This window comes from Niveibacterium sp. 24ML, from assembly GCF_026586805.1.
In the GTDB taxonomy this organism is placed as follows: Bacteria; Pseudomonadota; Gammaproteobacteria; order Burkholderiales; family Rhodocyclaceae; genus Niveibacterium.
Genome location: NZ_JAPFHA010000019.1, coordinates 1 through 57,109 on the forward strand (window position 1 = coordinate 1; position 57,109 = coordinate 57,109).

Sequence of the window (57,109 nt, forward strand, 5' to 3'; positions counted from 1 at the left end):
AAAAGGGAACGTGTTCAACACGTTCCCTTTTTACCGGATCAGCGGGCCTACGGGCTTAACTGACTGGCATTAGCCCAAAGGGCGGCGTTTTTGTTTTCTGCGGCCAGACATGAGAACGCTCGTGACAGTGCTCCGCCCGGCCGCCTGCGCGCTCCGAATGCAGGCTTCGCGCGCACTGGGCTGCGGCGCATCGAGCAGGCTGGAATGTGAACCTTTCGTGACACGGTATTCATTCGCTGCGAGGCCGGCCGATAAGGCGGGAATCCCTCTACCGATGCCGCCGGAGTTCGCGTCTCATGTCGTCCATTGCCCATCGCCTGATCGTCTTTGTCCTTGCCTCAATCGCAGTGCTGTTTGCGTTGGGCCTGAGCGGGGCATGGCAGGCGAATCGCATCAACGGCAGTCTGGACTACGTCTATTCACGCACGCTTCCCGAAACTCAGGCCATTGCGGCCACCCGCGCCGAATTCGCGGAACTGCGGGCCTTGGCGAACTTTCATGTGCTGAACAACGACGCCACCAAGATGGCGGAGGTCGACAGGCAACTCGCGGCACGCCGCGCTGCACTGGATGCAAGCCTCTCGCGGTTGCGTGAGCAACTCATGGGTGAGCAGGAACGCCGCCTGCTCGATGCCTCGTCCGTGGCGCTCAAGGCCTATTTGGCAAAGATGGACGAAGCGCTGCAGTTCAACCGTGATCAGGTCATGGTTGAAGCGCGCGATACGCTTTTCGATGCGGCGCCCCTGGCAGAGAACGTAAGCCTCGCGCTGGCGAAGCATCTCGATCATGTGCAACAGCGTGCCGCCGCAGAGTCGCTGCACGCTGCCGCCAGCTTCCGCAACGTGGTCTTGTTGGGCGCGCTTTTGACGCTGCTTGGTGCCATCGCAATGGCGTTCTACGGCCGCCGGATCTACGCCGACACGGCACAGCCGCTGGCCAGTTTGCGCAACGTGGTAGTGCGCGTCGAAGCCGAGCATGATTTCCTGCTTCAGGCGCCCGCGCAAGGTCACGCTGAAGTGGCGGATACGGTCTCTGCATTCAACCGATTGCTGCTGACTCTGCGCGGGCATTTGGGTGCGATTCGCGACGGCATTGGCGAGCTGACCGGCGTTTCGGCTGAGATGCGCGCCACCGCTGCGGGAATTGCCGAGCGCAGCGCGTCGCAGTCGGATGGTGTTTCAGAGATGGCGGCGGCGATGGAGCAAGTCACCGTCAGCATCAATCATGTGGCCGACCGCTCGGCCGATGCGCGCGCGATTGCGCTGGAATCTGGCCGCCTTGCCGAAGAGGGCGAGCAGGTGATCGCGACTACGGTCGCCCGTATCAACGAGATCGCCGCCACTGTCGCCAGTGCGGCTGAACGGCTCGCTGAACTGGAACAACACAGCCAGGCGATCGGGCAGGTGGTGGCGGTGATCCGCGAAGTTGCCGATCAGACCAACCTGCTGGCACTTAACGCCGCCATCGAAGCGGCGCGCGCCGGAGAGCAGGGCCGCGGTTTCGCGGTTGTCGCCGACGAAGTGCGCAAGCTTGCTGAAAGGACATCGAAGTCCACCCGCCACATCACCGAAATCATCAGTCAGATCGCAAGCAGCGCAGGCAAGGCATCCGACGGGATGCGCGCTGCGGTGCTCGGGGTTGATCGTGGCGTCGCCGAGGCGGGCGAAGCCAGCCACGCCATCCGCTTGATCGGCGACGGAGCGCGCAAGGCCTTCGAGCAGGTGACCGAGATCTCCGATGCGATTCGTCAGCAAGGTGAGGCAACGCAAGGCATTGCCCGTGCGGTTGAAACGATGGCACGCCTTGCCGAAGAAAACGCAGCCACCGCCAGCGTCGCGCGCGAGGCTGCTAGCCATCTGGAGCAACTTGCCGCCCGGCTGGGCCGTGGCGTTGAGAGCTATCGTCTCTAGCCTGCACGCCCTTCACGGCAGGGCCTCTCCGGCACAGAAAAACAAAAAGCCAACGAGAGTCGGTTGGCTTGTGTCTGCCAGTCGCTCAGACGGCGCTGACGTGAAATCTGGAGCGGGCGATGGGAATCGAACCCACGGCTCTAGCTTGGGAAGCTAGGGTATTACCATTATACGACGCCCGCTCGGGCTGCTCTGGTGACGTTCTGGCGTGTGCCAAAACGTGAAAGCGGCCCGGATTGTACCGGGCCGCGGGTGCTTCAGGCAAACAATGCCTTAGAACGCGTAACGCAGGCCGCCGTTGAGGCCGTAGTCGGAGATGCTTTCCCGGCCGAATGCGCCGTTCAGTTCAATCCAGGCGGCCAACTGCTTGCTGAGGTGGAAGCGGCTGCCAAGCTGAGCGGTGGCAGCGCCTTTGTCCACTTCGCCAGCCGGCAAGGAGAACTTGCCCGCGTACAGCGAAGGCAGGCCGACGGAGATTTCGCGGTCCTGGGTGTCGACGAAGTCGTACTCGTAACCGATGCGGCCGTAGGGGATGAAGCTGGTGGCGTCGTAGCTCAGCTGATACGCAACGCGGCCGATCACCGACTGACGGGTCTGCTGGCCGTAGGTCAGCGCAGTTGAAGCGCCGCCTTCCTTGTCTTCGTCGTAGCCATCAACCTGGACGCGCTGTGCCGTCAGGCCCAGCACCGGGCCGTGCGTCATCTTGCCGGACTGCAATTGGTAGAACGCCTGCAGTGCGGCCGAGATGTTGGTGCCCTCGGTGGTGCCGGTCATCGTGCGGGTGACGCTGCCCAGCGTGACGTTACGATCGACGTCGTATTCAAGGTAGCCGAGGGTGCCGGCAAACGACACGCCGAGCTGCCCGAAGATCATGCCGCCGTACATGCTGACGTTCAGTTCGGTTTGCGAATAGCTGCCGCCATTGCCGCCCAGGTCGGGGTTGTAGCCGTTGGCGTTGAAGGCAATGCCAAGGCCACCGAGCTTGGTGCGGGTGTCGTAACCGATCGTCAGGCCGAAGGGGGTGCCATCGGCGCCGGCGAACTCGCTCGACTCGTCGTACTTGAGCTTGCCGCCGTTGGCGTTAGCCCAGGCACGGCTCGGCTTGGTGGGCGATTCCATGCCCTGATCGAGCAGGGTGTTGGTGAGCGCGCTGCGGGTGCGCACCGGGGTTTCTGCCAGCATGCCGATCTGTTGCGGCGCCATCAGCATGGAGTACGCGTAGTCCGCAACCACTGCGTGGGTGCGGGTTGTCGGATGCACGCCGTCGGCGAACATGTACTCCTGCGGGTTGGCCACCGTGGTGCCCGGCGCGCCGCACAGCAGCGAGGTGCCGGTCGGGTTCGAGGCCGAGGTCAGGCAGGCAACGCCGGTACCCGGGTTGGAGAAACCGTAGGCCGCGGCGTTCGCTTGCACTTCGGTCAGCAGGTTGTAGGTATCGAGCGGGATCACGTTGAGCCCCTTCGCTGCGATCTGCCCGAAGAGCTGGCCGTTGTAGGACGAAGAGAGCTGCGTCAGGCCAGCTGCGCTGGTGGGGCCGGCGGCCAGCGCGGCCGGCGTGCGGCCCATGTTGGGCAGGCTCGGCACGATGATGTACTTGGCACCGGCATTCTTCAGCGCTTCAATCGCCGCCACCTGCTGCGAAACCGTGGTGAGCACGAAGCCCGGCAGCGCGGATGCCGCAAGGCCGCCGCCCCCGCCCGCCACCGGCGTTACCGCCCAGAAGATGTCGTTGGCGCCACCCCACATGGCATACAGCGCGTTGGCATCCGCCGCGCCGCCGTGTGCAGCGAGGTAGTTGCCAACTTGCGTGGTGATCGGCGTGGCCGCCGTGGCGACGCTACCGCCGAAACCGGGGGTTGCATTGATTCGCGCGCCGCCCTGGGCGTAGTTCGTGCCGCCCGCGGTATTGCTCGGAGCTGCCGTGGTGCCCAGCTTGGCCGCCAGCGCTTCAGACCAGACCGGGCCGGGGTTGGTGGTGAACTTGCCTGCATAGCCGGCAGTTACCAAGGCGCCAGCGCCTCCGGCGGTGAGTGCGGGCTTGAAGTAGCCCGAATCGGTGAGGCTGTCGCCAAAGAAATAGGTGTTGGTGAAATCGGCAGCGCTAACGGGCAGTGCGAACAACGCAGCAACGGCCAGGCCGAGCGGACGGCGAATGAACATCTTTGTCTCCTCGTGTGTCTTTTGTTGGTATGTTTTGACGCATCTGCGGGCGCTGCTGTCAGTACGGATGCGTATGGATCGGGATCTTGGCACCGACCTGCTTTTCCGGCAAGCCTTAAGCGTAGCAGGGTGCGTGTTAGAATCCTCGCCACTGTCGCGGAAATGCCATGATCGAGATTGTCCTCAACGGCGCCCCCCAGAATCTGCCCGCCGCCACTTCCGTTGCCCACCTTCTTGAGCGTCTCGGCTATGCCGGCAAGCGCCTTGCGGTCGAGCGCAATGGCGAAATCGTCCCCAAGGGTCGCCACGCCGAAGTCTGCCTTGAGCAGGGTGATCGCCTTGAAATCGTCGTCGCCGTCGGCGGCGGCTGAATTCCACTCTCAAGCACGCCAAACATGAACGATCCGCTGATCATTGCCGGTACGTCGTACACTTCCCGTTTGCTGGTCGGCACCGGCAAGTACAAAGACTTCGCGCAGACGCGCGAGGCCGTCGTCGCCTCGGGCGCGCAGATCGTCACCGTCGCGATCCGCCGCACCAACATCGGCCAGGACGCGAACGCCCCGAGCCTGCTCGACGCGCTGCCGCCCTCCGAATTCACCTACTTGCCCAACACCGCCGGCTGCTACAGCGCCGACGATGCGGTGCGCACCTTGCGCCTCGCGCGCGAGCTGCTCGACGGGCACGATCTGGTGAAGCTCGAAGTGCTGGGCGATCCGCACACGCTGTTCCCGAACATGCCCGAGACCCTCAAGGCCGCCGAAACGCTGGTCAAGGATGGTTTCAAGGTGATGGTCTACTGCTCCGACGACCCGATCCAGGCCAAGATGCTTGAAGAGATTGGCTGCGTTGCGGTGATGCCGCTCGCCTCGCTGATCGGCTCCGGCATGGGCATCCTCAACCCGTGGAACCTCAAGCTCATCATCGAGCAAGCCAAGGTTCCGGTGATTGTCGATGCCGGCGTCGGCACCGCGTCGGACGCCGCGATCGCGATGGAACTTGGTTGCGACGGCGTACTGATGAACACCGCGATCGCGCTGGCGCAAGACCCGGTGCTGATGGCCAGCGCAATGAACAAGGCGGTGGTGGCCGGGCGCGAAGCCTTCCGTGCCGGCCGCATGCCGCGCAAGCTCTACGCCGCCAGCCCCAGCTCGCCCACCACCGGCCTCATCGGCGGCTGACAAGACTCAACCCCGTGCCGCGGCGCTCGCGGGGGATGCGGCAGCAGCTTGCTGATCCGCGCCCCCTGGCGAAACCCGCGGCACTGCATTTCCGGTACCCGACATGAGCGATACCCCCGAAGCACGCAAGCTGCTCTCCGCCGACGATCCCAAGACCCGCCCGATCCGCAGTTATGTTGTGCGCCAGGGCCGCATGTCGCAGGCGCAGGAGCGCTCCATCATCGAAGGCATGCCGCGCTGGGGCATCGACTACCGCAGCGCGCCGCTTGACTATGCCGCCGCCTTCGGCCGTAGCGCGCCGACGATCCTGGAGATCGGCTTCGGCATGGGCGACACCACGGCCACGATTGCGCAGACCCGGCCGGGCGACAACTTCCTCGGCATCGAAGTGCACGGCCCCGGCGTGGGCAACCTGTGCAAGCTCATCGCCGAGCGTGATATTCCGAACATCCGCGTCATGCAGCACGACGCCTTCGAGGTGGTGCGCGACATGCTCGCCGAAGGCTCGCTCGCCGGCGTGCATGTGTACTTCCCCGACCCCTGGCACAAGGCCCGCCACAACAAGCGCCGCCTTATCCAGGGGCCCTTCGTGCACGAACTCGCCAAGCGGCTCGCGCCCGGCGGCTACATCCACTGCGCGACCGACTGGGAAGACTACGCCGTGCAGATGCTCGACGTGCTATCGGCAGAGCCCCTGCTCGAAAACACCGCAGAAGGCTACGCCCCCAAGCCTGACTACCGGCCGCTGACCAAGTTCGAAAACCGCGGCCTCAAGCTCGGCCACGGCGTGTGGGATCTCGTCTTCCGCCGCAAGGCCTGACGCCCCCGGCGCCGGGAGCGCGCCATCACAAGCACCACCTCAGGAGCGCCAGCCATGATTCCGCAACGCCCATACGGCAATACTGGTTTGATGGTTTCGGCGCTCGGCCTCGGGGCCGGGCAGATCGGCGATGCGCGGCTCGCGGAAGCCGATGTCGCCCGCCTGCTCAACGCCGCGGTGGACGCCGGCATCACCCTCATCGACACCGCGCGCGGCTACGGCCTCTCGGAACAACGCATCGGCCAGCACCTTGCCCAGCGGCGCAACGAAGTCGTGCTCTCGACCAAGCTCGGCTACGGCATCGAAGGCTGTGCGGACTGGACAGCCCCCTGCATCACCGCCGGCGTCGAAGCCGCCCTGCAGCGCATGCGCACCGACCACCTCGACATCGTGCACCTGCACTCCTGCCCCGCCAGCGTGCTCGCGCAGGGCGAAGTCATCCGCGCGCTCGAAGCCGCCAAGCAGGCCGGCAAAGTGCGGGCCATCGCCTATTCTGGCGAGAACGAAGACCTCGATTTCGCCATCGATTGCGGCCACTTCGATGGCTTCATGGCCTCGCTCAACCTCTGCGACCAGCGCGTCATCGCCGACGCCCTGCCGCGCATCGCCGGCAAAGGCTTCATCGCCAAACGCCCCTCCGCCAACCACCCCTGGCGCTTCGCCGAGCGCCCGGTCGGCGACTACAGCGAGGAATACTGGCTGCGCTGGCGCGCGATGAACCTCACCCACTACGGCCACCCCTGGGGCGAACTCGCGATCCGCTTCGCCGCCTCAATTCCTGGCGTCTCCAGCGCCATCGTCGGCACCGCAAACCCCGCCAACCTCGCGCAGAACATCGAATGGTTACAGTCCGGCGCGCTGCCCGACTACTGGGTCGGCGGCCTGCGCGCCGCCTTCATGCAGCACGACCGCGATTGGCGCGGGCAGCTTTAGCCACGACGCTGGCGATTGCTGGATCGGGGCGGTGGGATGGGTGAGTGCTTTAGGAAAGGCGGCGTAGTAATGGTGAAACGAGCATTCAGCATCAAATTGGGCCTATTTGGCGAATCCTGGCGCAACGTTTGGGGTGCTGATGACGGAGTTTTCCATGATCTTCGAACTCTTGAGCGCTTTTTCGCTTTCATGTTGGCGATTCTGGCGATGACTTCGTGGTTTGATCTCTTGCTCGTGCCTGGATCATCGCCATCCCTGATTGAATTCGCGTTGAGCCTAGCGCCAACAGTTCTGTTTCTTTCGATCTTCCTGCCGAATGGCCTCCGCCAAGCTCCACCGGCCAAAACTATCTTCGCATCCACTATCGGAATTGCGACGTTCTCAGCGGCTGTATTCGGAACCGACGCGAAGGCGTTGTTTTTGTCCGATGTTGAAGCCATCGTCGGCGCGCTGCTCAGGGGGATCTCAGTTGGCGTCGCGGAGGAATGGGTGTTCCGCATCTTCCTGTTTTGGACTCTCGCTTCGAGATTCGGAATCGGAGGGTACATATTGATTTCAAGCGTAGCGTTCTCCGCTCTTCACTTTCCACCTAGCATCAGCGGGTTTCTGTTCTTAGTTCTGGTCAGTGTCGTACTTTCATTGACATTCATCGCAACCCGGTCTTTCTTCGCGGTTGCGCTGATGCATGCTGGTCACAATGCATGGACTGGCGTGTATGACCTATTGGGACGTGAAGGATTATCCTTGGCCGGAGATCTCGCTTCTGGACTTGAGGTTGCTGCGTGGATTCTGGTTGGTGGGTGGAGTTGCGTAACCTGCCTACGTTGGCGCAGCCCGGTCGGTTGTGCGGAATGAAACGAATCCCAACGATTTGCGCCAGCACTTGATCCTCGAGGCCAGGTCTTGCATTTTCACCTCGGTGTGAGCGCTTGTATTCACTCATTTATTCGGTCCGGGGGAAGAACTTTAGTGTCGGGTTTTGCATTCGCACATTCTCACTGCCGCTCAGAATGAACGAGTGCAACACCTGACCCCGTACTTTCGCACTCGTGACCCCGTACGTTTGAGTATCTGGAAATCAATATGCAAAAGGCACGCACATATCTGGCCGCTGGTCTTGTTTGTTTGGTAGTAGCTGTCTTCGAGTTCTATAGCCCATCTAGGCCGCCATTTAGAGGGTCTCTCGCGTGGTGGTATCGGACCGTGTATGAATACCTGGGCGCATATGGATTAGCAATTCAATTTGCTGTGGGCGGAATCGCTTTGCTCTTGTGGGCCTTAGCCCTCTGGCGACGCAGCGACAGAAATTTCGAGTAATGACTGCTTCAATTGAAATGGATCCCAGAGTGGAGAGGTTTTGAATGCCAGAACCAAGGGGGCAGGGCTTGCATTCACTCATTTTCGCGGGCTGGGGGCAGAATTTCTGGGCTGGCGGGCCGACCTCGCGCAGCCTTCGCCCTTGCGCCCCGCCCTCAAAACAACTGCGGATTCCGCGCCAGCCACTCGGCGCGTTCGGTGAACTTTGCGCGCCAGGCTTTGCCGAGCGCGGGGTGTTGCGCCCACGCTCGGATCAGGGCCGGGTTGGCGGCGGGGTCGAGGCGGGTGCGCCAGAGTTGTTCGATCGTGGGGTGGGTTTCGCTGCGGTCGATGAGCTGCAGCGAATCGCCGGGGCTGACGATGCCGCTTTCGATGACGCGGAAGTACCAGCCGATGCGGGCGCTGGCGGCGACGAAGGCGGGTGCTTCGGGTTCGTCGAGGCGCTTGGCGATCTTGTGGCAGGGCACGCGCGGCTGGTTGACTTCAATCCGGCAGGGGCCGAGCGCGCGAACACGTCGCCGAGCCGCACTTCGGTTTCAAGCCAGCCGTGATCCGAGAGGTTTTCGCCCAGATCGCCGGGGCCGAAGCGGGCGAGGGCGGGGAAGCGGGCGGCGAGCGCGGCGTAGTGTTCGGCGGGGTAGTAGTGCAGCGCCTGATCGGGCCCGCCGTGGAAGCGGCGGTCGGCCTGTTCGTCGCCGGCAAAGCCGTAGCGCCCGAGCCGCAAGGCGTCGGTGACCGTGCGCTTCTGCATCGCCGAGGAGCTGCCGTCGGGCAGTTGCGCGATGGCGCCGGTGAGGATCAGGGTAGGCATGGCGCGATTCTAGGGGCGCGCGGGTAACAAACGGAAACATGCCCCCCTGCAGGAGGAACACCTTTTCGGCGGGCCGGTGCTTCAATGCAAGTGCGGGGTCGGACATGGGCCCGACCCGGATCCGATGACAGGAGATTGATCATGAAAAGCTTCAAGACACGCACCCTTGCTTTGATTGCGGCTGGCGTGGCCAGTGCGGCGCTGGCGCTGCCGGTGGCGGCCGGGCGCGGGGGCTGCCCGATGGATGGCGGCATGGGCATGGGCCCGATGCGTGGCGACCCGGCACAGATGGAGCAACGCGCCGCCAAGCGCTTCGACGCGCTGCACGATGCGCTCAAGCTCAGCGCTGCGCAGGAGCCGGCCTGGAAGGCCTTCCGCGACAGCCGCACGGCCGACATGGCGGCGATGATGAAGAATCGCCCCGACCCGGCAGCGCTCGCAGCCAAGCCCGCGCCCGAGCGGATGGAGTTGATGCTGGAGCGCTCGAAGACCCACCAGGCGCAGATGGAAAAGCACCTGGCCGAGTTGAAGACCTTCTATGCGCAACTCACGCCGGAGCAGAAGAAGACCTTCGACTCACACAGCATGATGATGGCGCATCGTGGTGGCAAGGGTGGTCGTGGCCCCGGCCCGGCACCGGCGCCGTAAGTACCGCCAGCTTGTTCAGCGGGTAGCCAGTGAAAACGGCCGGGGAAACCCGGCCGTTTGTTTGCGTACTGCCCGGCATTCAGGCGCTGAGCGCGGGGTAGTCGGTGTAGCCCTTGTCGGCGCCGCCGTAGAAGGTGGCGGCGTCCGGCGCGTTCAGCTCGGCGCCCTTGGCGAAACGCGCCGGCAGATCCGGGTTGGCCAGGAAGGCGCGGCCGAAGGCCACTGCGTCGGCAATGCCGGCGGCGATCAGCGCTTCGGCCTTGGCGTCGGTGTAGCCCCCGGCGAACACCAGCACGCCCTGGTAGCGGGCGCGCAGGCCGGCGCGGAAGGCGTCGGCGAGTTGCGGGCCGCCAGCCCAGTCCGGCTCGGCGACGTGCACATAGGCCAGCTTGCGGGCGTTGAACTGCTCGGCCAGGTAGAAGCCCATCGCTTCGGCTTCGGTATCGGCGATGTCGTTGAAGGTGCCGAAGGGCGAGATGCGGATGCCGGTGCGTTCGGCGCCGATTTCTGCGACCACCGCGTCCACCACTTCAAGCGTGAGGCGGGCGCGGTTCTCGACGCTGCCGCCGTAGGCATCGGTGCGCTGGTTGGGGCCGGTGCTCTGGAACTGATCGAGCAGGTAGCCGTTGGCGGCGTGAATTTCGACCAGATCGAAGCCGGCATCCACCGCACGGCGGGCGGCGGCGCGGAAGGCGGCAACGATGCCGGGCAGCTCGGCGGTTTCAAGCGCGCGCGGCAGGTCGGTTTGCACCATGCCCATGCTGCCGTCCGGATGCACGACGAAGGTTTGCGCGTTCGCCTGGATCGCCGAGGGCGCCACCGGCAACTGCAGGTTCGGTTGCACATGGCGATGCGAGATCCGGCCAACATGCCATAGCTGCAAGGCGATGTGGCCACCGGCCGCGTGCACCGCGTCGGTCACCAGCTTCCAGCCGGCTTGCTGTTCATCGCTGTGAATGCCGGGTGTCCAGGCGTAGCCTTGGCCTTCCGGCATCACCTGCGTGGCCTCGGTGACGATCAGGCCGGCCGAGGCGCGCTGGGCGTAGTAGGTGGCGTTGAGCGCCGTTGGCACATTGCCCGGTTGCGCTGCGCGCTGGCGGGTCAGCGGCGCCATGAACATGCGGTTGGGCAGGGTCAGGCTGCCGAGTTTGAGGGGCGAAAACAGTTTCTTGTTGGTCATGGTGCGACTCCTGTGGGTGAGCTGCTTTGAAGGATTAGACCGGTCGGCTAGTGGCCGGCCGCAAAAACGGGCCAAGGCGAATCAGGGGTTTCAGATCGCGTCGGCCCCCAGAATGTGGAGCGTGTGCGCCCACGCCGCTTCAAACGGTTGGGCGCTGCGTTGGGCCTTGGCGAGCACGCTGGCGCCAATCCACAACGTGTACAGCGTGACCGCGAGGCTCGCCGGCTCAAGCCCGCCGGGCAAAGATCCATCAAGCCGCGCGCCTTCGAGCGCCGCGGCGATGCGTGCGGTGACGCGGCGGGTGCCGACTTCCAGCGCTTGTCGCATCGGCTCGGACAAGTCGGCCACCTCGGCCGCCAGCTTCACCGCCAGGCATTGCTGCGCGCAGCCGCCGCCGTCGCGGTGGCGATCCATCCACTCGGCGAAGTAGGCCAGCACGCGGGCCCGGCCGGTGCCGGCCGGGCGGCTGAACTGTTCGTCGAGCTTGTCGAGGTAGCTGGCGAAGTAGCGTTCGAGCAGCGCCACGCCGAAGGCTTCCTTGGACGGGAACCAGTGATAGAACGAGCCTTTGGGCACCCCCGCTGCGGTGAGGATGGGGCCGAGCCCCACCGCCGAAAAGCCTTTGCCCAGGATCAGGGCTTCGGCGGTTTCGAGGATGTGCTCGCGGGTGTCGGTTGGGCGGTCCATGGGGGCGAACTGTACTAGACCGGTCGTCTAGTGCGCAAGTGTTGGCTGATCCGGGGTCAATCGCCGGTGGGGCGGACGGCCTTGAAGCGGGCCAGCGTGCGTTCGCGCGCGGCAGCGTGGTCGACGATCGGCTTCGGGTAGTCGCGCCCCAGGGTGCAGCGGTAGGCGGACTGGTCGATCGCGCTCATCAGCCAGGGTTCGTGGATCAGCTTGTCGGGCAGATCCGCGAGTTCGGGCAGGTAGCGGCGGATGAAGCGGCCCTGCGCATCGAAGCGCTGCGATTGCGTCACCGGGTTGAAGATGCGGAACCAGGGCTGCGCGTCGCAGCCGGTGGAGGCGGCCCACTGCCAGCCGCCGTTGTTGGCGGCGAGGTCGTAGTCGTTGAGCGTGTCGGCAAAGTAGCGCTCGCCGCGCAGCCAGTGGATGCCCAGATCCTTGGTGAGGAAGCTGGCGACCACCATGCGCAGCCGGTTGTGCATCCAGCCGGTCTGGTTCAGTTGGCGCATCGCGGCGTCGACGATCGGGTAGCCGGTGCGCGCCTCGCACCATGCGGCGAACAGGCGCTCGGCCGCCTCGCCTTCTTCCCACTGCACCGCGTCGTACTCGCTGCGGAAGCTTTGCGTCACCACATCCGGCCGGTACCACAGCACCTGCTGGTAGAAATCGCGCCAGATCAGTTCGTTGAGCCAGACCTCGGCGCCTTCGTTGGCCTGTTCCTGCGCAAAGCGCGCCAGCTCGCGGATCGAAATGGTGCCAAAGCGCAGGTGGATCGAGAGGTAGGAGACGCCTTTCACCGCCGGGAAGTCGCGCGCGCGGCCGTAGTCGGCGATTCGCTGGCGGAAGTCGTCGAACAGTTGCCGCGCGCCGCGCATGCCGCAGGGCAGCTTCAGTTCGGCGAGGTTGCTTGGGGCAAAACCCAATTCGGCCAGGCTCGGGATCGACGCGGCGGGCGGCGCGGCAAGGTGGGCGGCATAGCGCTCAACCGGATAGGCCTTGAGATGGAAGGGCGTGAGTGCCTTGCGCCAGGCGTTGCGGTAGGGCGTGAACACCGAGAAAGGTTTGCCGGCGCCGGTGAGTACCTCGCTTTTCTCGAAGATCACCTGGTCCTTGAATGTGTGGAAGGCGAGCCCGGCGGCACCGAGCGCGCCGCGCACCGCATCGTCGCGTGCCAGCGCAGCCGGCTCGTAGTCGTGGTTGGCATACACCGCCGACGCGCCCAGTTCCAGCGCGAGCGGCGGGATCGCCTCACGCGCATCGGCGTGCCGCACGATCAGGCCGCCGCCCCGTGCGCGCAAGGCGGCATCGAGTTCGATCAGGCTCGCGTGGATGAACTCGACTCGGCGGTCGCGGCGGCTCGGCAGCGCATCGAGGATCGCGCGGTCGAAGACGAAGGCGCAGTACACCTGCGTGTGCGCCTTGAGTGCGTGGTAGAGCGCGGCGTGGTCGTGGTCGCGCAGATCGCGGCGGAACCACACAAGGGCAGCGGACATGTCAGCTCGCAAAGAGAGGGTGGCTCAAAGACAACGGGGGCGTTGGCGAGTTCAGTCGCACGCTGCTCGCGTCGCAGCCTGCGGGCGTTGCGGCGGCTTAGCGTTCGGTGTCGCGGCTGGCGTGTTCGAGGGTGAATTCACGGCTGTCCCACACGCTGCCATCGGGGCTGCGCAGTTCCAGCCGGTAGCGGCCGGCGGGCGGCGCCCAGATGATGCGCGGACCTTCGCCGAGCAACTCGCCGTCGGCCCACCAACGGCCGCCGCGCGCAGCGGGCGTGGCCTCGAGCACCAGCGATTCGCCCGGATGCAGCACCACCAGCTGGGTGCTTGCTTGCGGGTGCAGGATCTGGCGCTCGCCGGTGGCAAATTCCGGTGGTGAGGACAAGGCGACTTCGGTGCCGCGCAGGAACCACTCGCGCCGCGCGGGTTCGATCGGCGGATCGAAGGCCACCACCGTGTTGAGCACACTGGCGGGCGTGCGCGGCGCGCGCGAAACTGGCAACGCGAGCTGGCGCTGCACTTCGCGCAGCCCGCGGCTGGCCAGCCGCGCCGGGTGTTCGCTGCCGCCGCCACTGCCGGCCACCAGCACCGCAATCGCGTAGCGTTCGCCGCCGCTGAAGGCAATGCTGGTTTCGTTGCCCGGATCGCTCATCCGCCACACCGTCTGCCAGCCCGATTCGGGGCTCAGCAGTTCGCTTGCGCCGCCGCGCTGGGCAAGATCGGCCAGCCATTCGCCGACGATGTAGCTGGTGTCGGCGCGCCACAGCTTGCGCGCCGGCGCGGGCGGGGTGTCGCTCAACCAGCGCAGCGCCTGCCATTGCCCGCCGGTGCTGAAGGGGCGCAGCGCCTGGGTGGCCTGCAGCAGGTTCATTTCGGGCGCGGCGGTCGGATCGCGCGGCAGGTCGATGCCGGCTTGCCGCATCCGGTCGAGCGGCAGTTCGGCCAGGCCCAGCAGCGGCGCGATCGGGTTGGCTTCGGCGTGCTGCACCAGCATCCGCAGGCTGCGCCAGGGCGCTTCGCCCTCGCTGCTGATCGGCAGCAGGCTGGCGCCGTGGGCGAGCTTGCGCTCGACCAGGTTGGCGGCGGCGAAGGGCATCCACAGCGCCGGCTGCATGCTGCGCACGCCGGCCACCGCGTCGATGTCGTCGGGCTCCAGGCCGCCGACCCAGGCACGTACGCTGCCATCGGCCTGGTCCACGACGATGGCGGCGCTCGCCGTGATGCGCCGCGCGGATACCTGCAGCGCGTGGCGCAGTGCTTCGGTGGCGGCTTGCTGTGTGGCGCTGTCGAGCGTGCTGACGATGCGCTCGCCCCCGTTGTGCAGCAGGCGCCGCGCAAGCTGTGGGGCAAGCGTGAAACGCGGCCGGTTGCGCGGGGTATCGAGCCGTGGCGCCAGCTCGCTGACGCGCGGGCAGAGATTGGCCGCGTTCATCTTGCGTGCGCGGGCGCAGGCGCGCTTGGCGATGCGGTCGGCGCGGGCGTTGGGGCTGGGCAGCAGGGCGGTGACCAGCAGCGCCTCGGGGCGGTCGAGCGAGCCAGGGGTCTTGCCGAAGAACACCGCGCTGGCGGCATGCACGCCCTGCAGATCGCCGCGGAAGGGCGCCAGGTTGAGGTAGGCCTCAAGGATCTGTGCCTTGGTCCAGCGCGCTTCGAGTTCCTGCGCGGCGAGGCCCTGATCCCACTTCTGCCCGTAGCTGCGGCGCCCGCCGGGGGTGTTGGGCAGCGCAATGGCGGGGTCGAGCAGGCCGGCCAGTTGCATTGTCAGGGTTGAGCCGCCGCGCTTGTTGTCGTGCCACAGGTTGTGCCACAGCGAGCCGACGAAGGCGCGCCAGTCCACGCCTTCGTGTTCGAAGAAGCGGCGGTCTTCAGCGGCGATCAGGGCTTCGCGCAGCGCGGGGGAGAACTGCGCCAGCGGCACCCATTCGAAGCGCCGTACCTTGAGGTTGAAACGCAGATCGGCAAGCGGCTCGCCGTTGCGGTCTAGCAGCAGCGCGTCAGAGGGCTGATGCGCGGCGCGCACCTGCTCGAAGCTGGGGAGCTGTGCCTGCGCGGCGCCGCACAGCAGCGCCAGCATGCAGGCGATCCGGCGCACACACCGCATGAGGCTAGATCAGCCCCTTCGCGACGGCCACCACGCGCGCATCGCGCACGCGGCGCGGGATCTCGCTTTTATCCATGCACAGTTTGGCAACCGCGCCGGCATCCACCGCACGGGCCCGTTCGAGTGCCTTGACGATGCGATCGAGCGGCACGCGCGGCACCAGATGGGCGGCGCTGGCCAGTAGTTCGGCAAAGCGGCTGCCACGGCGCCAGGCGTCGCAACGGTCGAACAGCGCGATCAGCGTGGGCGCATCGAGCGCGGCGGTTTTCTCGAAGAGTTGTTGCTCACTCCACAGCAGCTCGGCCAGTTCGCGGCATTCAGTGGGCACACGCAGATCGATGCAGATGGCTTCGACCGATGCAACACTGTCGAGCGCCGCGGCCAGCAGCGCAAAGCGCCCTTCGAGCGGCAGCGTGCCGGCGTGATCGAGCCGGTGTGCGATCAGCTTGCCGGCCCGCGCCCACGCGCTCTGCATGGCCGGCGCAAGCCGCGCGAGTGCGCCACACTGCGAGAGCACCTCGAACATGCGCGAAGGATGCGCGCTCATCAGCCCGCGCGAGACTTCCTGCCAAACGCGTTCAGGCACCAGGTGGTCCACCTCGCCGGCATCCACCATCTGCCGCATCAGCGTCATGGTTTCGTCGGCCACGCTGAAATCGGCAAAGCGTGCGGCAAAGCGCGCCAGACGCAGGATGCGCACCGGGTCTTCGGAAAATGCCGGGCTGACATGGCGCAGCACTTTGGCCGCCAGATCGCGCTGGCCGCCCCAGGGGTCGAACAGCTGGCCGGTGGCTTCGTCGCGCGCCATCGCGTTGATCGTCAGATCGCGCCGCTGAAGGTCTTGCTCAAGGCTCACGTCGGGCGCGGCATGGACGCTGAAGCCGTGGTAGCCGGGGCCAGTCTTGCGCTCGGTACGGGCCAGTGCGTATTCCTCGTGCGACTGCGGATGCAGGAACACCGGAAAGTCGCGCCCCACCGGCTTGAAACCCTTGGCGATCATGGCTTCGGGACTGGCGCCGACGACCACCCAGTCGCGGTCGGCAATCGGCAGGCCGAGCAGGGCATCGCGGACGGCGCCGCCGACGACGTAGGCTTTCATCAGGCGGGCAATTCGTCGGAGGGCACGATCTCGGTTTCGGCCAGCGCACCGGCTTGCCATTCGCGCATCGCGGGGTGGGCGAGCATGGTCGCAAGGTAAGCGCCGGCTTCGCCGGTGGGTTCGACGCCATAGCTCATGAAACGGAAGCACACCGGGGCGAACATTGCGTCGGCGGCCGAAAAGGCGCCGAACAGGTAGGGCCCTTGTTTGGCATAGCGGCGGCGGCAATCAAGCCAGATCGCGATGATGCGGGCGATGTCGGCTTCCGAGGCCGGCGTGCGGCCACGGCCGGGCAGGCTGCGGCGGATGTTCATCGGCATCTGGCTGCGCAGTGCCGCAAAGCCCGAATGCATTTCTGCGCAAACCGCGCGGGCGTGGGCCCTTTGCGTGCTGGTTGCGGGCCACAGCTGCGGAAAGCGCTCGGCCATGGTTTCGATGATCGCGAGCGAATCCCACACGACGAGCGGGCCATCGATCAGGCAGGGCACCTTGCCCGAGGGCGAATGCGCAAGGATGCGTTCCTGCGTATCCGCCTGATCAAGCAGCACGCGGACTTCTTCGAAGGGCTGGCCGACCGCGCGCAGGCCGATCCATGCGCGCAGCGACCAGGACGAGTAGTTCTTGTTGGCGATGACGAGTTTCATCCGTGTGCCTTGGCTCAGGGGTTGCGATCGCTGGAAGCGCGCATGGCCGGGTAGCGCCCGCGCAGGGTTTTCTGGCCCAGCCATGCCGGCGCCACCGCTTCGAGCGCGGTGGGCACCAGGCCGAAGGGCTGCGGCGCGCCCTTGGCGACGTTGTCCGAATCCATCGAACGCACGTTGTCCGGGCTCATCAGGCCGCCCGGCAGCCACGACAGCACGGTGGCCTGCAGCATTGCGAGACTGCGCGGCAGCGGCAGCACCAGCGTGCGCTTGCCCGCCTGCCGGCTGGCGTAGCGCACCAGTTCAGCCAGCGTGTAGACCGCCGGCCCGGCCAGTTCGTGGGTCTCACCGATGCCGCGGTCTTCTTCCAGCGCGGCCAGAATCGCACGGCTCACATCGCCGACGAACACCGGCTGGAAGCGTGCCTTCGCACCGCCCAGGGGCAGGACCGGAACGCTCGCGAGCGTGGCGAACAGGTTGAGGAAGCGGTCTTCCGGGCCGAACACCACCGAGGGGCGCAGGATGGTCCAGCGCAGGCCTGCAGCGCTTTCGCGAATCGCGGCTTCGCCGGCGGCCTTGGAGCGTTGGTATTCCGATGGGCCGTTCGCATCGGCGCCCAGTGCGCTGATGTGCACCAGCCGCGTGACCCCGGCTGCGCTGGCTGCGGCCACGATGCGGCGCGGCAGATCGACATGGGCACGGGCAAAGTCGCGGCCATAGGGTTGGCCGGCAGGCGAATGCAGCACGCCAACGAAATTCACCACCGCATCGACGCCGCGCATCAGGGTTTCGAGGCTGCCTTCGGCGTAGATGTCGGTTTCCACCACCTCGACCGTTGGCAGCGGGTAAAGCGCCTGGGCACGTTCGCGCCGGCGCGTCGGCACCACGACGCGAACCCCGCGCCGGCTGAGCTGGTTGGCAAGGTGGCGGCCAAGGAATCCGGAACCGCCGATCAGGAGAACGCTTTTGAGTTGCATGCTTCGCTCTGGGGCTACTTCAAGGTGGGTTGGCGCCGTCACCCGACGGCATGGTGTTCAGTTCGGCCGCATCGTAACCAAGCGTGCCGGCCGGCTGGATGATGCCCAGGCGCTGCTTGAGCGATTGCGGTTTGCCGGTCAGCACGGCCGCGTAGGCGACCGAGTTGGCGAGCACTTTCTTCACATAGTCACGGGTTTCAGAGAGCGGAATGGTTTCCGCGAAGACCGCGCCTTCCATCGGGCTGCTCGCCTTCCAGCGCGGGATGCGGCCGGGCCCGGCGTTGTACGCCGCCGATGCCAGCGCTGGATTGCCGTCGAGTTTGTCGAGCACCATCTTGAGGTAGGCGGTGCCCAGCATGATGTTGGTGTCCATGTCATAGGCCTGCCCGCGTGAGTACGGCACGCCGAGCTTCTTGGCGACATAGGTGGCGGTGCCGGGCATCACCTGCATCAGGCCCTGCGCGCCGGCGGACGAGCGCGCGGCCGTGACGAAGCGGCTTTCCTGCCGGATCAGGCCATAGACCCAGAAGACGTCGAGCCCCCAGCGCTTGGTGGCGGGTTCGACCTTGTCGAAGTGCGGGACGAGGTAGCGCAGGCCGTAATCGTGCTCGGTCTGGGTGCGATCGGCGCTGTAGATGGCGCGGTCGTAGAGCTGTTCGCGGCGGGCCAGTTCGGCGGCGGCGAGCAGGGTGCGGTCGTCGGCGCCCCGCATCGCCCAGTTCCATTCGCGCACGCCGTCCACGCGGCCATCCAGGCGGAACAGCGCGAGCGAGCGGCGGATCGACACATCGGATTCGACCTTGGCGATCTCGCTGCGGCTGGGCGGCTTGGCGCCGCGCGGCGCGACGAAGGGGCGGCCCAGTTCTTCGCCGGCCAGCATGCCGTAGAAGCTGGGCGTATCGGCAATCCGTTCGAGCTCTTCGCGGCCCTGCGCGACGCGCTTGGTTTCGAGCAGGGCGCGCCCGTACCAGTAGATCCATTCCGGCTGCTTGCGCTGTGAGGGCGGCATTGCTTCGATGGCACGGCGCACTTCACCCCAAGCGTTGTTGCGCAAGGCGGCACGGACCTGCCAGGCGCGCGATTCTTCAGACAGCGGGGCGCTGCCTGCAGCCCGGTACCAGGCTAGCGCTTCGGGTTGATTGCCGCGCGCGGCCTGCCAGCCCAGCACCCCCGAGAGCCACGCCCGATCGCCGGGCGAGAGCGATGTGCCGAGCGCTTCAACGCGGGCGGCCGCGCCGCTGTAGTCGGTCTGTGCCAGGCGTGCGAGCGCCAGCACGGTGATCTCACGTTGCGTCCGGTTATTGATGCCGAGGTTCTTGCTGAGCCAGCGCAGCGGTTTGTCGAGCGCTTCGCTCACTGCCGTGGCGGGCGCGCCCGGTGGTGGCAGGGTAGCGACGGTGGCTGCGGCGGCGCCGTAACGGCGCGCGTCGACCAGGCGGCGTGCGCGCTGCCAGATCGCGTCTTCAGACTTGCTCACCGCCACGGCGGCGATCACCGGGGTGCAGGCCTCGCCGGGCTCGGCCGTGCTGTCCCACTGCGCTTCGGCATCCTTGAGCGCATGGGGGTCGCCCTGATTGAAGCGCGCCTGCAGCGTCCAGCAGTTCATTTCCTGATCGGGCTGGCGCAGCATGGCGCTCTCGCGCAGCACCAGATCCCAGCGTTGCGCGCGTGCCGCGGCGCGAATCCAGTCGTTGCGGGCCCGTTCGGCCAGCAGGGTGCCTTCTTCCCGCGCGGTGAAAGCGGCCAGGTCGGCATCGACATCGTCCTTGCGCGCCAGGCGCACGCTCAGCGCCCAGTAGTCGATGTAGGCGTCGAGCGGATCGCCGTCGCGCTGGCCGGCAAGCTGGTGCAGCCGTGCCAGATCACCCGCGCGCGCGGCTTCGCGGCCGGCGAGAAAGCGTTCATCACCGCCGGCGGCACTGGCCAGTTGAACCGCGCCCAGCGCGATCACCATGCACAACACCTGCTTCATTCCGTAAACTCCAAATTGCTGCCGTATGCCGGCGCCATTGGGTGCCGGGCTTTGATTCTGCCAAAGGATAGCACTTTGACAACCGCCTTCAGTGTTCCGGAAGCCGCGCCGGACAAGGCTTTGCGGCGCGAAATGCGGCGCCGCGCGATTGCTGCGCGCGAGGCGCTGGATGCCCAGGTGCGGCACTCGTCCACGCAGGCCCTGTGCCGCGCGCTCGACGCCTTGCTTGCCCGCTTGCACCCGCAGGTGCTGGCTTTCTGCTGGCCTTACCGTGGCGAAGCCGACCTGACCGACTGGATCGCTGGCTGGTTGGCCGCGGCGCCCGATCGCGTTGCGGCGCTCCCGGTGGTGCAGGCTTCGCAGGCACCGTTGGCGTTTTCGCGCTGGGTGCCGGGTGATCCGATGCGCCCCGATGCGTTCGGCATTCCGGTTCCAGCCAAGTTCCAGCCGCTCGATCCTGATCTGCTGCTGGTGCCGCTCAACGCCTTTGACGACAAGGGGTTCAGACTTGGCTACGGGGGCGGTTTCTTTGATCGCACGCTGGCCGCGCGTGCCGGCTTGGTCCGCACCGTGGGGGTGGGCTTCGAGCTTGGTCGCGTCGAGAGCATCCTGCCCGAAGCGCATGATCGGCCGCTTGACTGGATCGTGACAGAACGAGGCACGTTCGGCCCGTTTTCCGGCGGATAGCGCTTTTGATCCGCTTGCTTGCGCGAAGCGGGGGCGGCGTGCACCATTCGCGCCTTGTAATCCCGAGCTGCATTGATGTCCCTTGAATCTTTTGTCGCCTGGCTGATTTGCGGGTTTGCGCGGATCCTCACCGGCGTACAGGCTCGCTGGCTGGGCTGCGCACCTGCGCCGGCCCAGCGCATCTATTTCGCGAATCACTCCAGCCATGTCGATTTCGTCCTGATCTGGGCAAGCCTGCCCAAGCGGCTGCGCATGCAGACGCGGCCGGTGGCGGGGTCGGACTACTGGGAAAAGTCGCCGGTGCGGCGCTTCCTGATCCACAAGGTCTTCCGCGCGGTGCTGGTCGATCGCTCGCGTTCCGGTGGCGAAGACCCGCTGGAGGTGATGCGCAAGGCGCTCGATGCCGGCGATTCCTTGATCATCTTCCCCGAAGGCACGCGCAACCTGGGCGATGAGCTGCTGCCCTTCAAGGCGGGGCTTTTCCACCTGGCTGAAAGCCACCCGCAGGTTGAGCTTGTGCCGGTTTGGCTGGCCAACCTCAACCGCGTCTTGCCCAAGGGCCAGATCCTGCCGGTGCCCTTGATCTGCACCGTGGGCTTTGGCGAGCCGATGGGGCTGGCGCAGGACGAGGATCGCGATGAATTCCTGCACCGCGCGCGCAGCGTGCTGCAATCGTGGGCGCCCAAGGGCGAGGAGCCGCTCGAATGATGGGCTTTGATCTGAGCAAGCTGCCCGTGCCGCCGTGGACCGGGCCCAACATGGGGCCGCGCGAGACCACCGCCTTGCTGTTCGGCGGTGTCTTCCTGGTGCTGATCCTGGCAACCCTGTTCGGCCGCTACCTGAGGCGGCGCGTGCGCGGCCGCCGCGTGGGGGTGATCGAGAGCTACATCGCGCGCGTGCGGGGCTGGTGGATCATGGTGGCGTGGATCGGCGTCGCGTTTCTTGCCGGGCGCAAGGGCGTTGCGTTGTTGTTCGCGTTTGCCTCGTTCGGCACGCTGCGTGAGTTCATCACCCTGTCGCCAACGCGACTGGGCGATCACTGGACCCTGCTGGCCGCATTCTTCCTGGTCTTGCCGCTGCACTACCTGGGGGTCTGGCACGGCTGGCTGATGTTCACCGACCTGTGGGTGCCGGTCTTCGCCTTCCTCTTCCTGCCTATCATTTCCGCCCTGCGCGGCGACGCCAAGCGTTTCATGGACCGAGCCGCCAACGTGCAGTGGGGCTTGATGATCTGCGTGTATTGCCTGGCCAACGTGCCGCAATTGCTCGGCTTGCGGATTCACGGCTACGGCGGCCGGCAGCTCCTGCTGATTGCCTTCCTGGTCATCGTGGTGCAAAGCGGCGATGTGTTGCAGAAGTTCTTCTCGGCACGCCTTGGGCGTACCCCGGCGGCGCCCGGCATTTCGCTGACGCGTACCTGGGAAGGCCTGGTGCTGGGTGGGTTCGGCGCCGCCATCCTCGGAGCGATACTGGCCTGGATTACGCCGTTTGGCGTGTGGGCCGCTTTCGGCATCGCGCTGGCGGCAACCTGGATGGGCTTCCTTGGCAGCCTGGTGATGACCGCAATCAAACGCGACCGCGGGGTGCGCTACTGGGGGCACTCGATCGTTGGCCACGGCGGCATGCTGGATCGCGTGGCGCCGGTGGCTTTCGCAGCACCGATCTACTTTCACCTGGTGCGTTACTTCTACGCGAGCTGATTGGCGTCAGCGCGGGAATGAAAAAGGCCGGCTTCACGCCGGCCTTTTTTTCTTGCGGTGACGCTCAGGCGAGGGCCGGGCGTTGATTGGTCAGCAGGTACTCGATCAGTTCGCGCACCGAGCGCATCTCGGTACCGAAGGGTAGCGAACCCTTGCCGCGGAAGAACAAGCCCTTGGCCAGATCGCCTTTCACGGCATGCGCAAGCTGGTTGTCGATGCAGAACTGGCCGAACTTCGAGAGCTTGTCGCGCAAACCGCACTGGAGCAGGCAATCCCAGTTCAGCGTGCAGCTGCGCTCGCCGCCTTCGCGTGTTGCAGCGTTCTGCAACTTTTCTTCGCGCTTGAGGTAGTTCATCAGCCAGGGGGTGGCGACGGCGCGCGCGGGCAGGCCGGCGCAACTGGTGAACTCGACGATGTCCTTGTCCTCGGCGCCCATCAGCACGCGCTTGAATCCGTCGGCCGCATCGCCTTCGTGGGTGACGGCAAAGGCCGTGCCCAGCTGGACGGCGGAGCCGCCGATTTCCATGATGCGCCGCACCTTGTCGTGCGAGTCGATGCCGCCCGCGGGAATCAGCGGAATCTGTTCGGACGCCAGGCCCAATCCGTGCAGCGTCTCAAGACACTCCGGTACAACCTTCTCGAAATCGAAGCGTGCGTCCTGGGTGCCGGCGACGTTGGCGGCGCCCAGATGGCCGCCTGCCCAGCCGGGGTGCTCCAGCACGATTGCATCGGGCAGGCGGTTCTTCTTCATCCAGCGCTTGAGCACGACGCTGACGCCGCGCGCATCCGAGAGGATCGGGATCAGTGCGATGTCCGGATGGTCGGCGGTCAGATCGGGCAGATCGAGCGGCAGGCCTGCGCCCATCACGATCGCGTCGGCGCCGCTGCGGCAGGCCTGACGCACGCAGTCGGCGTACTGGCTGACTGCACGCATGACATTCACTGCGACCACGCCCATGCCTTTGGCGATTTCGCGGGCTGCCGCAATTTCGCGGTCCAGGGCGGTGAGGTTGGCCGCTTCGATCGTGGCCTTGTCGCGGCAGCGCGCGGTGGCTGCATCCAGGTCCGGGTGCATGCGACGCAGATCAACACTGGCGATCGTGCCAACGCCGCCAAGGGCCGCCACGGCGCCCGCCAGGCGGTGGGCCGAGATGCCGACGCCCATGCCACCCTGCACAATCGGCAGCAGTTGTTTGCCGCGCAGCACAAGTGGCTTGAAGGCATGTTCAATCATCGACATCAGCGCAATCCTCTTGGGGGAAAAGCTTGCGACTGTTGCATTGCGATGACAGTGCGGCCTTGATCCGTCGCAAACCGTGTCGGATCGTCGGTGCGGTGGTGCGTGCGCTGTCTGATCAGTGCCGAAGAGTGGTGAATGTGTGGCGCTTGAGCGCCCGCTCAGGGGGCGGGCGCCGACTGGCTCACGCTTTTGCTAACATCCGCCGCCGGCTGAGCTGGCGCGGTGGGCGCTTGAGGCAAATACAGCGGGCCCTTGATGCCACATGCAGCCAGAATCAGGGCTGAGGCGCAAAGCAGGGCAAGTGTCGGACGGCGGGGCATACGGTTTCCAGTAACGGGTAAGCGCCCGGGTTCGATCAAGCTGGAATGATTGGCATGCTCGGCGGCCTGGCGCCAAGCCGTTCGCAGCGGTTCTGTCCGGGATGGCCGGATGCTAGCAGATAGGAAATGCGATGGACGAAACCGAGTTCAATTCCCTGGCCGAGCGTACCTTGGCGCAGATCGAAGATGCCTTCGAGCAGGCGGGGATAGACATTGAAGTGCAGCCGGGCGGTGTCCTGCAGATCGAATTTGATGATGGCAGTCAGATGATCATCAATCGACACAGCGCAGCGCGCGAGATCTGGGTGGCAGCGAAGCTCGGCGGATTCCACTTCAGGCCCGATGCCGGGCGCTGGATAGGCACGCGTGATGGAGCCGATCTGTGGCAGGCGCTCGAGCGCCTCGCCGCGGCCCAGGCGGGCATGCCGGTGAAGCTGGCGCCCGCCTGAGATGGGGCCTTAGCCGGTCACTTCGTTAGGCGTTGTGATCGGCTTCGGGTGCGGTTGATCAGGCACGACCGATGGCACCGGCGGCGCTGAAACAGGCTCGCTCTGCTGCGCCCCGGTTTCGCCTTCGATCGGGATTTCGCTATCGGGCGGCGCCTCGCCGAGGCGTTCTTCATACACGAAGTCCTCACGCCCGTCTGAGGTGGTGACAGGTACAAGTCCGCCAGGGGGTGGCAGCTGCTTGTTGGGCACGCCCTGCAGCGCCTTCGCCATGAAGTTGATCCAGACCGGCAGCGCTGCAGCGCCACCGGTTTCGCCAGAGCCGAGCTTTCGCGGGTTGTCGTAACCGATCCAGGCGATGCCGACCAGGCTTGGCTGGTAGCCACAGAACCATGCATCGACGTATTCGTTGGTCGTACCGGTCTTGCCTGCCAGGTCGTCACGCTTGAGTGCGAGCGCCTTGGTTGCGGTGCCGCGCCGCACGACATCCTTCATCATGCTGTCCATGAGCCAGGCATTGCGTGGGTCGATCACGCGCGGGGCGCCATTGCTTGCGCTGGCTGTCTGGGTGCGGGCGAGTACGCGGCCGCTGCTGTCCTGCATCTCTTTGACGATGAAAGGCTGAACGCGGAAGCCCCCGTTTGCAAAAACCGAGTAGGCCTGCGCCATCTGCCAGGGGGTCACCGAGCCGGCGCCGAGCGCCATCGTCAGGTAGGCCGGGTGCTTCTCGGGGTCGAAGCCGAATCGCGCGGCGTAGTCTTGCGCGTACTGCGGCCCGATCGAGTTGAGCAAGCGGATCGAGACCATGTTCTTCGAGCGGGCAAGTGCTGCGCGAATCGACATCGGCCCATCGTATTTGCCGTCGTAGTTCTTGGGTTCCCATGCCTGGCTGCCGGTCTGGCCAGAGGAGAACGACAGCGGGGCGTCGTCCACGATGCTGCTCGGGCCGTACCCCTTTTCCAGTGCGGCGGAATAGATGAAGGGCTTGAAGCTTGAGCCGGGCTGACGCCAGGCCTGCGTCACATGGTTGAACTTGTTGCGGTTGAAGTCGAACCCGCCAGCGAGTGCGATGACTTCCCCGGAATTCGGGTCAACGGCGACGAAAGCACCTTCTACTTCTGGCACCTGCACGATCTCCCAACCCTTGCTGCCGAGAGCAATCCGGATCACCGCCCCGCGGCGCAGCCGCTTAGCCGGGGCAGCGTTTTCGGCCAGCATCGGCGATGCAAATCGCAGGCTTGGGCCGGTAAACGTCAGCACTTCACCCCCCCGCTTGTAGGCGCGAATGCCCTTGCTGTTCGCCTCCAGCACGATCGCCGGCAGCATTTCGCCATTGTCCGGATAGTCCTCGAGCAGGACGTCGAGTTGCTCATCGCTGTCGGACTTCACACTCGCCATGTCGACGAAGGCTTCCGCGCCGCGGAACGCATGGCGACGCTCGTAATCGAGTAGGCCGCGCCGCAAGGCCAGGTATGCCGCTTCCTGCTCCGCCGACTTTACCGTGGTGATTACGCGAATGCCGGCCGTGTAGGCAGCGTCCTTGAACTGGTCGACCGCCATCTGACGGGCCATTTCGGCGACGTATTCGCCGTGCACCGGATAACTCTCGCCGCCGCCTCTGATCACCTTCACCTGGGTTTTGAGCGCTTCGGCGTACTGCGCCTGGTCGATGTACTTGAGTTCGAGCATGCGCCGCAACACATAGTGCTGGCGTTGGATGGCACGCGTAGGGTTACTGACGGGGTTGTACGCCGAAGGCGCCTTGGGCAGTCCCGCCAGCATAGCGGCCTCGGCAATGCTCAACTCTTTCAAATTTTTGCCGTAATAGGCCTTGGCGGCCGCGGCGAAGCCATACGAGCGTTGTCCGAGGTAGATCTGGTTGAAGTACAACTCGAGGATCTGATCTTTGCTCAAGTTCTTCTCGATCTTGATCGACAGAAGAATCTCGTAGAGCTTGCGAGAGTAGCTTTTCTCGCGGGTCAAGAAGAAGTTGCGCGCAACCTGCATCGTGATCGTGCTTGCGCCTTGGCGTTTGCCGCCAGAAGTCAGATTGGCGACCGCAGCACGGGCGAATCCAGCAAAGTCTACTCCGCCGTGCTCGTAGAACCGATCGTCTTCTGCGGCCAGCACGGCATTTTTGAGGTGAGCCGGAACGTCTGCGATTTTTGCGAAGGTCCTGCGCTCTTCGCCGAACTCACCGATCAGCTGTCCGTCGGCGGTGAATATGCGGAGGGGAATGCGAGGCCGGTAGTCAGTCAGAACCTCAAGGGTCGGTAGCTTGGGCCAAGCGAACGCGACCGCGAGTCCGACGCTTGCGGCCGCCAGCAGAAGCAAGCCGACGAATATCGCAAATATGTAAGTTGCAAGGCGCATGGTTCAGAAGGGTAGGCAGGACGCCGGATTATAGTGGAGACAAGGCTTTCAGCCGACCAATCATTCCTGTTTCATACTTTTGGCTTTACATAAGCTGAAAGATGCTGCTAGGATTTCAAGTAAATTGTGGCAATTGTGCCTAATTTGTTGATTAAAAAGGGCATTTTCCCGTGATCGACTTCTCTTCGATCTTCGCCGGAAAAGCGCGGCCGCTGATCGGTCTGGACATCTCGTCTTCAGCCGTAAAGCTGGTCGAGTTGTCCGACGTCAACGGCCGTCAGCGACGGCTGGAGCGTTATGCGATTGAACCCTTGCCGCGCGATGCCGTGAGCGATGGGAATATTGCTCAGCTTGATGTAGTCGCAGACGCGGTGCGTCGTGCTTGGAAGCGGCTGTCTACCACCACTCGTAGTGTCGCTATGGCCTTGCCAGCGGGCGCGGTGATCACCAAAAAGATCATTCTGCCCGCGGGGCTACGCGAAACGGACATGGAGGTGCAGGTCGAGTCCGAGGCGAATCAGTACATCCCGTTTGCGATTGAAGAGGTCAACCTCGATTTTCAGGTGCTTGGCCCTGCGCCGGGTGGCGAGGACGAAGTCGAAGTCATGATCGCCGCTTCACGCAAGGAAAAGGTCGAAGACCGGATCGCGGTGGCCGAGGCTGCGGGCTTGAAGCCGATAGTGATGGATGTCGAGTCCTTCGCCGCACAAGCCTCACTTGAGCTGATTCGCGCTCAGTTGCCCGAGGGTGGCAAGAACCGGATCGTCGCCCTCGTCGATGCCGGTGCCAACATGCTGAAGACGACTGTTTTCCGCAATGAGCAGCAACTTTATACGCGTGAGCAGGCCTTCGGCGGGAATCAGCTCACCCAAGACATTGCCCGGCAGTATGGGATGAACGCCGACGAGGCCGAGTCTGCCAAGCGAACCGGCAGTCTCCCTGAAAACTATGAAGTCGAGTTGCTGCGCCCGTTCATGGACAGCCTTGCACTCGAGGTGTCGCGCGCGCTTCAATTCTTCTTCACTTCAACCACGTTCAATCAGGTCGATCATGTAATCCTCGCAGGTGGTTGTGCGGTGATTCCGGGACTTGATCAGGTGGTGGCTGCGAGAACACAGATCCCAACTGTGATCGCAAACCCGTTTTCAGGTATGGCATTGGCTCAGCGAATCAGACCGAAAAGCCTTTCTGGCGATGCTGCCGCACTTATCGTTGCATGCGGGCTTGCAATGCGGAGGTTCGACGAATGATCCGCATTAACCTTCTCCCTCATCGTGAAGAGGCACGAAAGTTCCGGCGCCAGCAGTTCTATGCCTTTAGCGTTGCGGCGCTGATCCTGGGGGCACTGCTGGCGCTTGTGGTTCATTCGTACAACGTTTCCCGCATTGAGGCACAGCAAGCCGATAACGACTTCCTGAAAAGCGAAATTGCCAAGCTCGATAAAGACATCGCTGAAATTCAGCGTCTGAGAGAGCAAACGCAAGCACTGCTTTCCCGTAAGCAAGTGATCGAGTTGTTGCAGAGCCATCGGGCTGAAACAGTCCACGTATTCAATGAATTGGCGAGGCTTGTCCCTGAAGGCGTGTATCTTGGATGTGCTCCTTCTGGCCAAAGTGCCAGGCCAGACTGCAAAAGCATTAAGCAGACCGGTTTGAAGATCACGATCACGGGTATTACGCAGTCGAATGCGCGTGTTTCGACCCTCATGCGGAATCTTGAGGCTTCGCCGATATTTGCGAGTCCCCAGCTTGTGAAGATTGAGGCGCAGGAAATCAACAAGCGCCGCGTCTCGGAGTTCGTGCTTGAAGTCTCAATCGAACGGGCGGCTGAAGAGGGCGATAAGTCTGCCGGCGCGAAGGTGGAGGCGAAGCAATGAAGAGTGACGCGCTGAATCAAATTCGCAATATCCGGTTGGATCGTCTGGCCCAGGATTTCAGGGGGCTTGATCCGAATGACCCAGGACTTTGGCCGCTGGCGCCACGGGTAGCAGTGCTGGTTGCGCTGCTTCTCGCTGTGCTAGGGCTTGCATGGTGGTTTGATTGGAAACCACAAGGGGAAGAGTTGGAACAGAAGCGCCAGGAAGAGGTTCAACTCAAAGAGGAGTGGCTCTCAAAGAAGCGCCAGGCGGTGAATCTTGATGAATATCGGCGGCAACTGACCGAGATAGATCGACAGTTCGGCGCCCTGCTCAAGCAGTTGCCAAGCAAGACTGAAATGGAGAACCTGCTGATTGATGTCAATCAGGCGGGCTTGGGGCGCGGTTTGCTTTTTGAGCTTTGGAAGCCAGGCGCGGAGCAATTGCGCGATTTCTATGCAGAGGTGCCTGTCGCGCTCCGGCTGACTGGGGGATATCACGACCTCGGGAATTTTGTCGGCGATGTCGCAAAGCTCCCCCGAATCGTAACTCTCAATGATGTAGCGATCGAAGTTGGGAAGGACGGGCGGTTGAAGATGGATGCCACCGCAGTGACATATCGCTACCTTGATGATGCTGAGATCGCAAAGCAGAAGAAGGAAAAGGCGGACAAGGCAAAGGCGGCAGCCAAATGAGAATTGAACGGCATCTTGCACAGATATGTGTTCTGCTGAGTTTGGTCGTGCTTGGTGGGTGTGGCGCAGACGATCATTCTGGCGTGCGCAGTTGGATGGACGAGTCTGCAAAGGACATGAAAGGTCGCGTTCCTCCCCTCCCACAGATCAAAACATTCCCAGTCGTTGCGTATGAGAGTGGCGCATTAATCGATCCGTTCAAGCCAGCAAAGCTCGAGGCGGCGAAGGCTAGCGCTGGTGGCGGTGTTCGCCCGGACTTGAACCGCCGGCGCGAACCACTTGAAGCATTCCCACTCGAGAGCCTGCGCATGGTTGGGGTGCTTGAGATGAAAGGGAAGCTTCTAGCGATTGTTAATGCGAACGCGACGCTCTATCAAGTCGGCGTTGGCAACTATTTGGGTCAGAACTTTGGCGTGATTACCCAGGTGTCCGAGAGTGAAATCACGCTCAAGGAGCTTATTGAAGACACCAACGGTGATTGGGTCGAACGCGTCAATTCGCTGCTATTGCAGGAGGCAAAATAATGAAAAACGTTGTTCGGCTCGCGGCAGCCGTTTTCCTTGGTGCTATGGCGCTGGTGCCATACGGCGCGTCCGCCCAAGCTACGGCCGAGCCTGCCAATAGTATCGAGTCTTTTGGTGTGGCCAAACAGGGCGATGGCGTGGTTGTTCGAGTCACGATGAAGAAGCCTTTGGGCTCCGTGCCTGCGAGCTTTTCGGTGGCAAACCCCGCCCGAATCGCAATCGACTTTCCGTCAACAGTCAACGGAACGGGAAAGACGGGGCAGGTCATTAACGAGGGCGACCTCCGCAGCGCGAACATCGTACAAGCCGGAGACCGGACGCGTCTGGTATTGAACCTAAACCGTTCCCTGGCCTATGACGCTAGAGTTGAGGATCGGAATCTTTTCATCGTTTTGGCTGGCGCCAAACAGTCTGGAACTGCCGTTGAAACTACGCGGTTTGCCGAACCCGACAAGAAGGCGGCAAAAACCCATGCAATTCGTGACATCAACTTTCGAAGGGGGAAGGATGGCGAGGCACGGGTAGTTGTAGACCTGTCTGATCCGGGTGTTGGAATTGATATTCGGAATCAGGGCGCGAACCTTGTCATTGAGTTTGCGAAAGCAACCTTGCCCGATGGCCTAAGGAAGCGTCTTGACGTAACCGACTTTGCGACGCCTGTAACCTCAATTGTGACCTCGCCCGTTGGCCAGAATGTTCGTATGGTTATCTCGCCGAAGGGAAATTGGGAGCACAACGCTTATCAAAGTGAAAGCCAGTTTGTTGTTGAGGTCAAGCAGGTCCAAGAAGACCCAAGAAAGTTAGTGCAGGGGGCTAAGCAGAAATACGCCGGCGAAAAGCTTTCTTTGAACTTCCAAGCCATTGACGTTCGCTCCGTTCTCCAGGTCATCGCGGACTTTACAAACTTCAACATCATTACCAGCGATTCAGTGTCAGGTAACCTTACGCTAAGGCTCAAGGATGTTCCTTGGGATCAGGCCTTGGACATCATCCTCCAGGCCAAGGGCCTCGATATGAGGAAGAATGGGAATGTGATTTGGATTGCGCCACGCGAGGAACTCGCGACTCGCGAGCGGATGGAGTTCGAAGCCCAACAGACGATTACGACCTTGGAGCCAGTCAGAACCGAGAGCTTTCAGATAAATTATCACAAGGCAACGGCTGTTGCGGCCTTCTTGCGAACCACAGATCAGACCGTTCTGTCAAAACGTGGGAGCGTCGTGGTCGATGATAGAACGAACAAGCTCTTCGTCTCCGATATTGGCTCGCGTCTTGAAGATGTGCGCCGAATCATCACGGAAATTGACGTTCCGGTACGTCAGGTCCTGATCGAAGCGCAAATTGTCGAGGCGAGTGATGCCTTCACCCGTAACTTGGGCGTACGCATGGGGTATGGCGGAAGCGCCGGTGGCGTTGTTGGGCAGACTGCTGACGGGCGCAGCGTCGGCCGCAACAATTTTGGAGGTAGCATTGGTCAAACCGCTTACACCTCTGGTTTGACCGATACCAAAGTGGATTTGCTCAGTGCTCTTGGCGTAAATCTGCCTGCAGCGAGTATTGGCGCTACCGCGCCTGGTCAGTTTTCCTTTGTCCTTTGGAACAGCAATGCCACCCGTTTCTTGGCCTTGGAAATCTCCGCGCTCGAGGCCGATGGCCGCGGCAAAGTGATTTCGCGTCCGCGAGTCATGACGGCTGATCAGGTTGAGGCATTGATAGAACAAGGGGTTGAGCTTCCTTACCTTTCTTCCACCAGCTCTGGCGCGACGAGCGTCAGCTTTAAAAAGGCCAATCTCTCCCTGAAGGTGAAACCTCAAATCACCCCGGACGGGAAGGTTCTTATGTCGCTGGATGTCAACAAGGACACTCCGAATGCACAGTACTCAACGCTGACGGGTATTGCCATTGACACGAAGCATGTAAAGACAGAGGTGCTTGTTGAGAACGGTGGGACTGTAGTGATCGGTGGCATTTATACTCAAGAACTCAGAAACAAATCAAACAAGATTCCGTTCTTAGGTGACTTGCCCGTGGCGGGTTATCTATTCCGAGACTCATCAAAAACGGATGACAAGACAGAGCTATTGGTTTTTATTACCCCAAAGATCGTCTCCGAGCAGGCTACTGCGCGCTAAAGCGTTTTCTGCATAATTGGTTGTGTGAGGTTGATATGAAACGTATGTCTTGGCGCGAGCTGCTAACAACCGGTCTAGCAGCATTGCTGCTTGGAGGTTGTGGGGGTGGGTCGGATGACGCAAGCTTTCTTACCCCACCCGGATCTGGTTCCGGTGGTACGACAACAAAAGCGACTGTGTCGCTTTCTCTTACCGATGCCGTTGGTAACCCGACTACGACACTGGTTGCCGGTCAGCCCCTCACGGCGACCGCATCTGTGTACGATGACGCTGGCAATCCCGTAAGCGGCGCTGTTGTTACGTTCTCGTCGGATACGCAAATCGCCGTGCTTACGCCGACGACCGGAACGGCTTTGACGGATGGCTTCGGGGTTGCTCGAGTTCAGATGGCAATTGCTTCCGCTGCGACAGACGGTGGGGCGGGAACGTTGACTGCGAAAGTTACCGTAGGAACTGAAACCCCCGAGGCCAAAGTGGGGTTCTCTGTTTCGGCCCTTGGTTCTGGTGGATCGAGTGCGTCGCTTGGGATTGCCCTCGCTAATGCATCCGGTGCACCGACTACCAACTTGACAACGGGTGATACGCTCACCGCAACAGCTCGGCTGCTTGATGCATCTGGCAAGCCGATGGCGGGCGTCTTGGTCACGTTCAGGAGCAATTCCGCCTTGGTGTCGATTATTCCAAGTGCAGGAACCGCATTGACGGACGCGGCTGGTATTGCGAAAGTGCAGGTAACTTCAGCAAGCCCGACTGCTGCAGGAGCAGGCACGTTGATCGCCGAAGCGCCGGTCGGCGGATTGAGCGTTCAGGGTGCGATCAATTATATCGTGAGCGGCGGCGGGGCTGGTGTGCCGAGCCTCGGCCTCTCTCTTTTGGATGGGGCCGGCGCCGCGTCGACCAATTTGGCGGCAGGCCGTCCTCTTACCGCGTCAGCACAGGTCCGTGACGGAAGTGGTCGGCCAGTGCCCGGGCTCGTGGTGACCTTTAGTACCAATGCCTCTCTCGCTAAGTTCTCTCCGGCGTCTGGAACGGCGCTGACGGATTCTGCCGGTGTCGCGAAAGTTCAAGTGCTCGCTGCCAGCATCGACGCAGCGGGTGCTGCCGTCATGAACGCAAGCGTGGCAGTTGGGGGCGTGTCGGCTGACGGCAGTGTAAGTTACGCAGTCAGTCCGGGTGCTGTGACCCTACTGCCGCTCGTGATCTCGTCCAATTCGATTCAGGCGTACGGGACGACCGCGATTTCCGTCGAAGTTCAGGTCGACGGGAAGTTGAGTGAAACGCCGATCAGTGTGACCTTCACTTCTGGTTGTGCCGCCAGCGGCAAGGCCTCCCTGCCGTCGGTGGTCCAAACTGTTGGCGGTAAGGCGGTTGCCACATACACGGATAAGGGTTGTGCCGGTACTGATAGCATCACCGCAAGTGCACAAGGCGCGAATTCGGTCGGTGGAAGCATCGTGGTCGCAGCGCCGACCGCAGCGAACCTGCAATACATTAGCTCCTTGCCGGCCACGATCTACCTGAAGGGGACCGGCTTGGTCGAGGTTTCCACCGTGACATTCAAGTTGGTTGATGCGACTGGCCAAGCAGTAGCGGGACGCGATATTGAACTCGATCTCGATACGCGTACCGGAGGGGTCAAACTTGATGGTGGCGACGTAGCGGTCGTTAAGAAAACCGCTGCAGACGGGAGCGTTTCGGTGACGGTGGCAGCCGGCAGCAATCCGACACCGGTGTTGGTTAAGGCCAAACTCGTAGGTTCGACCCTTTCAAGTCAGTCAAATCGCCTGACAATATCTACAGGTTTGCCGACGCAAGACTCCTTCTCGCTAAGTGTTGGGAGCCCCAATATCGAGGGGTGGGTGCATGATGGCGTCTCGACGCCGGTCAGCATTATCGCGTCGGATCGACTCGGAAATCCGGTGCCGAATGGCACAACCATCAACTTTATCGTTGAAGGAGCCCAAGTCAGCCCTTCCAACTGCGCAACGACAGACGGCCGGTGTTCCGTGGCCTTTATCAGTGCAGAACGTCGGCCAACGAGTGATTCTGAGCCGTCCGGGAGAGTGACAAAGGGGCGCGTTACGTTGCTCGCATACACGCTCGGGGAAGAGAGTTTCGGAGATAGAAACGGCAACAACCTCTTCGATGCGGGATCCGAGGGCTACTCTGATTTGGGTGACGTTTTCATCGATGCAAACGAAAGCGGCAACTACGCTAGCGGGGAGCAGTTCGTTCCGTATGGAGCGTCAGGTTTGTGTGCGGCGCCGGGGTCGGATGGCAACTATGGCGATGTGCTATCGAAGCCTGCCACCTGCGATGGCGTCTGGGGGCGCGCGCACGTCCGGCGCCATGTGGTCATGATACTTTCGGGTAGTAAGGCGATGATCACGGGCGGGCCGTATTCGATGTCTGGGTGCGGGCCCACTTCCTTCGATCTGATGTTGTATGACGAGAACGGGAATCCAATGCCGGCTGGGACCACGTTATCTGCCACCGGCAATTTCGTGAAGTTCGCGCAAATTGGTAGTCCGGACCCACAGACTGCAACCCTGGATATTGTAAATAACACCGTGCTTGACTCGTCCGCGGTCGGTGGCACGAAACACACGTTCAGCGTTTACGCTGAGAAGTGTGCCAGTGCGCCGAGTGGTACGTTTTCGCTTAATGTCAAGACGCCCAAAGGCATCGTGACGCCAATTGAAATCCGAATCAATTAACGTTTTGATCCTGGAGACCGGGGCCCCAACGGGGCCCCTTTTTTTTGGAAACGCCATCCGATCTGCAGCATTGGTAGAATTGTTACGTGAATCAAGAGAATCTAAGCATTGTTCTTGTCGGCCTAATGGGCTCGGGAAAGACTACGATAGGAAGGCTTCTCGCCAGGCGGATTGGTTTGCCCTTTTACGACTCTGACCACGAAGTGGAGCGCCGCACCGGGGTGAAGGTTGCGACCATTTTCGATGTAGAGGGTGAGGCGGGTTTTCGTGTCAGGGAGGCGGCCACAATAGCGGAACTATTGGGATCACCGGGTTCGATCATCGCGACGGGTGGTGGGGCTGTTCTGAGGCCTGAGAACCGTGCTGCGATGAAAGCGCGCGCCTGGGTGGTTTACCTCGATGTGCCTGTGCGCCAGCTATATGAGCGCACGAGGCATGATCCGAATCGACCATTGTTACGCGTTCCAGATCCCTTGAAGCGATTGGAAGAGTTGAGGGCTGAGCGCGATCCGCTTTATCGTGATGTCGCGGATTTCATACTCGACGGTGCGCGCTACCATTCGGGGGCGGCAGTTAACAGGATATCGAAGGAATGGGAACGCAGGTCCGAGAAGTAGTGGTTGCACTGGCTGAGCGCCAATACACGGTAATCATCGGCGCCGAGGTGGCCTTCTCGCGCGAACTCTTGGCGCCGATGATTCGGGGCAAACAGGTTTTGGTTGTGACCAACACAACAGTTGCGCCGCTCTATGCGGAGCGACTGTGCATGACATTGCGGTGCGCGGGCTTCGATTTGTCTGTGGTTGCGCTTCCTGATAGCGAAGTGTTCAAGGACTGGGAGACGCTGAACGCCATCTACGACGCGCTTCTGAGTGCTCACGCTGAACGCTCTACGACGCTGATAGCCCTCGGCGGCGGTGTGGTTGGCGATATGACTGGATTCGCTGCTGCAACGTATCAGCGGGGCGTGCCGTTCATCCAGATTCCCACCACGCTGCTGTCACAGGTTGACTCGTCGGTGGGGGGCAAGACTGCCATCAACCACCCGCTGGGCAAGAATATGATCGGCGCGTTCTACCAGCCGAAGCTGGTGCTGGCCGATACGGGCGTTCTGACGACCTTGCCGGATCGGGAGCTGAAGGCCGGGTTGGCTGAGGTGATCAAATATGGCCTCATTCGTGATTTGGCGTTCTTCGAATGGCTGGAGGGGAATCTGGAGCGGGTGCTCGATCGTGAGCCGGAAGCACTCGCGTATGTCATCGAACGGTCGTGTCGCAACAAGGCCGACGTTGTCGCGGCGGATGAGACCGAGCAAGGTGAGCGGGCCACCTTGAACCTGGGCCATACCTTCGGGCACGCCATCGAGACCGGTTTGGGCTATGGCGTATGGCTGCATGGCGAGGCGGTTGCAGCAGGGACGATCATGGCTGCTGCGCTGTCGCAGGATCTTGGTTGGCTCACGCAGGTGGACTTTGATCGTATCAGCCGGCTTTTTGAGCGTGCAGGTCTGCCGGTGCGGGGGGCGCCTATGGGTTCCGCGCGCTACCTTGAGCTGATGTCGCATGACAAGAAGGTCGAAGGCGGCAAGTTGCGCCTGATTCTTCTGCGAGCGATCGGGCATGCGGTAATCCATGCAGAAGCAAGCAGCGCGCAGATCGCTGCCGCCATTAAACGCTGCGGGGGCTGAGCGTGCTCGCACCTTACGCGGTATCAGACAAGAATACGCGTGGGCGGCGCCTGTTTGAAGCGCCGCCCATGGGGCGCAGCGAGTTTCAGCGCGATCGTGATCGGATCGTGCATTCAACCGCATTCAGGCGGCTGGAGTACAAGACTCAGGTCTTTGTAAATCACGAAGGCGATCTGTTCCGAACCCGTCTGACCCACAGCATCGAGGTTGCGCAAATCGCCCGCTCGGTCGCGCGTGTGCTCAAGGTCAATGAAGACCTCGCCGAGGCGATTGCATTCGCACACGATCTTGGGCACACGCCGTTCGGGCATGCTGGCCAGGATGCCTTGAATGAGTGCATGCGGGAATACGGTGGTTTCGAACACAACTTGCAGTCCTTGCGTACGGTTGAGGTGCTTGAAGAGCACTACGCAGAGTTCGACGGCTTGAACCTGGTGTATGAAACCCGTGAGGGGATCCTCAAGCATTGCTCGCTCAAGAACGCGGCCCAACTCGGCGTACTCGGGCAGCGCTTCATTGACAAGCAGCAGCCGTCGCTTGAGGCGCAGCTGAATAACTACGCCGATGAGATTGCTTACAACAATCACGATATCGATGATGGCTTGCGCTCCGGCTTACTGACGCTCGACCAACTCGAGAGTGTCGAGTTGGTCGCACAGCAGCTTGCGCAAGTGCGCGCTGCTTACCCTTCCTTGGGTGAGCGGCGCTTGATTCACGAAACGATCCGGCGGCTGATCAATGTCCAGACGCTCGATCTGCTCCGAACGACTGAGCGTGCGATTGCCGACAGTGGCGTTGAGACCCTCGAGGATGTTCGCTTGGCGGGCCGTCTAGTGGGCTTCAGCGAGGGGATGCATGCGTCTCTGCAGCCCTTGCGCCGCTTCTTGCGTGAAAACCTCTACTGGCATTTCAGGGTGCTGCGTGAGATGGCGAAGGCCAAACGGGTCATCGCCGACCTTTTTGCTGCGTTCATGAATGATCCGCGCTTGCTGCCGCCCCAATATCAACGCCGAGCCTCGGACGACAAAGCCCGCGCCATCGCCGACTACATTGCAGGCATGACCGATCGCTACGCAATGAAAGAGCACCACCGTCTCTTTGACATATCGCCCGCTTGAGCAGGAGCGATGGCCCGTCTTGCTCGCCTTTACGTCCCCGGCTTTCCGCAACTGTTAACCCAGCGCGGTAACAACCGGACCGTGCTGTTTCACGACGACACCGATCACCTTCAGTTCCTCGCTTGGCTGCGCGACGGCCTGAAGGAGTGCGAGCTTTCGCTTCATGCCTATGTGCTGATGCCAGATCACCTCCACCTGTTGCTGACGCCCAAGGACCCGCGTGGCGTGCCGGCGCTCATGCAAAGAATCGGGCGGCGCTATGTGCGCTGGTTCAACGATCGCCATCACCGCACCGGAACGCTCTGGGAGGGGCGATATCGCTCCACGGTTCTTCAACCCGATGCATGGACCGTCCCGGCCTATCGCTACGTTGAAATGAATCCCTTTCGCGCCGGTTTGGTGCCTGACCCAGCCTTTTGGCCATGGTCATCGGCAAGGGCTCATATGGGCCATGAGAGCGACCCGTACCTCACCGACCATGCGGCGTTCTGGCAACTCGGCAATACGCCATTCGAGCGCCAGGCCGCCTATCGCCGGCTGCTCGATATGGGGCCGTCCGCCGCAGAACTCGAGGCGATCCGGTACGCGGCCCATCGCGGCTGGTTGCTGGGCGAATTGGGCGACAAGGCACAGTCGCCAGAAGCCAGCCGACGTGCAGCACCTTTGCCCAAAGGGCGGCCGCCAAACAAGAAGCCCCACAGCTAACGCCCACGAGAAAGCGCCCGCCCTGAAGCGGAAATCTCCGCACCAAAGTAATATGTCCCCAATAACCGCCCGCACCGATTGTGGGCATACGTCAAACGCACTCTGACCCCGTTTTATTTCTCTTGAGCGCATAGACCGAGCGCGTTATCTTGCGCCGACACGGCCGAGGGCCGGCAATGCGCGCTCGCGCGCCGCCAAGGGAGCATTTATGGAACAGCGCCAGGGTCTCTACGATCCCGCCAATGAAAAAGACGCCTGTGGCGTCGGATTCGTCGCCCACATCAAGGGGCAGAAGTCCCACGAGATCGTCCAGAACGGACTGAAGATCCTCGAGAACATCGATCACCGCGGTGCGGTGGGCGCCGATGCACTCATGGGAGACGGCGCCGGCATCCTGGTGCAGATCCCGGATCAGCTCTATCGCGAAGAGCTGGCGCTGCAAGGGGTGAAGTTGCCGCCGCCGGGTGAGTACGGCGTCGGCATGATCTTCCTGCCAAAGGAGGCCGCCTCTCGCCTCGCGTGTGAGCAGGAAATGGAACGCGCAGTGCGCGCCGAAGGCCAGGTGGTGCTCGGTTGGCGTGACGTGCCGGTGGATCGCGAGATGCCGATGTCGCCGACGGTCCGCAAGAAGGAACCGGTGATCCGCCAGATCTTCATCGGCCGCGGCCCGGATGTGATGGTCACCGAAGCGCTCGAGCGCAAGCTCTACGTCATCCGTAAGATGGCCAGTCACGCGATTCAGAATCTCAAGCTCAAGCACGGCAAGGAGTACTTCGTCCCGTCGATGTCGGCGCGGACCATCGTGTACAAGGGCCTGCTGCTGGCGAACCAGGTCGGTCAGTACTACAAGGACCTGGCGGACTCGCGCTGCGTCTCCGCACTGGCGCTGGTGCACCAGCGCTTTTCAACCAACACCTTCCCCGAGTGGCCGCTTGCCCACCCGTACCGGATGATTGCGCACAACGGCGAAATCAACACCGTGAAGGGCAATTTCAACTGGCTGCGTGCACGCGAAGGCGTCATGAAGTCGGCGGTGCTGGGCGACGACCTGAAGAAGCTGTACCCGATCGTATATGAAGGCCAGTCCGACACGGCCACCTTCGACAACTGCATCGAGTTGCTGACCATGGCCGGCTACTCGCTGGCGCAAGCCGCAATGATGATGATTCCGGAAGCGTGGGAACAGCACACGCTGATGGACGAGAACCGCCGCGCGTTCTACGAATACCACGCCGCGATGATGGAGCCATGGGACGGCCCCGCCGCGATCGCGTTCACCGACGGCCGCCAGATCGGCGCTACGCTGGACCGTAACGGCCTGCGCCCGGCGCGCTATCTGGTCACCGACGATGACATCGTGGTGATGGCGTCCGAATCCGGCGTGCTGCCGATTCCGGAAAGCAAGATCGTCAAGAAGTGGCGTCTGCAGCCGGGCAAGATGTTCCTGATCGACATGGAAGCCGGCCGCATCATCGACGACAAGGAACTCAAGGACGCGTTGGCCAACGCCAAACCCTACCGCGAGTGGATCAAGCGCATCCAGGTCAAGCTCGATCAGGTCGATGGCCCGGAAGGGCAGCAGGAAGTTCGAGCTTCGCTGCTCGATCGCCAGCAAGCCTTCGGCTACACGCAAGAGGATCTGAAGTTCCTCATGGCGCCGATGGCGGCAAGTGGCGAAGAGGCGATCGGTTCGATGGGCAACGACTCGCCGCTGGCGGTCATGTCCAACAAGCACAAGCCGCTCTATAACTACTTCAAGCAGCTCTTCGCGCAGGTGACGAACCCGCCGATCGACCCGATCCGTGAACAGATCGTGATGTCGACGGTGTCCTTCATCGGCCCGAAGCCCAATCTTCTCGATCTGAACAACATCAACCCGCCGATGCGCCTTGAGGTGTCCCAGCCAGTGCTGGACTTCAAGGACATGGCGAAGCTGCGCGAGATCGAGAAGTACACCGACAACAAGTTCAAGTCCTACGAACTGAATATCTGCTATCCGGTTGCCTGGGGGCGTGACGGCATTGAAGCGCGCATTGCCTCGCTGTGTGCAGAGGCCGAAGACGCGGTGCGTTCGGGCTTCACCGTGCTGATCGTGTCCGACCGCAAGATCGACGCACAGAACGTCGCGATTCCGGCCCTGCTGGCGACCTCGGCGGTGCACCAGCACCTTGTTGCCAAAGGTCTGCGTACTTCCACCGGCCTGGTGGTCGAAACCGGTTCTGCGCGCGAGGTGCACCACTTCGCGCTGCTCGGCGGCTACGGCGCCGAAGCCGTCCACCCCTACCTCGCGATGGAAACCCTGCGCGAGATGGCCAAGGACATGCCCGGTGACATGGGCCCGGACAAGGCGATCAAGAACTACGTCAAGGCGGTCGGCAAGGGCCTCAACAAGGTCATGTCCAAGATGGGCATCTCGACCTACATGTCCTACTGCGGCGCTCAGATCTTTGAAGCGATCGGCCTCAATTCCGATCTGATCAAGAAGTACTTCAAAGGCACCGCGTCGAACGTTGAAGGCATCGGCATCTTCGAAGTGGCTGAGGAAGCCTTGCGTCTGCATTCGGCCGCGTTCGGGCATGACCCGGTGCTGGCGAACGCACTCGACGCCGGCGGCGAGTACGCCTTCCGCATCCGCGGCGAAGAGCACATGTGGACGCCGGACGCGATCGCCAAACTGCAGCATTCGACCCGTTCGAATAATTTCCAGAACTACAAGGAATACGCCCAGATCATCAACGACCAGACCAAGCGCCACATGACGCTACGCGGCCTGTTCGAATTCAAGATCGATCCGGCCAAGGCGATTCCCCTCGACGAAGTCGAGCCGGCCAAAGAGATCGTCAAGCGCTTCGCCACCGGCGCGATGTCGCTTGGCTCGATCTCGACCGAAGCGCACTCGACCCTGGCGATCGCGATGAACCGCATCGGCGGCAAGTCGAACACCGGCGAGGGCGGCGAAGACGAAGCGCGTTACGCCAAAGAGATGAAGGGCGTCTTCATCAAGAAGGGCGAAACCCTTGCTGGCATTGTCGGCAAGGCGCAGATCGAGCGCGACATCGAGCTGCAGGAAGGCGATTCGCTGCGCTCGAAGATCAAGCAGGTGGCGTCGGGCCGCTTCGGTGTCACCGCCGAGTACCTGGTGTCGGCCGACCAGATCCAGATCAAGATGGCGCAGGGCGCAAAGCCAGGTGAAGGCGGCCAGCTGCCCGGCCACAAGGTGTCCGAGTACATCGCGAAGTTGCGCTTCTCGGTGCCGGGCGTCGGCCTGATCTCGCCGCCGCCGCACCACGACATCTATTCGATCGAGGATCTGGCGCAACTGATCCACGACCTGAAGAATGTGAACCCGACCGCCAGCATCTCGGTAAAGCTGGTGTCCGAAGTGGGTGTCGGCACCGTTGCCGCGGGCGTTTCCAAGTGCAAGGCTGATCACATCGTGATCGCCGGCCACGATGGCGGCACGGGTGCCTCGCCGCTCTCGTCGATCAAGCATGCCGGATCGCCGTGGGAACTCGGCCTCTCCGAGACGCAACAGACGCTGGTACTCAACGGCCTGCGTGGCCGCGTGATCGTGCAGGCGGATGGCCAGATGAAGACCGGCCGCGACGTCGCAATCGCGGCGCTGCTCGGCGCAGACGAATTCGGCTTTGCAACCGCGCCGCTGGTTGTCGAAGGCTGCATCATGATGCGCAAGTGCCACCTGAACACCTGCCCGGTGGGCGTGGCAACACAGGATCCGGAGCTGCGCAAGAAGTTCTCAGGCCGCCCGGAACATGTCGTCAATTACTTCTTCTTCATCGCCGAAGAAGTGCGCGAAATCATGGCGCAACTGGGTATCCGCAAGTTCGACGATCTGGTCGGCCGTGCGGATCTGCTCGACAAGAAGAAAGCGATCGAGCACTGGAAGGCCAAGGGGCTGGACTTCAGCCGCATCTTCCACATGCCTGATGTGCCCGCCAGCGTGGCGCGCCGTGCAACCGAAACGCAGGATCACATGCTGGAGAAGGCGCTCGATCACAAGCTGATCGAACAAGCCAAGCCCGCGCTCGAACGCGGTGAGCGGGTCTCCTTCATCTCGCCGATCCGCAACGTCAACCGTACCGTCGGTGCGATGCTCTCGGGCGAAGTCGCCAAGCGCTACGGCCACGCCGGCCTGCCTGACGACACGATCCACATCCAGCTCGCTGGTACCGCAGGCCAGAGCTTCGGCGCTTTCCTCGCGCACGGCGTGACGCTGGATCTGGTGGGCGAAGGTAACGACTACGTTGGTAAGGGCCTCGCTGGTGGCCGTGTCATCGTGCGCAGCCCGAACGACTTCCGCGGCTTTGGCCCGGAGCACATCATCGTCGGCAACACGGTGCTGTTCGGCGCTACCGGTGGTGAGGCCTTCTTCAACGGCGTCGGCGGTGAGCGTTTCGCAGTGCGTAACTCGGGCGCGGCGGCAGTGGTCGAAGGCGTGGGTGACCACGGCTGCGAGTACATGACCGGCGGCACCGTGATCGTGCTGGGCGATACCGGCCGCAACTTTGCCGCTGGCATGTCGGGCGGCGTTGCGTACATCTACGACCCGGATCGCACTTTCGCGCAGAAGTGCAACCTGGCCATGGTGGATGTCGAGCCCCTGCTCAGCAGCACCGAGCAGCAAGCGAAGATTGAACGCGCGATCTGGCACACCGTGGTTCGTGGCGGCGAGAGCGAAACCGACGAGGCGATCCTCAAGCGCATGATCGAGCGTCACTTCCGCTACACCGGCAGCTTCCGCGCCAAGACACTGATCGAGAAGTGGAACGAATCGCGCGCCGCCTTCGTCAAGGTGATGCCGAAGGAATATCGCCGCGCACTCAAGGAACTGGCCGCCGCGCGTGACGCAGCCGCCACCACCGCCACCGCCTGATCGAGAACCGGAGAAAACGAAAATGGGTAAGGTCACCGGATTCATGGAATTCGCGCGTGTCGACGAAAGCTACGAAGCTGCCGACAAGCGCAAGCAGCACTACAAGGAGTTCGTCCTCACGCTGAGCGACGATCAGGCCAAGGTGCAGGGCGCACGCTGCATGGACTGCGGCATCCCGTTCTGCAACAACGGGTGCCCGGTCAACAACATCATCCCCGACTTTAACGACCTGGTTTATCACCAGGACTGGAAGCAGGCGATCGACGTGCTGCACTCGACCAACAACTTCCCGGAGTTCACCGGCCGCATTTGTCCGGCGCCCTGTGAAGCGGCTTGCACGCTGGGCATCCACGAACTGCCGGTCGGCATCAAGTCGATCGAGCACGCGATCATCGACAAGGCCTGGGCCAATGGCTGGGTCACGCCGCAACCGGCGTTGGCCAAGACCGGCAAGAAGGTTGCCGTGGTGGGCTCTGGCCCCGCTGGTCTGGCGGCTGCGCAACAATTGGCGCGTGCCGGTCACGACGTGACGGTGTTCGAGAAGAACTCGCGCATCGGTGGCCTGCTGCGCTACGGCATCCCCGACTTCAAGCTTGAAAAGTCGCACATCGATCGCCGTGTCGAGCAGCTCAAGGCCGAAGGCGTGGTCTTCAAGACCGGCGTGTACGTGGGCAAGGGCGGGCTGCCCAAGGGCGTGGGTTCGGATGCCAAGCAGACGATCGACCCCGAACAGCTCAAGGCTGAATTCGACGCTGTCGTGCTGGCCGGTGGTTCGGAAGTGCCGCGCGATCTGCCGGTGCCCGGCCGCGAGCTCGAAGGCGTGCACTACGCGATGGAGTTCCTGCCGCAGCAGAACAAGGTGGTGGCGGGTGACAAGATCAAGGATCAGATCAAGGCCACCGGCAAGCATGTCGTCGTGATCGGCGGTGGTGACACCGGCTCTGACTGCGTCGGCACCTCGAACCGCCACGGCGCCAAGAGCGTGACCCAGTTCGAGCTGATGCCCCAGCCGCCCGAGCAAGAGAACAAGATGCTGGTGTGGCCGTACTGGCCGACCAAGCTGCGCACCTCCTCGTCGCACGACGAAGGCTGCGAGCGTGATTGGTCCATCACCACCAAGGCGTTCAAGGGCGAGAACGGCAAGCTCAAGTCCATGGTCACCGCGCGCGTCGAGTGGACCAAGGACGAGAAGACCGGGCAGATGAAGATGACCGAAGTCCCGGGTTCCGAGCAGGAAATCCCGGCCGACCTCGTGTTCCTCGCGATGGGCTTTACCAACCCGGTCGGCTCCATGCTCGAAGCCTTCGGCGTCGACAAGGACGCCCGCGGCAACGCCAAGGCCTCCACCGAGGGCCCAGGTGCCTACACCACCAACGTTGCCAAGGTGTTCGCCGCAGGCGATACCCGCCGTGGCCAGTCGCTGGTGGTCTGGGCGATCCGCGAGGGGCGTCAGGCCGCACGGGCGGTTGATGAGTTCCTCATGGGCACCAGCGTCCTTCCGCGTTAATTGGGGCGGATCGCCCCAAGGGGCGAGAGCGTGGCGCGCGGGCCGACCGGCCCGCGTTGGCGAGGGACGTCAGGTCGAACGCGTGCTTGATGAGTTCCTGATGGGGACGAGCGTCCTTCCGCGCTGATCGCTCAGTGGTATGGATGAAAACGGGCAACCTGCGGGTTGCCCGTTTCGTTTGCTGCGCTGCTTGCTGGAGCCCGGCGCTTCAGCTCTCGATCAGCGTCGCCAGGCAGTCTGTCTCGAAATGCCGATCGACGAAGTCGGCGAGCCCCTCGAACACCGCATCCAGCGTGCGTACTGAGCCGCCGAAGAGCGCGCTGAGTACCGCCGGGGATTCGAACAGGCCGTGCGCGTAGAGGCCGAGGATGTTGTCGCGCTGCCAGCCGATCGGGGCGCCCAGCGCATCGCGTAGTGCGATCGTGAGTGAGCCGGCATCCGCGCGGACGCTCGTTTGGCCGTGGCGGATTTCGTAGCCGTCGAGCGCGACGCCGGACAGCGCGGCCCATGCGCCGTGCAATTCGCCCAAGCAAGTGCGGGTGTGGGCGAGGTGTTTTTCGGCGGCGAAGGTGGTGGCGAGCGGCAGCAGGCCGAGCCCCTCGCAGGCGGTGTCCACACCATGCGGATCGTGCAGCGCATGGCCGAGCATCTGCAGGCCGCCGCAGATGCCGAGCAGCGGCCGGCCAGATGCGGCGTGCGCGCAGATCGCGGCATCCAGCCCACGTTCCCGCATCCACTGCAGGCTGGCGCCGGTGTGCTTGGCGCCGGGCAGGATCACCCAGTTGGCGCCGGCCAGCAGGGCCGCTTCGCGCACCCAGCGCACACGTACATTCGGCAAGGCGCGCAGCGGCTGGAATTCGTCGAGATTCGAGACCCAGGGGTAGGCGACGATGGCGATGTCCAGCACGCCGGGCTGACCGGTGGGCGCTTCGTCGAACACGCCGTCTTCTTCCGGCAGGCCGTGCTCGCGCCACATCGGCAGCACCGCCACGGTGGGCACGCCGGTGAGCGCTTCGAGTTGCTGCGGGCCGGGCGCGAGCAGGCTGGCGTCGCCACGGAATCGGTTGAGCACGAAGCCGCGGATCAGCGCGCGTTCGGCGGCGGGCAGCAACTGATGGGTGCCGTAGAGGTGGGCGAAGGCGCCGCCGCGGTCGATGTCGGTCACCAGCAGACAGGCGGCATTGGCCTCACGGGCGATGCGCATGTTCACGATGTCGCAGTCGGCGAGGTTGATTTCGGCGGGCGAGCCGGCGCCTTCGATCACCACTACATCGTGCGTCGCCATCAGTTGATGCAGGCTTTGCTGTACCACCGGCCACAGTGCGGCACTGCGCTCGCGCCAGGGCGTGCGCGCGATCAGCGGATCGACCTGCCCGCGCACGATCACCTGGCTCGCGGTGTCGCGCTCAGGCTTGAGCAGCACCGGGTTCATGTCCACCGTCGGTTGCGTGCGTGCGGCGAGTGCCTGGAAGTACTGTGCGCAGCCGATCTCGGCCATGCCGCCATTGGGGCCGACCACCACGCGCGCGTTGTTGCTCATGTTCTGCGCCTTGAAGGGCGCAACCCGCAGCCCGCGATTGGCGTACCAGCGGCACAGCGCCGTCGTGAGCCAGCTCTTGCCGGCGGACGAGGTGGTGCCGAGCACCATCACCGCCTTCGCGCGGCGCGGCGCCTTGGGTTCAGGCGCCATGGCGCGGAGCCGCTTTGCGGAAGCGGGCGCCGGGCGTCGCGCCGGCTGCCGTGGTGTGTGCCAGGATCATCAATATGGTGCCCCCTCGGCGTTTGCGCGGGGGGCGGCGGTGAGCGGGCGAGCCGGCATTGCGGGGTGCTCGGGTGGCGTCTGCAGGCACTTCTGCCACCAGCCCACGTCGTGCCAGGCGCCCATCTTGTAGCCAACATTGCGATACACGCCGATTTCGGTGAAGCCCATGGATGTGTGCAGGCCCACGCTCGCGGCATTCGGCAGTGCGATGCCGGCGAAGGCCTGCACATAGCCAAGCTCGATCAGCGCGTCGAACAAAGCGGTGTAGAGCCGTTGCCCGACACCTTGTCCGCGCGCATCGGTGCAAATGTAGGCGCTGGTATCGACCGACCACTGATAGGCGGCGCGCTCCCGGTGCGGGCTGGCGTACACGTAGCCACAAACCGTGTCGTTTTCATCCACCGCAAGCAGCCACGGAAGCTTTGGCAGGGTGCGGGCGATACGGTTGCGCATCTCCAGCGGGCCGGGCGGCTCCAGCTCGAAGGACGTGGCGGTGTGTGCAACGATAGGATCGTAGATCGCGGCGACTGCCGCGGCGTCGTCCAGGCTGGCGGGCCGGATGCGGATGGCGGCGGCCTTGAGAGGCAAGGTCATCAGGATCGCGCTGGCGGGGCATGCGCCCTGTAGTTCGGGCGATGCATGAAGTGCAAGCGGCGCCGCTGCGTGCGGGATGCGGCGGAAGCCAAAGCGCGGGAAGTAGTCGGGCGCGCTGACGGTCAGCAGGTACAGCGCGCGCATGTTGAGCGCCCGGGCGCGCTCGATGGCCGCGCGCAGCAGCCGGGTGCCGATGCCGTACCCCTGCATTGCCGGCGCAACACTCAGCGAGCGAAGCAGGGCGTGCGCGCCATGGATTTCAAGGCCGACGCAGCCGAGGACGGCGCCATCGCGGTGCGCGACGATGAAGTTCGGCAACTGGGCCTGTGCGCCGGCGAGCGGCTGACGATGGGTCTCCAGCAATTGCGCAATCGCGGGCCAGTCGTCCGCCTTGGCGGGCGCGAGATTGATGTCGTTCATCTTTGGCATCCGGTGTTGGTTCTTGAGTCAGCGAGCGCGTCATCGCGCAGCACTTGCAGCAGCTGCGCCAGTGCGCGGCCAACGGCGGCGCGATCGCTTGCCTTGAGGGGTTCAAGCAGTTGCGCGGCATGCCGATCGAGCGTGGCATTGAGTGCCGCGACGCGCACCATGCCCGCCTTGCTCAGGCTCACCAGCCAGCTGCGCGCGTCGGCAGGGTTATCGGATTTGATCACCAGACCTTCGGCGACCAGCTTGTCGACGGCGCGACTGATCCAGCTCTTCTCAAGCATCAGGCGTGTGCCCAGTTCCGACATGGGAATCGGGCCTGAGCGCGCGAGCTCGGTCAGGATGTGACATTGCGTGCTGCTTGCGCCGCAGCACGCGGCAACGGCGCGCTGGGCGCGGGTGTAGCGTCGCGCAACTTCGCGCAGCAACTCGCCGGGGTGGGGAGTGGGAGGCGTCATGGTAGTTGTTAGTGGCAACCAAGTGGGCGAACTCTAGGCGCCGCACAACAGGTTGTCAATGGCAACTAACCGGACTCAGTCTGTGTCAGCACCGCGTAGGGCTTCGGCCTGCATCCAGGCGCGCGGCGAGCACCCGGGCTTATGCGTGAACACCCGTGTCAGCGCCGAGGTGCAGGCCCAGTTCCTTGCCATGAGTTTGAGCGTCCGCCCGCTTCGGGGGGCATCGGCTCGCGCGGCACCTGCAGCAAGGGCAACCGGGTTGCCTGAGTGCTCCGGCGCATCCATCGTCGCGCCCGCCAATCGCCTTGCGCCGCATGCCCGACGCCTGCGAGCTTGCCTTCACAGGTCAGCGCAGCGTCTGGGTCAGTTGTGCGGCGCCATCTGCGTAGCGCACTTCGGCCAGTGCACCGTTGATCAGCAGCCACTGCGGTGGCATGTGGCCGATGTCGCAGCCGAGGATGACCGGGCAGGGCAGATCGCCCAGTGCGCTGACGATGGCTTCGCGCTGATTCAGCCATTCGGGCGTGCGCACGTCACCCGCGCTGCTGCGCCCCACGAGTACGCCGGCAAGTCCCTTGAACCAGCCAGCAAGTTTGAGCCCCTGCACGACGCAGAGGAATTCGGTCGGGCGCAGGTTGCAGTTCTCGAAGTAGAGAATCGCGCCTTCGTCGGCTGCGTCGCGCACGAAGCGTGGCACGTCACCGAAGGGGGAGCCCGCGAGGTAGCGCACGGTGTCCAGGCAGCCGCCGATCAGCCGGCCTGAGAACTGCACCGCGCGCGCCGGGTTCACATCCAGCAGTGCGAGCCGCGTCGGGATCTGCGGGGTGAACACGCGCTGCGGGGCAATCGTGTAGTCGCCCCAGTCGGCCTGCCAGAAGCGCGAACTTTGCTGCGTGAAGCGGCCGCCGGCGGGGGTGGCGAAGTGGCCCATGACAGCGGCGGTGATCGGGTCGTTCTGCCCCGGCACCAGATCCATCAGGCAGGGGCCGTGCGCGGTGGCGACGCGCGCCTGCAGCGTCAGCGCCATCAGCAGCGTCGAGGTGTCGGAGTAGCCCAGCACCCAGCTTGGCGGCGCGCTGGCGAGCGCATCGAAATCCAGCAAGGCGAGCAGTTCCACCGCCAGTTCGCCACCCCAGGGCGGCAGTATCGCGGCAATGCTAGGGTCGAGCAGGCAATGCATCAGCTCGGCGGCGCGGCGCGCGGCCGGGGCGCTGGCGTGCTTGTGGTTGGCGCGCAGGCAGTGGCCTTCGACGACCTCGAAGCCGCGCTCGCGCAAGTGCCGCAGCACCAGATCAAGGCGTTCGTGGCAATCGGCACCAACACCGGCCGACGGGGCTGTGACGGCAATGCGGCTGCCGCGGGCAAGGGGGGCGGGGTAGCGGATCATGGCGCCAGTGTGCCAGCGCTGTGCGCACCGCGTTCTGCGGTGCGTCAGTCGTGGCGTGTCAGTGCTTCGAGCCGGTTCAGGTAGTGCAGAGCGTGCACACGATCGGTGCCGCACATTTCGGCCGAGGGCTGCAGGCCGCCGCATACCGCGGGGCGCCGCGGGTCACCGAAGAGCTTGCAGCGCAGTTGTTCATCGAGCTGGATGCAGGGCACACCGGCTGGCTTGCCGCCTTCCATGCCGGGAATCGGCGAGGAGATCGAGGGCGCGATGCAGCAGGCCGCGCAGCCGGGGCGGCAGTCGATCACGCCGCGTTCGGTTGGTGCCATAGCCAACCCACCAGATGATGCTGGGCGCGCCGCACCGTCCAGTCGGTGCAGGCGAAGCCTTGCCCGGCGGCGAGCGAAAAGCTGCCGTGGTCCATCACTTCGACCAGCCCGCCCTGCCAGAAGCGGCCGACCATGGCTTCGAAGGTCTCACCGGCGGGAATTTGCTGGGCGCCGGGCCGGTCCACCGGCCGCGTGCTGGCGGCCAGGTCGTGCCAGCTTGCCCATTCAAGCCGCGCCAGCGCGCTGCGCAGGGTGTCGCACCAGGCGCTGCAGCCGGTGTCCGGCGCAAGCTGGCCGATGAGGTTGCAGAACAGCACCGCATGGTCGCCGTAGTGGGCCTGCAATGCGTCCAGCCCGCCGGGCGCAAAGACGTCAAGGCTGTCGAAACGCAAGGGCTTCCCCTTCAGGCGGCGGGCGAGCAGCACGCGCGCGATCGGGTCGGGTTCCAGTACGGTGATCTGCGCAAAGCGGGCAAGCAGCGTATCAGGCAAGGTCCAGCCGGCACTGGGGCCAACCAGCAGCAGTTGGTCGCTGCGCGGGCGCCACGCGTCGAGCCAGCCTTCAAGCGTATCGGCAAAGCGCTGCCAGGCGCGGTGCCGTTGCCGCAGGGCGGTGAGGTGCCAGCGCAAGCCGCCGCTGTCGTGCAGCAACTGGTTGTTCAGGCGCGGCACCGCCAGGGGCGGCGGCAGTTCGTCAGACGGGCAGATCACGCGGCAGGGTCGGGCGTTTCGCCGAGCACTTCATACAGGCGCGCCAGTTGTTTGCGCAGCGTGGCTACTTCGTCCTCAAGCCGCGCGACCCGGTCGGCCAGCAAGGGATCGCGCGGCGTGCCGGTGTGGCCGCCGGGCGCGCTGGCGGGGATCTCTGGCATGCCGGATAGCAGATGTGCCCAGCGGTTTTCGCGTGCGCCCGGTGCGCGGGGCAGCTCAACAACCAGTCCGCCGGCACTGCGCTCGGCCAACTCGGCCAGGAAAGCCTCGACCGACGAGACGTCGGCGAACTTGTGCAGGCGTTCGCTGTTGGCGCGCAGCTCTGCCGCGGTTTGCGGGCCGCGCAGCATCAGCGTGGCAAGCAGGGCCACCGATTGCGATGGCACCTGCAGTACCCGCCCGACGTTGTGGCCGTAGCGGGTGACGCGGCTGCCAGAGCTTTCGATGATCAGGGTATGGCTTCGCAGGGTGTCGAGCGCTTCAAGCAGATCGGCTTCGCTTGCGTCGATCACCGGATCGCGGCTGGTTTTCTGGTTGCAGCCGGCAAGCAGGGCGTTGAGCGAGAGCGGGTAGGTGTCGGGAACGGTGTGTTCCTTTTCGACCAGGACGCCAAGGATCCGGGTTTCAAGCAGTGACAGCGGGGGCAGCGGGTGGGCCATGCGCAACATCCAGTGGTGAGACGGGGCCGATTGTGCCACCGGCCGCCGTGTTCGTCCGCAAACGCAGGGAATGCAAGGGCTGGCGCCTGCCGCAATTTCGCTAAAGTTTATCGCCGCCCTTGCCGTGAACCTTCCCATGCCGGGCGCAATGGGGTGGGTGCGCGCTGTCCGGCCGGGGTGCCCGCAAAGGGGCGCCGTGTTGGAGCGCTGTTGTGTGCGGGGTTTGCCCGGCCGGCTGCGTTGATACCGCCTCGCATCGTTTGACTTAACGACGGACCTTGGACCATGTCGATCTCGAAACGACTGATGCTCATGCTTGCCATTGCGGTGGGTGCGCTGATCACGATAGGCGGTATTTCCCTCGCATCTTTTGCAAAGATTCGTGGCGAAGTGGCGCTTCTGACGGCCAATGCTGCGCCCAGCCTGCTGGTCATGGGCGACATCAGCAATAACTACCGGGACCTTCGCTCGCAACTGCTTTCCACCCTCATGGAGCAGGATGCCGACCTGAAAAAGGCCTTTGCCGAGAAGGCCAGGCTGACCGAAGACGAAGGCCAGAAGCTGATCAAGAGCTATGAACCGCTGGTCAGCGATGAAACGGACAGGGCCTTGTACGAGAAGCTCAAGGCCGATTTCAAGACTTACGGCGAGGCCTACCGCGCCACGCAGGAGGCGTCGGTGGGCGGCAAAGCCGACGAGGCCACAATGCTGATGTTCAGCAAGGTGATGCCGGCGGCTGCGGCGCTGGAGGAGTCGATCACGAAAATGGTCAAACTCAATGCCGATGGATTCAAGGATGCCGAAGCGCGGGTCAATGCCACGCAGGCAAGTGCCCAGGCATTGAGTGTGGCGGTGAACCTGGTGGCCATGGTCGTACTGCTGGTGTTCGGTGTGATGGTGATCCGCGCGGTGCGGATTCCGCTCGCATCGATGGAACACACGGTTGAAGCGATTGAACGCGAAATGGACTTCACCCGCCGCGTGCCGCTGCGCAGCAAGGACGAAATTGGCGCCACGGTGCAGGCGTTCAACCGCCTGCTCGACAAGCTGCAAAGCAGCTTCAGCGAGATCCGCAATGCCGCCGAAGGTGTCAGCCGCCAGGCCAACGAAGTGGCCCACGCGGCGCAGGAAATGCAGGACGGCTCACGCGTAGCCAGCGATGCATCGAGCGCCATGGCCTCGACGGTGGAAGAGGTGACGGTCAGCATCAACCATGTGGCAGATCGCGCCAATGATGCGGCGGTGGAATCGCGTCAGTCCGGCGCCCGTGCGCAGCAGGGCGAAAGCGTCATCACCGGCACGGTGGCGGAAATCAATGGCATCGCAGACCGTGTGCATGAAGCCGCGCAGCGGATCGAAACCCTGGCCTCTGAAGCGCTCAGCATCAATGCGGTGGTGACCGTCATCAAGGAAGTGGCGGACCAGACCAACCTGTTGGCGCTGAACGCCGCGATTGAAGCCGCGCGCGCCGGCGAGCAGGGGCGTGGTTTTGCGGTGGTGGCGGACGAAGTACGCAAGCTGGCTGAACGCACCGCGCATTCAACGCAGGAAATCAGCACCCTCATCGGCCGCATTCAGGGCAGCGCTGAAAGCGCCGTGGATCAGATGCGGGGTGTGGTGGAGCGGGTTGAGGTGGGCGTCAAGCAAGCCACCGAGGCCGGCGCTGCGATTCAGGAAATCCGCAGCAGCTCCGAGCATGTGGTGAGCATGGTGGGCGATATCTCCCACGCGATCCGCGAGCAGAGCGCCGCCTCCACGAATATTGCGCAGCAGGTGGAGCGCATTGCGCAGGTTTCCGAGGAAACCAACGCCTCTGCCGCGCAGACCTCCGGCGCAGCCGATTCGCTCAGGGCACTTGCCGGGCAGATGCAGGAAGCCGTATCGAAGTACAAGATCTGACACCTTGCCCGGCAAGCCCGGGCTGCTGCCGTGATCACAGGCCCCGTGGCGCATGACGCCCGGGGCCTTTTGCTTGGCGATGCAGGCCCGCTGCAGTGCATTGCCCTGTGCGCCAAGGCGCGCCGCTGAAGGCTCGTAGCGCGCGAGAGCGTGGGCAGCCTTGGTGTCTGCCGGGCGCCGCAGTGTTCCCGCCGCGTGCGGGCCCCTGGTGTGGGCGAAAAAAAGCCCGCCAGGGAAGGCGGGCTTTTGCCAAGCGGTGGATCGAAGCAGCCTGATCAGGGCATCACGCTCTTGAGCGTTGCATCCATCTGACCCTTGTCCAGGTAGATCAAGACTGAAGGGTCTTCGGCTGCGAGCTTCTTGGCGTCGGCGAGTGACCCGACTTCCTTCGGCGGGCCGCCCAGGCCGGTGAATTGCAGCTTGGCGTAGTGGGCCTTGAGCTGATCCGGGGTCTTGCCGATGATCTCGTTGGCAAATTCGGTACGGGGCGATCCGGCGTAGTCCATCGGCTTGGCCGGGTTGCCCCCCACGTTCTTGGCCTTGCCCATGAAGACATCGGCCACCTGTGCCTTGCTCAGCCCGCCCAAAGGGGACTTGGCACCAGCGGCGATGACCACTTCAGCGTGCGCGAATGCCGGAAGCCCCGCAAGCAGGCTTGCCAGGCAAAGTGTGCGAATGGTTTTCATGCCTGCCCCCTTAGAAAATGAAGTCGATCGAGGCGGTGTAGAGATTCACCTTGCCGTCGTAAGTGGTGCCCGCGACGCGCGGCCATGTGCCGCCCATCGGAATGGAGTCGTATTCATGCTCAATGAACTCGGCCTGCACTTTGAGTGCCACGTTGCGGTAGAAGTCCCAGCGGGAGCCGATCGTGATCGCGCTGCGGTCGGTAGCCTGGCCGTAGTAGACCCCGTTGACCGCCCCCGCGAGCGCGCGGAACGCGGCCGGTGAGCCTGCGGGCGTGGCAATCACCGGCGCCTCATCGATCGACGTGGTAGACATCGAATAGCTGATGAAAGGCGTGAGCGTGCGCCAGCGGTAAGCGCCCAGCAGCAACAGGCCACTGGTGTCGGGGACGATGGCGCTACCCTGGCGGATGCCGTACTCGGCATGCCCGTAGAAGGCGCCTTCGTCGTAGCTCATGCCCAGACCAAAGAACACACCGCTCGAACCATCGACGATGTCCTGGAAGTTCTGCGACTCTTCCTTGCAGTTGGGGCACAGCGGCGCAAGCGCGGGGTTGGCCAGAGCGGTAGCAATGGCGCTGAGGCTGTTGGCCGAATTGCCCACGGCCTTGAGCTGCACGCTGGTGCCGCTGGCGCGGAAGGTCCACGGGCCGGTGCTGTAAGTGGCGGCAGCACCGAAAATCGCATCCGCCTTGTAGGACGTGCTTGCGGTGTTGTAGCTCGTCACCCCCCCGAAGGCTTGCACCTGCAGGCGGCCCGGGCCCAGTTCAGCGCCAAAGATCACTTCGGCGCCGTCATGCCGGCTCAGCGGGTAGTTGTCGCCCATCTCGCGGGCGTAGCGGACCGGCACCATCGAATAGCCGACGTTCTGCGAATCGGACAACATGAAGACGGGCGTGACCATGCGGCCGGCGCGAACGCGCCAGCTATCGTTGATGGTCCACATCACATTGGCCCATTCCACCTCGGCCTTGTAGTCGCCCTTGTCGCGCTGCTGTGCCACCACCTGCAACACGCCGCTGAATTCGCCGCCCCGGTTCACATCGAACTGCAAGCCGAGCTTTGAATCGACATCGGTCGCCCAGGTGTCGGCCTTCACGTTCTTCTGGAAGGGCATGCGGAAGCCCACCGCGGGATCGTCGGTCATTGAAGTGGCCAGGGTGCCGAAGCCGGATACGGCCAGCCAGTCGAAGCGGGCCTCTTGCCCGACTGCCGGCCCCGCCAGCGCGAGCGCGACTGCAATTGAAATCGGTGTACGCATCGTTGTCTCCTCTGAATGCGTGGGTATGAAATGAAGTTATGGTTTGTGCGTGCTCCGGGGGCGTACCGCCCCCGAGTTGGGATCAGGGCGAAATCACCTTAAGGCTGCTATCGACCTGGGCTTTATCGAGGTAAATGATGACGGAGGGGTCTTCGGCTGCGAGCTTCTTGGCGTCGGCCAACGAACCCAGTTCCTTGGGCGGCCCGCCGAGTCCGGTGAACTGCAGCTTGGCGTAATGCGCCTTGAGTTGGTCTGACGACTTCCCAAGGTAGCTGTCCCAGAACTCGGACTTCGGTGAGCCGGCATAGTCCACCGGCTTGGTGGGTTTGCCACCGACTGTCTTGGCCTTGCCGAGAAACACTTCAGCAACCTGCGTCTTGCTCAGCCCGGCCAGTGGCGAAGCGGCGCCCGCCGCGATCACCACCTCGGCCGACGCGGCGCCGGTGAATGCTGCACTGCAAGCCACAAGGCAGAGTGTGCGAATGGTTTTCATGCCTGCCCCCTTAGAAAATGAAGTCGATCGAGGCGGTGTAGAGATTCACCTTGCCGTCGTAAGTGGTGCCCGCGACGCGCGGCCATGTGCCGCCCATCGGAATGGAGTCGTATTCATGCTCAACGAACTCGGCCTGCACTTTGAGTGCCACGTTGCGGTAGAAGTCCCAGCGGGAGCCGATCGTGATCGCGCTGCGGTCGGTAGCCTGGCCGTAGTAGACCCCGTTGACCGCCCCCGCGAGCGCGCGGAACGCGGCCGGTGAGCCTGCGGGCGTGGCAATCACCGGCGCCTCATCGATCGACGTGGTAGACATCGAATAGCTGATGAAAGGCGTGAGCGTGCGCCAGCGGTAAGCGCCCAGCAGCAACAGGCCACTGGTGTCGGGGACGATGGCGCTGCCCTGGCGGATGCCGTACTCGGCATGCCCGTAGAAGGCGCCTTCGTCGTAGCTCATGCCCAGACCAAAGAACACACCGCTCGAACCATCGACGATGTCCTGGAAGTTCTGCGACTCTTCCTTGCAGTTGGGGCACAGCGGCGCAAGCGCGGGGTTGGCCAGAGCGGTAGCAATGGCGCTGAGGCTGTTGGCCGAGTTGCCCACGGCCTTGAGCTGCACGCTGGTGCCGCTGGCGCGGAAGGTCCACGGGCCGGTGCTGTAAGTGGCGGCAGCACCGAAAATCGCATCCGCCTTGTAGGACGTGCTTGCGGTGTTGTAGCTCGTCACCCCCCCGAAAGCTTGCACCTGCAGGCGGCCCGGGCCCAGTTCAGCGCCAAAGATCACTTCGGCGCCGTCATGCCGGCTCAGCGGGTAGTTGTCGCCCATCTCGCGGGCGTAGCGGACCGGCACCATCGAATAGCCGACGTTCTGCGAATCGGACAACATGAAGACGGGCGTCACCATGCGGCCGGCGCGAACGCGCCAGCTATCGTTGATGGTCCACATCACATTGGCCCATTCCACCTCGGCCTTGTAGTCGCCCTTGTCGCGCTGCTGTGCCACCACCTGCAACACGCCGCTGAATTCGCCGCCCCGGTTTACATCGAACTGCAAGCCCAGCTTTGAATCGACATCGGTCGCCCAGGTGTCGGCCTTCACGTTCTTCTGGAAGGGCATGCGGAAGCCCACCGCGGGATCGTCGGTCATTGAAGTGGCCAGGGTGCCGAAGCCGGATACGGCCAGCCAGTCGAAGCGGGCCTCTTGCCCGACCGCCGGCCCCGCCAGCGCGAGCGCGACTGCGGCCGCAATGGGTGTACGCATGGTGTATTCCCCCGTGTTGGAACGGCCCCCGCCGCTCATCGTCACTGGCCGTTCGCCGGCCTGAAAGCACTGCGATCCGTCGCGGTTTGCTTGATGGGCGTACGATGCCCTTGCCGCGCCTGAAAGCAGTTAGCGGCACCGGGCGCGCCGGACTTTAGGAGAATGTTGTGAATGCCGACTTGAACGTTGCTTTGACGCAACGCCTGCGGTGATCTGATCGCCCGGATCGGACGACGGCGCATCGCGGGCGCGGTCTTTTGCGGCGGGCAGCCTTTGCGTGCGTGCTACTCGGCCCTCAAGGCATCGAGCGGATCGAGCCGCGCCGCATGGATCGCCGGCGCCACGCCGGCCGCCAGCCCCACGCTCACCGCCACGCCTTCGGCCAGCAGTGCGTACAGCCAAGGAATGCTCACCGGCAGCGCCGGCACCGCCAGTTTCAGCAGGCCTGCAATGCTCGCGCCCAGCACCAGCCCGGCAATGCCGCCAATCGCGGCAAGCAGTGCTGCTTCGGCGAGGAAGAGCCACAGGATGCGCCGCCGCGTGGCGCCGATTGCGCGCAGCAGGCCGATTTCTGCCGTGCGTTCGGATACCGCGATGGTCAGGATCGTCAGGATGCCGACGCCGCCCACCAGCAGCGAGATGCCGCCGATCGCCGCCACCGCGAAG

50 protein-coding genes, 1 tRNA gene and 1 pseudogene (1 of these 52 cut by a window edge) are annotated in these 57,109 nt (G+C 63.6%); 25 read left to right on the forward strand and 27 right to left on the reverse strand.

What is annotated here, in order from left to right:
* Positions 1–296: 296 nt before the first annotated feature.
* Complete coding sequence (locus OPU71_RS15325) at positions 297–1,910, forward strand: methyl-accepting chemotaxis protein (RefSeq protein WP_267728887.1); 1,614 nt, start codon at positions 297–299, stop codon at positions 1,908–1,910.
* 108 nt (positions 1,911–2,018) lie between these two features.
* Here the strand turns inward: OPU71_RS15325 and OPU71_RS15330 are convergent.
* A tRNA-Gly gene (locus OPU71_RS15330) sits at positions 2,019–2,092 on the reverse strand.
* 91 nt (positions 2,093–2,183) lie between these two features.
* On the reverse strand, positions 2,184–4,070 hold the full coding sequence (locus tag OPU71_RS15335) for an autotransporter domain-containing protein (protein ID WP_267728888.1): 1,887 nt from the start codon (positions 4,068–4,070) through the stop codon (positions 2,184–2,186).
* A gap of 167 nt (positions 4,071–4,237) precedes the next feature.
* Here OPU71_RS15335 and thiS point away from each other — a divergent pair, with 167 nt between their 5' ends.
* The 5 genes from thiS (at position 4,238) to OPU71_RS15360 (ending at position 7,859) form a co-directional block, all read left to right on the forward strand.
* Complete coding sequence (gene thiS, locus OPU71_RS15340; RefSeq protein ID WP_267728889.1) at positions 4,238–4,441, forward strand: sulfur carrier protein ThiS; 204 nt, start codon at positions 4,238–4,240, stop codon at positions 4,439–4,441.
* A 24-nt stretch (positions 4,442–4,465) separates the two neighbouring features.
* Positions 4,466–5,251, forward strand: coding sequence for a thiazole synthase (locus OPU71_RS15345; protein WP_267728890.1), 786 nt, complete (start codon positions 4,466–4,468; stop codon positions 5,249–5,251).
* A 103-nt stretch (positions 5,252–5,354) separates the two neighbouring features.
* Positions 5,355–6,071: a tRNA (guanosine(46)-N7)-methyltransferase TrmB gene (trmB, locus tag OPU71_RS15350; protein WP_267728891.1), complete on the forward strand. Its 717-nt coding sequence runs from the start codon at positions 5,355–5,357 to the stop codon at positions 6,069–6,071.
* A gap of 54 nt (positions 6,072–6,125) precedes the next feature.
* Positions 6,126–7,004: an aldo/keto reductase gene (locus tag OPU71_RS15355; RefSeq protein WP_267728892.1), complete on the forward strand. Its 879-nt coding sequence runs from the start codon at positions 6,126–6,128 to the stop codon at positions 7,002–7,004.
* Positions 7,005–7,076: 72 nt separating this feature from the next.
* Positions 7,077–7,859, forward strand: coding sequence for a CPBP family intramembrane glutamic endopeptidase (locus OPU71_RS15360; protein WP_267728893.1), 783 nt, complete (start codon positions 7,077–7,079; stop codon positions 7,857–7,859).
* A 617-nt stretch (positions 7,860–8,476) separates the two neighbouring features.
* Here the strand turns inward: OPU71_RS15360 and OPU71_RS15365 are convergent.
* Together OPU71_RS15365 and OPU71_RS21365 are read right to left on the reverse strand one after the other, a co-directional pair.
* Positions 8,477–8,716, reverse strand: coding sequence for a 3-alpha domain-containing protein (locus OPU71_RS15365; RefSeq protein WP_420712392.1), 240 nt, complete (start codon positions 8,714–8,716; stop codon positions 8,477–8,479).
* A gap of 3 nt (positions 8,717–8,719) precedes the next feature.
* Positions 8,720–8,970 (reverse strand): annotated as a pseudogene (locus OPU71_RS21365) (MOSC domain-containing protein); the annotation flags it as partial.
* Between OPU71_RS21365 and OPU71_RS15370 the strand changes: the two are divergent.
* On the forward strand, positions 8,869–9,159 hold the full coding sequence (locus OPU71_RS15370) for a hypothetical protein (protein WP_267728894.1): 291 nt from the start codon (positions 8,869–8,871) through the stop codon (positions 9,157–9,159). The pseudogene OPU71_RS21365 and the gene OPU71_RS15370 sit on opposite strands and share 102 nt — an antisense overlap.
* Positions 9,160–9,273: 114 nt before the next feature.
* Complete coding sequence (locus OPU71_RS15375) at positions 9,274–9,780, forward strand: Spy/CpxP family protein refolding chaperone (RefSeq protein ID WP_267728895.1); 507 nt, start codon at positions 9,274–9,276, stop codon at positions 9,778–9,780.
* Positions 9,781–9,859: 79 nt separating this feature from the next.
* Here OPU71_RS15375 and OPU71_RS15380 read toward each other — a convergent pair whose 3' ends face one another.
* From OPU71_RS15380 to OPU71_RS15415, 8 genes are all read right to left on the reverse strand, one after another.
* Positions 9,860–10,960 (reverse strand): alkene reductase, encoded by a 1,101-nt coding sequence (locus tag OPU71_RS15380; RefSeq protein WP_267728896.1) that lies wholly within the window; start codon positions 10,958–10,960, stop codon positions 9,860–9,862.
* A gap of 90 nt (positions 10,961–11,050) precedes the next feature.
* Complete coding sequence (locus OPU71_RS15385) at positions 11,051–11,647, reverse strand: TetR/AcrR family transcriptional regulator (RefSeq protein WP_267728897.1); 597 nt, start codon at positions 11,645–11,647, stop codon at positions 11,051–11,053.
* A 56-nt stretch (positions 11,648–11,703) separates the two neighbouring features.
* Entirely contained in the window at positions 11,704–13,137 is a 1,434-nt protein-coding gene (locus OPU71_RS15390; protein WP_267728898.1) for a cryptochrome/photolyase family protein, read from the reverse strand.
* A gap of 97 nt (positions 13,138–13,234) precedes the next feature.
* Positions 13,235–15,211, reverse strand: a complete 1,977-nt coding sequence (locus OPU71_RS15395; RefSeq protein WP_267728899.1) for a transglycosylase domain-containing protein — start codon at positions 15,209–15,211, stop codon at positions 13,235–13,237.
* 31 nt (positions 15,212–15,242) lie between these two features.
* On the reverse strand, positions 15,243–16,337 hold the full coding sequence (gene cca, locus OPU71_RS15400) for a multifunctional CCA tRNA nucleotidyl transferase/2'3'-cyclic phosphodiesterase/2'nucleotidase/phosphatase (RefSeq protein ID WP_267728900.1): 1,095 nt from the start codon (positions 16,335–16,337) through the stop codon (positions 15,243–15,245).
* Complete coding sequence (locus OPU71_RS15405) at positions 16,337–16,981, reverse strand: glutathione S-transferase family protein (protein ID WP_267728901.1); 645 nt, start codon at positions 16,979–16,981, stop codon at positions 16,337–16,339. The genes cca and OPU71_RS15405 overlap by 1 nt, the downstream gene beginning before the upstream one ends.
* A gap of 14 nt (positions 16,982–16,995) precedes the next feature.
* Positions 16,996–17,955 carry a complex I NDUFA9 subunit family protein gene (locus OPU71_RS15410; protein ID WP_267728902.1) on the reverse strand — a complete coding sequence of 320 codons (960 nt, stop codon included), beginning with the start codon at positions 17,953–17,955 and terminating at the stop codon, positions 16,996–16,998.
* 19 nt (positions 17,956–17,974) lie between these two features.
* The gene (locus tag OPU71_RS15415) at positions 17,975–19,927 is read right to left on the reverse strand and encodes a lytic transglycosylase domain-containing protein (protein WP_267728903.1); all 1,953 of its coding nucleotides are present in this window, start codon (positions 19,925–19,927) and stop codon (positions 17,975–17,977) included.
* A gap of 75 nt (positions 19,928–20,002) precedes the next feature.
* Here OPU71_RS15415 and OPU71_RS15420 point away from each other — a divergent pair, with 75 nt between their 5' ends.
* The 3 genes from OPU71_RS15420 (at position 20,003) to OPU71_RS15430 (ending at position 22,314) form a co-directional block, all read left to right on the forward strand.
* Positions 20,003–20,614, forward strand: a complete 612-nt coding sequence (locus OPU71_RS15420; protein WP_324256072.1) for a 5-formyltetrahydrofolate cyclo-ligase — start codon at positions 20,003–20,005, stop codon at positions 20,612–20,614.
* Between the two features lie 75 nt (positions 20,615–20,689).
* Positions 20,690–21,322 carry a lysophospholipid acyltransferase family protein gene (locus OPU71_RS15425; protein ID WP_267728904.1) on the forward strand — a complete coding sequence of 211 codons (633 nt, stop codon included), beginning with the start codon at positions 20,690–20,692 and terminating at the stop codon, positions 21,320–21,322.
* Complete coding sequence (locus OPU71_RS15430; RefSeq protein ID WP_267728905.1) at positions 21,319–22,314, forward strand: phosphatidate cytidylyltransferase; 996 nt, start codon at positions 21,319–21,321, stop codon at positions 22,312–22,314. The genes OPU71_RS15425 and OPU71_RS15430 overlap by 4 nt, the downstream gene beginning before the upstream one ends.
* A 64-nt stretch (positions 22,315–22,378) precedes the next feature.
* On the opposite strand, the gene OPU71_RS15435 is transcribed toward OPU71_RS15430, so the two are convergent.
* Positions 22,379–23,554, reverse strand: coding sequence for an NAD(P)H-dependent flavin oxidoreductase (locus OPU71_RS15435; protein WP_267728906.1), 1,176 nt, complete (start codon positions 23,552–23,554; stop codon positions 22,379–22,381).
* A gap of 158 nt (positions 23,555–23,712) precedes the next feature.
* Entirely contained in the window at positions 23,713–23,874 is a 162-nt protein-coding gene (gene lptM, locus OPU71_RS21370; protein ID WP_420712391.1) for an LPS translocon maturation chaperone LptM, read from the reverse strand.
* A 131-nt stretch (positions 23,875–24,005) separates the two neighbouring features.
* Here lptM and cyaY point away from each other — a divergent pair, with 131 nt between their 5' ends.
* Positions 24,006–24,323 carry an iron donor protein CyaY gene (gene cyaY, locus OPU71_RS15440; RefSeq protein WP_267728907.1) on the forward strand — a complete coding sequence of 106 codons (318 nt, stop codon included), beginning with the start codon at positions 24,006–24,008 and terminating at the stop codon, positions 24,321–24,323.
* Positions 24,324–24,332: 9 nt separating this feature from the next.
* Here the strand turns inward: cyaY and OPU71_RS15445 are convergent, their stop codons facing one another.
* Positions 24,333–26,693: a penicillin-binding protein 1A gene (locus tag OPU71_RS15445; RefSeq protein ID WP_267728908.1), complete on the reverse strand. Its 2,361-nt coding sequence runs from the start codon at positions 26,691–26,693 to the stop codon at positions 24,333–24,335.
* 170 nt (positions 26,694–26,863) lie between these two features.
* On the opposite strand from OPU71_RS15445, the gene OPU71_RS15450 reads away from it, so the two are divergent.
* The 12 genes from OPU71_RS15450 (at position 26,864) to OPU71_RS15505 (ending at position 44,527) form a co-directional block, all read left to right on the forward strand.
* Positions 26,864–27,943 carry a pilus assembly protein PilM gene (locus OPU71_RS15450; RefSeq protein WP_267728909.1) on the forward strand — a complete coding sequence of 360 codons (1,080 nt, stop codon included), beginning with the start codon at positions 26,864–26,866 and terminating at the stop codon, positions 27,941–27,943.
* The gene (locus OPU71_RS15455) at positions 27,940–28,569 is read left to right on the forward strand and encodes a PilN domain-containing protein (protein WP_267728910.1); all 630 of its coding nucleotides are present in this window, start codon (positions 27,940–27,942) and stop codon (positions 28,567–28,569) included. The genes OPU71_RS15450 and OPU71_RS15455 overlap by 4 nt, the downstream gene beginning before the upstream one ends.
* Positions 28,566–29,243, forward strand: coding sequence for a type 4a pilus biogenesis protein PilO (locus OPU71_RS15460; RefSeq protein ID WP_267728911.1), 678 nt, complete (start codon positions 28,566–28,568; stop codon positions 29,241–29,243). The genes OPU71_RS15455 and OPU71_RS15460 overlap by 4 nt, the downstream gene beginning before the upstream one ends.
* Complete coding sequence (locus OPU71_RS15465) at positions 29,240–29,767, forward strand: pilus assembly protein PilP (protein ID WP_267728912.1); 528 nt, start codon at positions 29,240–29,242, stop codon at positions 29,765–29,767. The genes OPU71_RS15460 and OPU71_RS15465 overlap by 4 nt, the downstream gene beginning before the upstream one ends.
* Positions 29,767–31,899, forward strand: a complete 2,133-nt coding sequence (gene pilQ / locus OPU71_RS15470; RefSeq protein WP_267728913.1) for a type IV pilus secretin PilQ — start codon at positions 29,767–29,769, stop codon at positions 31,897–31,899. Before OPU71_RS15465 ends, pilQ begins: the two co-directional genes overlap by 1 nt.
* Before the next feature lie 176 nt (positions 31,900–32,075).
* On the forward strand, positions 32,076–34,616 hold the full coding sequence (locus OPU71_RS15475) for an Ig-like domain-containing protein (protein WP_267728914.1): 2,541 nt from the start codon (positions 32,076–32,078) through the stop codon (positions 34,614–34,616).
* Between the two features lie 86 nt (positions 34,617–34,702).
* Entirely contained in the window at positions 34,703–35,233 is a 531-nt protein-coding gene (locus tag OPU71_RS15480) for a shikimate kinase (protein ID WP_324256073.1), read from the forward strand.
* On the forward strand, positions 35,209–36,303 hold the full coding sequence (gene aroB / locus OPU71_RS15485; RefSeq protein ID WP_267728915.1) for a 3-dehydroquinate synthase: 1,095 nt from the start codon (positions 35,209–35,211) through the stop codon (positions 36,301–36,303). Before OPU71_RS15480 ends, aroB begins: the two co-directional genes overlap by 25 nt.
* Positions 36,300–37,421 (forward strand): deoxyguanosinetriphosphate triphosphohydrolase, encoded by a 1,122-nt coding sequence (locus OPU71_RS15490; RefSeq protein ID WP_267728971.1) that lies wholly within the window; start codon positions 36,300–36,302, stop codon positions 37,419–37,421. Before aroB ends, OPU71_RS15490 begins: the two co-directional genes overlap by 4 nt.
* Positions 37,422–37,430: 9 nt before the next feature.
* Positions 37,431–38,126 (forward strand): transposase, encoded by a 696-nt coding sequence (locus OPU71_RS15495; RefSeq protein WP_267728916.1) that lies wholly within the window; start codon positions 37,431–37,433, stop codon positions 38,124–38,126.
* A gap of 208 nt (positions 38,127–38,334) precedes the next feature.
* Positions 38,335–43,020: a glutamate synthase-related protein gene (locus OPU71_RS15500; protein WP_267728917.1), complete on the forward strand. Its 4,686-nt coding sequence runs from the start codon at positions 38,335–38,337 to the stop codon at positions 43,018–43,020.
* A gap of 22 nt (positions 43,021–43,042) precedes the next feature.
* Positions 43,043–44,527 carry a glutamate synthase subunit beta gene (locus tag OPU71_RS15505; RefSeq protein ID WP_267728918.1) on the forward strand — a complete coding sequence of 495 codons (1,485 nt, stop codon included), beginning with the start codon at positions 43,043–43,045 and terminating at the stop codon, positions 44,525–44,527.
* A gap of 208 nt (positions 44,528–44,735) precedes the next feature.
* Here the strand turns inward: OPU71_RS15505 and OPU71_RS15510 are convergent, their stop codons facing one another.
* The 7 genes from OPU71_RS15510 to OPU71_RS15540 form a co-directional block, all read right to left on the reverse strand.
* A complete protein-coding gene (locus OPU71_RS15510) occupies positions 44,736–46,217 on the reverse strand; it encodes a cobyric acid synthase (RefSeq protein WP_267728919.1) in 1,482 nt (493 codons plus the stop codon).
* A 69-nt stretch (positions 46,218–46,286) separates the two neighbouring features.
* Entirely contained in the window at positions 46,287–47,303 is a 1,017-nt protein-coding gene (locus tag OPU71_RS15515) for an arsinothricin resistance N-acetyltransferase ArsN1 family B (protein WP_267728920.1), read from the reverse strand.
* Positions 47,300–47,767 (reverse strand): MarR family winged helix-turn-helix transcriptional regulator, encoded by a 468-nt coding sequence (locus OPU71_RS15520; RefSeq protein ID WP_267728921.1) that lies wholly within the window; start codon positions 47,765–47,767, stop codon positions 47,300–47,302. The genes OPU71_RS15515 and OPU71_RS15520 overlap by 4 nt, the downstream gene beginning before the upstream one ends.
* A gap of 346 nt (positions 47,768–48,113) precedes the next feature.
* Complete coding sequence (locus OPU71_RS15525) at positions 48,114–49,154, reverse strand: S66 family peptidase (protein WP_267728922.1); 1,041 nt, start codon at positions 49,152–49,154, stop codon at positions 48,114–48,116.
* A gap of 44 nt (positions 49,155–49,198) precedes the next feature.
* Complete coding sequence (locus OPU71_RS15530; protein WP_267728972.1) at positions 49,199–49,456, reverse strand: YkgJ family cysteine cluster protein; 258 nt, start codon at positions 49,454–49,456, stop codon at positions 49,199–49,201.
* Positions 49,456–50,190 (reverse strand): hypothetical protein, encoded by a 735-nt coding sequence (locus OPU71_RS15535; RefSeq protein ID WP_267728923.1) that lies wholly within the window; start codon positions 50,188–50,190, stop codon positions 49,456–49,458. Before OPU71_RS15535 ends, OPU71_RS15530 begins: the two co-directional genes overlap by 1 nt.
* Complete coding sequence (locus OPU71_RS15540; protein ID WP_267728924.1) at positions 50,187–50,849, reverse strand: YceH family protein; 663 nt, start codon at positions 50,847–50,849, stop codon at positions 50,187–50,189. The genes OPU71_RS15535 and OPU71_RS15540 overlap by 4 nt, the downstream gene beginning before the upstream one ends.
* A gap of 285 nt (positions 50,850–51,134) precedes the next feature.
* Between OPU71_RS15540 and OPU71_RS15545 the strand changes: the two genes are divergently transcribed.
* A complete protein-coding gene (locus OPU71_RS15545) occupies positions 51,135–52,748 on the forward strand; it encodes a methyl-accepting chemotaxis protein (RefSeq protein WP_267728925.1) in 1,614 nt (537 codons plus the stop codon).
* Between the two features lie 275 nt (positions 52,749–53,023).
* Here the strand turns inward: OPU71_RS15545 and OPU71_RS15550 are convergent, their stop codons facing one another.
* From OPU71_RS15550 to OPU71_RS15570, 5 genes are all read right to left on the reverse strand, one after another.
* On the reverse strand, positions 53,024–53,434 hold the full coding sequence (locus OPU71_RS15550; protein WP_267728926.1) for a hypothetical protein: 411 nt from the start codon (positions 53,432–53,434) through the stop codon (positions 53,024–53,026).
* 10 nt (positions 53,435–53,444) lie between these two features.
* The gene (locus OPU71_RS15555) at positions 53,445–54,692 is read right to left on the reverse strand and encodes a hypothetical protein (RefSeq protein ID WP_267728927.1); all 1,248 of its coding nucleotides are present in this window, start codon (positions 54,690–54,692) and stop codon (positions 53,445–53,447) included.
* Between the two features lie 82 nt (positions 54,693–54,774).
* Positions 54,775–55,185: a hypothetical protein gene (locus OPU71_RS15560; protein ID WP_267728928.1), complete on the reverse strand. Its 411-nt coding sequence runs from the start codon at positions 55,183–55,185 to the stop codon at positions 54,775–54,777.
* A gap of 10 nt (positions 55,186–55,195) precedes the next feature.
* Entirely contained in the window at positions 55,196–56,443 is a 1,248-nt protein-coding gene (locus tag OPU71_RS15565; RefSeq protein WP_267728929.1) for a hypothetical protein, read from the reverse strand.
* Positions 56,444–56,727: 284 nt separating this feature from the next.
* A protein-coding gene (locus OPU71_RS15570; protein WP_267728930.1) for an ABC transporter permease crosses the window boundary here: on the reverse strand, positions 56,728–57,109 show its final stretch. It continues 818 nt past the right edge of the window; only the last 382 of its 1,200 coding nucleotides appear in the window; the start codon falls outside the window, past its right edge; it ends in the stop codon at positions 56,728–56,730.

Excerpts from the sequence above, each read along its gene's own strand:
- OPU71_RS15325 (WP_267728887.1), top strand. The coding sequence starts at position 297 with ATGTCGTCCATTGCCCATCGCCTGATCGTCTTTGTCCTTGCCTCAATC.
- OPU71_RS15335 (WP_267728888.1), bottom strand. The coding sequence starts at position 4,070 with ATGTTCATTCGCCGTCCGCTCGGCCTGGCCGTTGCTGCGTTGTTCGCA.
- thiS (WP_267728889.1), top strand. The coding sequence starts at position 4,238 with ATGATCGAGATTGTCCTCAACGGCGCCCCCCAGAATCTGCCCGCCGCC.
- OPU71_RS15345 (WP_267728890.1), top strand. The coding sequence starts at position 4,466 with ATGAACGATCCGCTGATCATTGCCGGTACGTCGTACACTTCCCGTTTG.
- trmB (WP_267728891.1), top strand. The coding sequence starts at position 5,355 with ATGAGCGATACCCCCGAAGCACGCAAGCTGCTCTCCGCCGACGATCCC.
- OPU71_RS15355 (WP_267728892.1), top strand. The coding sequence starts at position 6,126 with ATGATTCCGCAACGCCCATACGGCAATACTGGTTTGATGGTTTCGGCG.
- OPU71_RS15375 (WP_267728895.1), top strand. The coding sequence starts at position 9,274 with ATGAAAAGCTTCAAGACACGCACCCTTGCTTTGATTGCGGCTGGCGTG.
- OPU71_RS15380 (WP_267728896.1), bottom strand. The coding sequence starts at position 10,960 with ATGACCAACAAGAAACTGTTTTCGCCCCTCAAACTCGGCAGCCTGACC.
- OPU71_RS15385 (WP_267728897.1), bottom strand. The coding sequence starts at position 11,647 with ATGGACCGCCCAACCGACACCCGCGAGCACATCCTCGAAACCGCCGAA.
- OPU71_RS15390 (WP_267728898.1), bottom strand. The coding sequence starts at position 13,137 with ATGTCCGCTGCCCTTGTGTGGTTCCGCCGCGATCTGCGCGACCACGAC.
- OPU71_RS15395 (WP_267728899.1), bottom strand. The coding sequence starts at position 15,211 with ATGCTGGCGCTGCTGTGCGGCGCCGCGCAGGCACAGCTCCCCAGCTTC.
- cca (WP_267728900.1), bottom strand. The coding sequence starts at position 16,337 with ATGAAAGCCTACGTCGTCGGCGGCGCCGTCCGCGATGCCCTGCTCGGC.
- OPU71_RS15405 (WP_267728901.1), bottom strand. The coding sequence starts at position 16,981 with ATGAAACTCGTCATCGCCAACAAGAACTACTCGTCCTGGTCGCTGCGC.
- OPU71_RS15410 (WP_267728902.1), bottom strand. The coding sequence starts at position 17,955 with ATGCAACTCAAAAGCGTTCTCCTGATCGGCGGTTCCGGATTCCTTGGC.
- OPU71_RS15415 (WP_267728903.1), bottom strand. The coding sequence starts at position 19,927 with ATGAAGCAGGTGTTGTGCATGGTGATCGCGCTGGGCGCGGTTCAACTG.
- OPU71_RS15425 (WP_267728904.1), top strand. The coding sequence starts at position 20,690 with ATGTCCCTTGAATCTTTTGTCGCCTGGCTGATTTGCGGGTTTGCGCGG.
- OPU71_RS15430 (WP_267728905.1), top strand. The coding sequence starts at position 21,319 with ATGATGGGCTTTGATCTGAGCAAGCTGCCCGTGCCGCCGTGGACCGGG.
- OPU71_RS15435 (WP_267728906.1), bottom strand. The coding sequence starts at position 23,554 with ATGTCGATGATTGAACATGCCTTCAAGCCACTTGTGCTGCGCGGCAAA.
- lptM (WP_420712391.1), bottom strand. The coding sequence starts at position 23,874 with ATGCCCCGCCGTCCGACACTTGCCCTGCTTTGCGCCTCAGCCCTGATT.
- cyaY (WP_267728907.1), top strand. The coding sequence starts at position 24,006 with ATGGACGAAACCGAGTTCAATTCCCTGGCCGAGCGTACCTTGGCGCAG.
- OPU71_RS15445 (WP_267728908.1), bottom strand. The coding sequence starts at position 26,693 with ATGCGCCTTGCAACTTACATATTTGCGATATTCGTCGGCTTGCTTCTG.
- OPU71_RS15455 (WP_267728910.1), top strand. The coding sequence starts at position 27,940 with ATGATCCGCATTAACCTTCTCCCTCATCGTGAAGAGGCACGAAAGTTC.
- OPU71_RS15460 (WP_267728911.1), top strand. The coding sequence starts at position 28,566 with ATGAAGAGTGACGCGCTGAATCAAATTCGCAATATCCGGTTGGATCGT.
- OPU71_RS15465 (WP_267728912.1), top strand. The coding sequence starts at position 29,240 with ATGAGAATTGAACGGCATCTTGCACAGATATGTGTTCTGCTGAGTTTG.
- pilQ (WP_267728913.1), top strand. The coding sequence starts at position 29,767 with ATGAAAAACGTTGTTCGGCTCGCGGCAGCCGTTTTCCTTGGTGCTATG.
- aroB (WP_267728915.1), top strand. The coding sequence starts at position 35,209 with ATGGGAACGCAGGTCCGAGAAGTAGTGGTTGCACTGGCTGAGCGCCAA.
- OPU71_RS15495 (WP_267728916.1), top strand. The coding sequence starts at position 37,431 with ATGGCCCGTCTTGCTCGCCTTTACGTCCCCGGCTTTCCGCAACTGTTA.
- OPU71_RS15500 (WP_267728917.1), top strand. The coding sequence starts at position 38,335 with ATGGAACAGCGCCAGGGTCTCTACGATCCCGCCAATGAAAAAGACGCC.
- OPU71_RS15505 (WP_267728918.1), top strand. The coding sequence starts at position 43,043 with ATGGGTAAGGTCACCGGATTCATGGAATTCGCGCGTGTCGACGAAAGC.
- OPU71_RS15510 (WP_267728919.1), bottom strand. The coding sequence starts at position 46,217 with ATGGCGCCTGAACCCAAGGCGCCGCGCCGCGCGAAGGCGGTGATGGTG.
- OPU71_RS15515 (WP_267728920.1), bottom strand. The coding sequence starts at position 47,303 with ATGAACGACATCAATCTCGCGCCCGCCAAGGCGGACGACTGGCCCGCG.
- OPU71_RS15520 (WP_267728921.1), bottom strand. The coding sequence starts at position 47,767 with ATGACGCCTCCCACTCCCCACCCCGGCGAGTTGCTGCGCGAAGTTGCG.
- OPU71_RS15525 (WP_267728922.1), bottom strand. The coding sequence starts at position 49,154 with ATGATCCGCTACCCCGCCCCCCTTGCCCGCGGCAGCCGCATTGCCGTC.
- OPU71_RS15540 (WP_267728924.1), bottom strand. The coding sequence starts at position 50,849 with ATGGCCCACCCGCTGCCCCCGCTGTCACTGCTTGAAACCCGGATCCTT.
- OPU71_RS15545 (WP_267728925.1), top strand. The coding sequence starts at position 51,135 with ATGTCGATCTCGAAACGACTGATGCTCATGCTTGCCATTGCGGTGGGT.
- OPU71_RS15550 (WP_267728926.1), bottom strand. The coding sequence starts at position 53,434 with ATGAAAACCATTCGCACACTTTGCCTGGCAAGCCTGCTTGCGGGGCTT.
- OPU71_RS15555 (WP_267728927.1), bottom strand. The coding sequence starts at position 54,692 with ATGCGTACACCGATTTCAATTGCAGTCGCGCTCGCGCTGGCGGGGCCG.
- OPU71_RS15560 (WP_267728928.1), bottom strand. The coding sequence starts at position 55,185 with ATGAAAACCATTCGCACACTCTGCCTTGTGGCTTGCAGTGCAGCATTC.
- OPU71_RS15565 (WP_267728929.1), bottom strand. The coding sequence starts at position 56,443 with ATGCGTACACCCATTGCGGCCGCAGTCGCGCTCGCGCTGGCGGGGCCG.